The organism is Arthrobacter terricola (assembly GCF_004354015.1).
GTDB classification, from domain to species: domain Bacteria; phylum Actinomycetota; class Actinomycetes; order Actinomycetales; family Micrococcaceae; genus Arthrobacter; species Arthrobacter terricola.
The window spans coordinates 1-48,470 of the sequence record NZ_SMRU01000034.1; the positions used below are offsets into that span (position 1 = coordinate 1).

Sequence of the window (48,470 nt, forward strand, 5' to 3'; positions counted from 1 at the left end):
AACGGGAATCGAAGCGAACGGGAATCGAAGCGCTTCGCAACTGGCTCAAGCGCCCAGGATCCCAGCCGGCACTGCTTATGGAGATCGCATCGTCGGTCCCCCGCTCCAAGGGTCCGCTCCGCCAGGCATTGGAGATCCTCCTGTGACGGCAGCTGCGACCGTTTACCTGAAGCTTCAGAGGGTTGCACGGGACCGAAAGCGCCCCGCCGACGAGATCTTCACCCTTTACGGTCTCGAACGCTTCCTGGCGCGCCTGGCAGGCTCGCCATTTGCAGAGGACTTCTGCCTCAAAGGTGGCGTCCTGCTGTCCGCCCATGCGCTGCGCCGCCCGACCCGTGACGTCGACATGCAGGCACTCGATTTCCAACTCGACGTCGATCACGTCACCGAAGTGGTGAAAGCCGTCTGCGACGTCGTCGTCGACGACGGCCTGGTATTCGACCATGCGTCCATGCAGATCGAACAGATCCGCGACGAAGACGAGTACACCGGACTGCGAGTCTCACTGCCCGCAGTCCTGGGCCGGGCAAGAATTACCATCAAACTCGACATCAGCACCGGCGACCCAATCTGGCCCGAGCCCGAACAGATCGAACTGCCGTCGCTGCTCGGCGGAACGGTGAAGATGAAGGGCCACCCCCTGGTGACAGTGATCGCCGAGAAAACCGTCACCATGCTCCAGCGCGGCACCACCAGCACGCGATGGCGAGACCTGCTGGACGTGGCGATCCTGTCCGACCGGTTCCAGTTCGACGCCGCGGACCTCAGAGAAGCGGCGGAGCAGGTCGCCGCGCACCGTGGAGCCGAACTCGGGCCGCTCCGCGACCTGATGGACGGTTACGGTGCGACCGGTCAGGCGAAATGGGCTGCGTGGCGCAGAAAGCTCAAAGTGGAAGACCTCTGCGACCCGAACCTCGATGCGCAGGTTGAACGTGTACTCACGTTCATTGAACCGGTGTTCGACGGTTCCGTCGAACACCACCACCGGTGGAGTCCCGACGCGCGGTCCTGGTCATAGGCCACACGGGAAGCCGGCGCCTAATGTCGGCGGCCTAGCGCTGATTGAGGTGAGTTAAAGGTGAGTCCGAGCGGGAATCGACCTCTTCCGTGCCGCCTACCGAATCAAAACCGCAGGTCAGCGCCCCAATTCAATACGCGATGGGATTCAGACCGAGAAACCCCGCCGAACCGCTGCTGGAATTGGCCCCTTACCATCCACGCACGGCACTAAACCCGCAGGTCAAACCCACAATCGGAGCCCCCTGTCGGATTCGAACCGACGCCCCCCGCTTTAGTCTCGAGTGCCTCTGTGCGCTTCGAAACTAGTGGTTTTTACCCGGATTCTAGGGGTTTTTGTGGTCAACGTCAGGCGATGATCTGTCATTGGTTGTTGCTGATTGAGGTGAGTTAAAGGTGAGTCGGTTGCAATGGGGTCCCCCAGTAATGCCCGATCGACCCGCGTCCGTCACCCTGGCCACCCACTACCTCCTCCTGCCGGTTGAGAGAACCTCAGCGGCCCCAACTATCCTTCATAGCTGACGATCTCCAATAACTCATGACTTGGTCCGACCCGACGAGCACATGAGAAGCGCGCAGGACAAGGACTCATCTAGCGGCCCTCCCCTCGTCAAAGACGAGATCGGCCGGCTCGAATCCCAAAACCCGTCCAAGATCCGCCAACTGGAGGTCAGCGGGATGCTAGGCTGGCGAAAGTTTCACCAGTTTCACCAGTTTCACCTACTTTTACCTGTGGAGGTTCCGTGCAAAATCCCTTCAAGCCAACAGCGGGCGCCACTCCTCCGGATCTGGTGGGACGGGCCGGGCTCCTGGACGAATTCGAATACGGTCTCCGGCAGGGTTCCGGAGCGCCCGGGCTGCTAACGATCATCACAGGGTCCAGGGGCATCGGCAAGACCGTGATGCTCAGCGCAGCGGAATCGATCGCACGGGAGCATGGCTGGGCGGTGATCTCCCGGACGGCCAACCCCGGGTTCCTGGCCAAGGTCGGCGATGACATGCTCCGGCTGCTCGACGAGCTCGGAGACGGACCTCCGACGCGAAAAATCACCGCCTTCTCAGCCGCCGGTTTCGGCGTGACGACACAACTGGCACCGGAGCGGATCCCGGATTGGCGCCGCACCGGAGAGGAACTGCTGCGACTGCTGGATAGCAAAGGCACCGGCCTCGTGATCACGATCGATGAAATCCATGCCGTGGACCGGACCGAAATTTCCCAGCTCGCAGCCGACGTGCAGCACTTCATCCGTGACGGGTTGCCCATCGGGCTGATCTTCGCCGGCCTGCCCTCGGCCGTGTCAGACCTCCTCAACGAAGGCGTCGCGACCTTCCTTCGCCGGGCCGACAGGATCAATCTCCACGAGGCCGCCATCGGCGAAGTGACCTCCTCCTACAAAGAACTTTTCAACGAAGGCGACATCGACGTCCCGCAGGAACTCATCAACGAAGCCGCAGAGGCCACCGAAGGCTACCCCTTCCTCATCCAACTCGTGGGCTACTACCTCTGGATGGAGGCCGAGAGGGCACATTCGAAACTTGACCAGGCCGGTGTCCGCAGCGCCATCGCAGCCGCGTGGCGGCGGAACGCCCTGGTTGTCGTGGAGTCCGCCCTCTCAGACATCTCAGACAAGGACCGCGAATTCCTCGACGCCATGGCCGAGCAGGAAGGCCCATCAACCGCTGCCCAGATCGGGAACATCATCAAGTCCAAACCCAGCCTCGTATCCAAGTACCGCAACCGATTGATAGCGGCGGGGCTGATTGAATCGGCAGGATACGGCAAGGTCGACTTCGCCATTCCCGGGCTACGCGACTACCTGAGGCAATAACCGCCCAAACCTCGGCTGAATCAGACTGGACACTTCAATTGTCGAAAGAACCTTGGACAAACCGACGAAGCTACCGAACCCCGGACACTTCGCGAGCTCGGCGAACTCCCTACACTTTCCATCATGGGGAGTGAGTCAAAGCCCACCGCCGGGTCATCACCGGTGATCGGACGGGCAGCGGCTGGCCTCTGCGCCGTGGGCCGACCTGTCCATCCTCGGTGCGCTGATTCTCACGCCCTGTCGGATTTCTTTCCGGGCTGCCTCTTCTCGACCGGCGTCGCGCATCATACGGCGCGGCGAATTGTCTACACCAGAGCGCTGACGCTGCGACCTGAGTGGTCGTCCTCCGGGGTGTCGCTCGCGCCCCCAGGTCAGCGGAAGAGGGAGCTCACGTCGCCACAGACCTCTTCCGGTCCTGAACCCCGCCGGAACAGTACCGCCGGACCTGGCGCCGGCGTGCCAACCGCATCGCCGCCGATCCACGCTGAGGTGGTACCGCCGTCGTCCGATATGACGCGGAGGTATGTGCCCTCGCGGAGCCCGAGGACGGACAGGCTGTTCTCCTCGTGGAACTCGCGGATGCGATCGGCGCGGGTTTCCCCAGCGTGCGTGCTCGTCGGGTCGGCGTCGAGGTAGTGGGGGTTGATCTGGAACGGCACCAGGCCCAGGGTCTCGAAGCTCGGCGGCTGGACGATGGGCATGTCGTTCGTGGTGCGCAGGCTCGGGGCGGCGATATTGGTGCCCGCGCTCGAGCCCATGTATTGCGTGCCGGACCGGACCGCGCGGGAGAGAGGGCCCATAAGCCCGCGCTCGTGCAGCTCCTTGACGAGGCGGAACGTGTTGCCGCCGCCCGTGAACACCAGATCGGCGCGCTCGATGGCTTCAAGCGGGTCCTCGGCCGCGTGCAGTCCGGTGACCTCGACGTCGTACGGCCGGAGCGCGTCCGCGACGAGCGCCGTGTAGGCCTCGTGGTCCGCGCCGGCGAACGGCACGAAGAGCAGCGTGCGCGCGGAGCCGAGGTACTCGGCGAGCACGTCCGCGGCGTGCTCGAGGTAGCCGCGGCCCTTGACGGTTGAGTTCGAGAAGAGCATGAGTTCCATGTCTTAGTCCTTTCGGGTACGTGGGCGGCCGGTGAGCCGCCTTTCGATCTGCTGCGCCGCGTGGCGCAAGAGGGGGACGTGCTGCTCGGGGTTGACGAACGATTCCTCGGGTCCCCCGAGGCTCAGGCTCCCGTACGGCTCGCCGCGCACCGAGACGAGGACGGCGACCACCGCGACGTGCGAGTCGTACTCCCCGACCGTTGACGCATATCCCTGCTGGCGGATTCGCAGGAACTCGGCCTCCAAGGCGCTGGCGTCGGTTACGGTGCGATCAGTGAAGCGAGCGATCGGCCGACCCGCGAACAGCAGTTGTCGCTGCTGAGCCGGCAGATATGCGTAGAACGCCTTGCTCGTAGCCCCGGCGTGGGCCGGGTACAGCTCTCCGACCAGAGGATATACCCGCAGGGGCCCGCTTGAACCGTCGACCGCGGCGACGGCCCGCATGTGCAGATTGTCCGGGAGTGCGAGAATCGCGGTCGCATCGGTCCGGGCGCTGAGCTCGCGCAGGATCGGATCGACGATGGCGCGCAGGGAGCCCGAGCGCTCCCACGCGTGGCCCAGCGTCATCGCCGAGGGCCCGATCCGGTACCGGCGAGTGTCCGGGTCCGCAATGAGGAAGCCCCGGTGCGCGAGGGTTGCCAAGAGGCGCTGGGCAATCGACTTGTTGAAGCCGAATTCCTCCGCGACCTCGGTCACCCCCCACTCCGTACGCAGCCCATCGAAATGCAGGAGCACCTGGAGCGCGCGGTCGGCCGTCTGCAGGAGACCGTCCGGGGTGGCCCTGTCGTCCGCGAACGAACCGACATCGTGGGTCACGGTCATCTTCACCTCTCCTCCATGTTGCGATTATCGGGAAATCGTTGCTAATTATGCCACAGTCGCGTGATCGTGGACACATGGCACCAAGACGCGGGTTCGGCGCAGATCCCGCGGACGGCGCCCCCGACTTCCGCTCTTCACGAAGGATCCCCATGCTCAAGCACGTCCTTGACGTCGTCGACCTCCTCGACAGCCCCCACGCCGACGGCGGAACCGTTGCCAAGTACTTCGAAAGCCTGTTCACCTCTCCCGCCCCGACCATCCACGTCGAGACCGTCGAGAGCGAGTCCGGCTCGACGGACTTCGTCCGCGTGCTCATTCCCGGCCGCCACGGCAAATCCTCCGGCGGGACGGCGCCAACGCTCGGCATCATCGGGCGGCTCGGCGGCGTCGGCGCGCGCCCCGAGATCATCGGCTTCACGTCCGACGGCGACGGCGCGGCTGCCGCGCTTGCCGCAGCTGCGAAGCTGCTCACCATGTACGAGCGCGGGGATATCCTCGACGGCGACCTGGTCATCGCTACGCACGTCTGCCCGGACGCTCCGACCCGCCCCCACGAGCCGGTCGCGTTCATGGACTCCCCCGTGGACCTCGCGACGATGAACTCGCACGAGGTCACGGCGGAGATGGACGCAGTCCTCTCGATCGACACGACCAAGGGCAACAGCATCATCAACCACCGCGGCGTCGCCCTCTCGCCGACCGTCAAGTCGGGGTACATCCTGCGCGTGAGCGAGGATCTGGTGCGCATCCTGGGCGTAGTGACGGGTGAGCCCGTGGTCACCTACCCGATCACGATGCAGGACATCACGCCGTATGGTAACGGTGTGTACCACATCAACTCGATCCTGCAGCCGGCGACGGCAACCGACGCTCCCGTGGTCGGTCTCGCCATCACTGCCGGAATCCCCGTCCCGGGCTGCGCGACCGGGGCCAGCCACGAGGCGGACATCGCCGCGGCGGCCCGCTTCGCCGTCGAACTCGCCAAGGACTTCGGCGCCGGCCGCACCACTCTGCACGACGACGCCGAGTACCGCGAGCTCGTCGCCCTCTACGGGTCCATGGCGCACCTGCAGACCCTCGGCTCGAAGGGAGCCTGACATGGCCAAGATCGGACGCGACGACTACTCCCTCTCCCGAGTCCCCCGCACGGAGAGGTTCGGGTTCTTCTCGATGCTCCTCCAATGGCTCGCGATGTCAGGCTCGCTCTCACAGTTCGTCCTCGGCGCGACGCTGGGCCTCGGAATGACCTTCCAGAACGCCTTCCTCTCCTTCACCCTCGGCGCCGTCATCCTCGAAGTGGTCATCTTCGCCGTCGGCGCGGCAGGACAGCGCGAAGGCCTCAGCATGACACTCCTGACGCGCTTCGCCGGCTTCGGACGCAACGGCTCCACGCTCGTCTCCCTCGTCATCGCCGTGAGCCTCATCGGCTGGTTCGGCGTACAGAACGGCATCTTCGGCACATCGATGACCGCGCTCGTCGGCGGGCCCTCATGGCTCTGGTGCATCCTGGCCGGCCTGGCGCTGACTCTCTTGGTCATGTACGGGTTCAAGATCATGATGTGGCTCGCGAAGATCGCCGTGCCGCTGTTCTTCGGCCTCGTGGCGTTCAGCATCTGGAACGAGCTCTCGCACCACTCGATCCCGGACCTCGTGAACATGCCACCCGCGGGAGCCGCGATCTCGATCCCCGCGGCCGCAACGATCATCGCCGGCGGCTACATGACGGGCGCGATCACGAGCCCGGACATGACGCGCTTCAACCGCAAGGCCTGGCATGTGATGGCCCAGAGCTCGTGCTCCATGATCCTCAGCGAGTACATCGTGGGCATGACCGGCGTCCTCCTCGGCCACGCGGCGGGCACGTCCAACGTCTCGAAGATCGTGCTCGGCTCGTCCGGCTTCATCGGGCTCATCATCGTGATCCTCGCAACCGCGAAGATCAACGACTGGAACCTGTACAGCAGCTCGCTCGGCGTAGCCAACTTCGTCCAGACCGTGTTCGGAAAGAAGGTCCAGCGCGGCGTGATCACAGTGGCCATCGGGATCCTCGGAACCGCCCTCTCGGCGATTGGTTTCCTCGACCACTTCAAGGACTTCCTCTCGCTCCTCGGGGTGGCGATCCCGCCTGTGGGCGGCATCATCGTGGCCGAGTACTGGTTCGTCCGCAGGCTCCGCAAGCCGCTCGACGACACGCGCGAATCCGGCGCCATGCCAGCGCAGGTCGCCGCGTGGGTTCCCGCCTCGCTCGTCGTATGGGCCATCGCGTTCTGCGTGGGCAAGTTCGTCCCGTGGGGCATCCCCACCATCAACTCGCTCGTCACGGCCCTCGTGCTCTACTCTGTCCTCGCCCTCCTCGGGCTCGTCCGGCCGAGCCGGCTCGTTGCAATGGAGCCCTCCGCGGCACCTCACAACAACCCCGTTCCGACGCATTAGGAGAGGCGAGCATGTATTTCGCAACAGCCCAGGACGAGGTCGTCTGCCTCTGCCGGGACCTCATCCGCATCGACACCTCGAACCCCACGAGCACCGAACTCGAGGCCGCGCGCTATATCGCGGCAAAGCTCGAGGAGGTTGGCCTCGCCGCGGAGCTCGTGGAATCCGCGCCGGGCCGGGCGAGCGTCTTCGCCCGCATCCCCGGCGCCGACCCGAGCCGGGGCGCCCTCATGCTCCACTCCCATCTTGACGTCGTTCCCGCCGACCCATCCGGGTGGAGCGTCGACCCGTTCGAGGGCGTCATCAAGGACGGCTACCTATGGGGCCGCGGCGCGATCGACATGAAGGACACGGTCGCCGTATACCTCGCAGTCGCCCGCGAACTCGCCCGCACCGGCACCACGCCCCCACGCGACCTTGTTTTCGCGTTCCTCGCCGACGAGGAAGCCGGCGGCAAATTCGGCAGCCACTGGCTCGTGCAGAACCGGCCCGACCTCTTCGAGGGCGTCACCGAGGCAATCGGAGAGGGCGGCGGGTTCTCTTTCCCGGTCGATGACGCGCGGCGACTTTACCCGATCGAGAACGCCCAGCGCGGGCAGGCCTGGCTCCGGCTCGTCGCAACAGGGAGGGCCGGGCATGGCTCCTCGCCAAACGAGGAGAACGCCGTGACGCGACTCGCCGAGGCCGTCAGCGCGATCGGCCGGCACCGCTTCCCGCTCCACCTCATCGACCCCGTGCGGACCCTTGCCCGGGAGTTCGCGGCCCTGCGCGGCGTCGAGTTCGACGAGGATGATCTCGAGGCCACGCTCGACCGGCTCGGCCCCGCGGGCCACCAGCTCCTCGACGTCATCACCCGCAACTCGGCCAATCCGACGACACTCGAAGCCGGCTACCAGACCAACGTCATCCCCGGACAGGCAACAGCGAGCATCGACGGGCGCTTCCTGCCCGGCCAGGAAGACGCGCTCCTTGCCGAGATCGACGGGCTCCTCCCCGATGGCGTCAAGCGGGAGTTCATCCACCAGGACATCGCAATGGAGACACCGTTCGAGGGAAGGCTCGTCGACGCCATGTGCGAGGCGATCCGGTCCGAGGACCCCGACGGGCACCCGGCCCCGTACTGCAACCCCGGCGGCACCGACGCAAAAGCCCTCACGGGCCTCGGAATCCGCTGCTACGGGTTCAAGGCCCTGCGCATGCCCCACGACCTCGAATACGGAAAACTCTTCCACGGCGTCGACGAACGCGTCCCGCTCGACGGACTCACGTTCGGTGTCCGCGTGGTCGGAAAACTTGCACTCACCTCCTGACCCATCAAATCGCCGCACCGCTGAGCCTCCTGACCATTCGCTCGCCCACCGCGGTTGTGGCGCGAGGCGAACCCGAAGGCATCAGCGATCGGGCCTATTACTCAAGGCCCGGTCGCAGGCGAGCTCCCAGACCGCGGTGATCGCCCCCGGTAGTGTCACTGCTTTGAACATCGGCCCTGGTTCCGCCATCCATCCTCCACTTCAGCCGGTTCCTCTTGCGGCAGGAGGCTTCCTCTCAGCTCGCACGTAGTTAGCGCGATATTGACCGATTAGCCAACTGGCAGTGGGTGCGTACGTGAAGAGCTGCCCATAGAAAACAACAGACCTATGAGACACCGCATGCCCTGCAGTCCGAATAACCACCGCCCGGAATCACGCGGACGCCGCTAGGCTGCGGGCGTCTTCCAAAGTCATCTCGCCCCTCATCATGTCTCGCGGCATGCTTTGCAGTCCGTCTGCGGATTCAGGGCATCAATCGGTCCACGAAATTTGCGCCGACGTTTGGGAGCACGGCCACCGCAATACCTCTGAATAAGGTGAGTTAAGGGTGAGTCCCGCACGCAAAAGTCCGAAAAACAGCGGCCGAGGCGACCAAACCCGCAGGTCAGGGCCACATTGTGGGGATCTGAACCGACAAAACCGGTAGAAACACGCGCCCTGACTGGTGTCTTCGAAAATAAAACCGCAGGTCAAAGCCGAATTAAGAGCCCCCTGTCGGATTCGAACCGACGACCCCCGCTTTAGGCCCGAGTGCCTCTGTGCGCCTCGTTTCTGGTCGTTTTCGCCCGGATTCTCGGGGTTTTTGCGGTCAACGACAGGCGTTGATTTGTCATTGATTGTCGCTCATTAAGGTGAGTTAAAGGTGAGTCGGTTGCAATGCCCGTCCGCCCAATAATTGCCAACCCACCTGTGTCCTGCACCATGCTCAGCCACCACATTCCTCCTATCCGCAGAGGACTCGTCCAACTCTCACTTGTCCTTCATGGCTGAAGATCTCCGATGCTGCATGACTGAGAGACACTGGATATCGAGAGGTGCGCCCTGGATTCTGTCGGTGTAGCCGTGCCTTACGGGCTTACCGTCGCCGCCGCCAGCAACGCCTGGGCCGGCAGCCCGAGCTAGGCAATCTACAGCTGAGGCCGTTCCTGTTCCATAAGATCTCCCACCCATGGCAGGTACCCCCGACGCGCAGTCATTCCGTCGGGCAATCCCTGCACAGAAAAAGCAGACCCGGAAATGTCTATCGTGATCCGAGCATCGCCTATCGGCGCGTTGCTGATGTGCAGATCTCCATAGGACTCCGGGAGTACCGGATCCATCCATATTCCGCGTAGGGAAACGTCCGGGTCGTATCGCATCAGCGTTGTTACAAGCATGATCGGTGCGGTCGCTGCCCAGGCCTGGGGTGAGCACGCCGTCGGATACGGAACTGGCTCGGTGAACTGCTCCCGACTGAAGCCGCAGAACAATTCGGGAAGACGCCCGTCCGAGAATTCCGCAGCTTCAAGCAACGCCATGGAGATCCGCTGAGCCTCTGCCACAAATCCGTAGCGCATGAGCCCGACTTGGATGATCGCATTGTCATGCGGCCACACCGAACCGTTGTGGTAGCTCGCCGGATGGTAGGCACCCATATCGGTAGCAAGAGTGCGTACTCCCCAACCGCTGAACATCTTCGGGGACATTAGCCGCTCGACCACGGACGGCGCCTTATCCTTATCAACGATTCCCGTTGTCAAGCAGTGGCCCATGTTGGAGGCGCAGGCGTCGACAGGCCGCTTATCCTTGTCCAGCGCGACGGCATAGTAGCCCTTGTCCGGCAGCCAAAACCGTTCGTTGAACTGCCGTTTCAGACGCGCGGCACGATCCCGCAGCTCGGCCGCCTTGGCCAAGTTGCCGGTTTCGTACGCCATCCAGGCGGATGCAAGGAAGGCGCCATAGACGTAACCCTGCACCTCACAGAGAGCGATTGGAGGCTCAGCCAATGTTCCGTCAGCGAAATTGATTCCGTCCCAGGAGTCCTTCCAACCTTGGTTTATCAATCCCCGATCGTTAAGGCGCTCATACTCGACAAAACCGTCCCCGTCTGTGTCCCCGTAATCCACAATCCAGTCCAGAGCGCGGTCCGCGTTAGGCTGCAACGCAGCAAGGGTTTCCTTGGCAAAACCCCAACGGCTCACCTCTCCGAGCACCATAAGAAACAACGGCGTGGCGTCTGCACTGCCGTAGTATGTGGACTTACCGCCAAGAGCGAGCGCGCTTGAAACGTCCAGCCTGACCTCGTGCAAAATCTTGCCGGGTTCTTCCTCGCTCATTGGGTCCACTATTCTTCCTTGGCGGTCGGCAAGTGTCTGCAACGTGCCGAGGGCCAGGGAGGGGTCCACGGGGAGCGCCATTGCCGAAGCCCATAGCGAATCCCGCCCGAACAGAGTCATGAACCATGGTGCCCCAGCCGCCACCACTATTCGGTTTGGGTGTCCGGGATCCTCAATCCGCAACGAGCCCAAATCGTCGTAGCTACGTCGCAGGGTCCGCTCGATCGAGCGGTTGCCCATCTGCAGGACAGGGATTTTGGCCACCCACTCCCGTCGACGACGGTCACGCGGCGTTAACGCGTCGGTCTCCGGGCGCGCGTCGGTCTCCGACGCGGGAGCACCATCCGTGGCCGGCGCCACGGCGAGCAGAGTGCTCCAGTGATCGTGCGGCGGGATGGTCACCTTGCAGGTCAAGGCTTCAGCTGCCAGGACGCCGCGGTCTGCCGTGATAACGACAGCCTTGCTGACGTCCTGCCAGGTGCCCCGGATGACAAGCGAGCCCCCGTCCAGTTCCCGGGTTTCTTTCCAGCGCCGTTGGATCCGGGCTTCCTTGACTTCGAAGAGATCAGCAAAATCCGATTCAAAGGCCATTTCCACAGTGCACTCGACCGGCTTCATCGAATAATTGCGGATAGTAATCCGCTCCTGGATTCCGATGCCGACTTCACGAAGCCTCTCAACGATAAGGGGAGTCGCCGTGACGCCTTCGGATTGTGGCACACGACCGGCAAAGAGTGCTCTGTAGGGCTCTTTGCTCTCTTTCGCCAGCGGTTCAAGAAATTGCCCGTTTACGGTCAGGATCCAGCGGGACAGGATCCGAGTGTCCTCGTAAAAAACGCCGTGAGGGTATTCCGGGAGAATGTCCCCGTTAGCCGACGAGATGCAGAAATTTGAACCTTCCAGCAGTGTCACCGCCGCGCTCAAAGGCGCGGCTGCCGTATCTGCGTTCCACCCAGCCATACCAAGCTCCTCCGCGGAGTTACGCCGTTACTTCTGACGGTCCATGCCCCGCGATCCGGGGCCTTGTTCATTGGATCAGCCGACTCTACGCTTCTCGGTGTGCTGGCTCCAGACCCGTGATTACTCCCGGAAATCCCTGTGCCCGGGCAATGCTGGCCGGGATCTGGTGTATCAAACTGACACGTTTTGTCCCGTTGCCAAAGGCCGATTCTGGAAGAGACCAAATAGGCCAATCAGGTTAGTGAGTTGATTGCAATGATGAACCGGAAGCTCGCGCACGGTCGGCACGGCGAATGGCTGCGGGCTATTACCGATTGCGAGCAAGCAATTCCGGTGTATCCGTCGAGCTGCGAATCGGTGCAGGCCAAGCCAAGCTCAGAGTCGAGCGGGCGTTTTCAGCCCATGGTTGCGCATCCTGCCCGATTCGAAGTCTCCCCCGCAGATCTACTCACTGCTGGCATCTGGCCAGACATCGCGGCAGTAGTCGCCTGAAGCAAAAAGCAAGGTGAGGGAAATGAAGGCTCGAGAAGTAGTCAAGCAACGCAGGACGGACGCGGCATTGTCCGATTGGCGTGAGCTTCAAAGCGGTGAGTTCGTCAATATCGTGAGGAACGCAAAAGTGATTGCGCGCGGTCGCGTTGAGGAAGTTTCGGGCAGCGGCGGGGTCCTGTGGATCGGCGACGAAGAATCCGAAACACAGACATTCCTCAAGTCGGACGGTGTCTTTGTTCGAAGGCACTGATGTTCGTCACAGCGGCGGAACCCCAAACCCTTCTGCACAACAACGGGGGAACGTCGGTCACCACCGAAGCCCAGTGCTACGTCCAGGCCGAAGCATCCCGCGGCGGGTCGCGGGGGGTCAAAGTCACTTGGTATAGCGCAGCTTCCTACAGCATCGAACTAAGCGACGAGATCCCAGTCGGAATAATTTATGAGTGCCTCGCAGAGAACCCGCACAACGAAGCTTGAAGGAAATCCCCGAAATCCCCCTAGGAGAACGCTGCTTCTCCTAGGGGGATTTGGCGTTATCCAACCGGTGCCCCTATCGCGAACACAACCGTGCGCCCCAGCCCGAATTCATCGGGTTGGGGCGCCACCAGGTGGGTCTCGATGATCGCCCGGAGTTGCTGGAGGGGCGTCCGGGAATGACCCGGACGCCCCTCAGAAGGTCAGGCTTTGGTTCCGAGGCGACGACGGTTTGCCTCGTGTGCGTCTTGAGCTTCGAGTACGTTTTCGATCTCGCTCTCGGTCTCCGCGACTGAAGCGATCGCGAGGCTTGCATCATGCGGCGAAGCGCTCGAAACGGCGGCTTCCACCTCGGCGTCCGTGGCCCGGCCAAGACGCGCATACCAAGCGGGACGGAATCGCTTGAAGTAGAGCGCGACCGAGGAACCGGCAATGACGAACGCGACAAGCACGAGCAGCATCCATAGGTTCTGGCCTGGCTCGCCGCCGACGAGCAGGTCGAAGCGCGCGATCGCGAACACCACAACCGCACCAAGGATCACGAGCGAGAAGATCGGTGCGACGAAAACTTTCCATGGGGATTCTCCGGCGGGAACACCCGTCCGCTTGAACCACACGAAAACGGCGAGGCTGACGAGGACCATGAGGATGAGCACGCCGGCAGTTCCAATACCGCTGCCCGCACCCATCACGAAGGCCGGGTCGACCGAAGTGATGGCGAACGGCGCCAGCATGACGGCAACGGCGATCGCAGCAGTCAGGGATGCACGATATGGGGACTTGTGCCGTGGATGCACGACCGAGAGGTACTTCGGGAGAGCGTGGTCTGCGCTGAGGTTGAACAGGTAGCGTGCCGAGACGTTGTGAACGGACAACACAGAGGCCACTGCCGACGTCGTAACCAGGACCATCGTGATCTGCAGGACGCCTGGACCGACGAACCGGGTGAGCGCATCATTGAACATTGTGCCGGCGCCGTCGGTGGCGGCAGCCTGCGCCTTAGATCCGAACGCTACGATCAGGGTGTACGCGGACAGCGCGTAGAACAGTCCGATGAGGACGACTGCGAGGTATGTAGCCCGGGGAATCGTCCTGTTCGGCTTGCGGACTTCGTCTCGGTAGAGGGCAGTCGCTTCGAAGCCGAAGAAGTTGCCGAGTGCGAACAAGAGCGCGATGCCGGTACCGCCGTTGATGAAGTGGGCCGGGTTGAGCGGCGCAAGCGACAGTCCTTCCGAGCCGCCCTTTGCAAGGGTCACCACGTTGAAGATGCCGACGAGGATCACCTCAAGAACCATCACGGTGCCCAGGACCTTCGCCGACAGGTCAATGTGGAAATGTCCAAGGGTGGTGACGATGATCCATACGACGGCGCCGCATGCCCACCACGGCAGGGCGGGTCCGCCGAAGCTCGTCACCAATGACCCAATCGTCACACCCGCAAAGCCGTAAATTCCGGCGCAGTTGACGAGGTAGGAGATGGTCGCGAGGTAGGCACTGCCGACGCCGGTCACTCGACCGAGGCCGAGCGAGATGTACGCGTAGAACGCGCCCGCCCTGGGGATGTGGCGGGTCATTGTCATGTAGCCGATCGAAAAGACCATCAGGACGATCGTCGAGATGATCCACGCCAGCGGCGCGGCTTCTCCGACGAAGCCGATGGCGAAGGCCAAATAGCCGGCCACCGTGACGATCGGCGCGGAGAACGCGAGCACGCTCAGCACGAGCGAGACGGTCCCCAGGTTGCCGGTGAGTCGGTTCTGCTGGTCTTCAGCGGACTGTGCCGCTGCGGGCGTCGGAGAGTTTGTGGCGGATTTCCTATCCATGGTGTTCCGCGATTCTTTTGATGATGCTTCGGTCATTTTATCCTTCGTCCTCGATAGATAGACCACGAATGAACGGGATGAATTTGGCTTGCCGCTGGTAGTCGACCAACTCCCTCGTTGGATCCGGCACAACACCTACGGTCATCGTGCCGGGCGACGCTCCGGAGGCCCGGATTCACCCGTGTGCAACAACTATGATCCACATCACGTCGACCCCTATGTGCCAGAATGGAACACCCGATATCGAGCCCGTTCGAAGCCAAGCCCCGCATCCACCGGCGCACTTGCACAGACGGATGCGGCCAAGATTCCGGGACCCTGGAATCTTGGCCGCTGGCAGCGCCTGACGTCGCGCCGGAAAACGGGAACGTTTCGCTAATTGGCTATGGGCAGCGCGCTTGCGATGGACACGGCAATGCCTTCCTCTGCCGAGCGCTGTGCGGCGTCGGCGATCATCAGGGCAGCCCGTCCGTCTTCGAAGCTTGGGCTACTGGACTGCCCACCGCGCACCAGTTTGATGAATTCATCGAGCTCGAGGGCGTATGCCTGCGTGTACCGTTCGATGAAGGATTCGATGTAAGGGTCCCTTGCTTCAACGGATGAGGCGGATGAATAGCTCACAAGGCTGGACTGCGCGTTTCCCACCTGGAGCATGCCGAGCGCCCCGAATGCCTCGAGGCGCTGGTCGTAGCCGATGGCGCTGTGCCTTGAGTTCGTGATGGTGACGATTGCGCCGGAGGCAGCACGCAAGGTCACCACGGCCGTGTCGAAGTCGCCGTGCTCGCGGGCGCCCGCGTCGAACAGCCGGGCCCCGGTAGCACTCACTTCGATGATGTCGCCGACGAAGAAGCGCGCCATGTCGAAGTCATGGATGGTCATGTCACGGAAGATCCCGCCCGACACCCCGATGTAGGACGCGGGCGGTGGGCCAGGATCCCGGCTGACGATCGAGAGGTGCTCAAGCTCTCCAATCTCCCCGGCCAGCACCCGCATATGCACGCGCGCGAAGCTGGGGTCGAAGCGCTGGTTGAAGCCCAGCGCCACGGGGACGCCGCTTGCTGCGACTTTTGGGCGCAGCGCGTCTACCCGGACGATGTCCAGATCGATCGGTTTCTCGCACAGCACAGGAAGGCCCGCGTCGACGCAGGCCTCGATGAGCTCGACGTGGGTGGGTGTCGGGGACGCCACCAACACGGCGTCCAACTGCCTGGAGTGGATAAGTTGTTCCGGCGAGTCGGTCACGGTGCCGCCGAAGCGTGAAGCTACAGACTTTGCACCGTCGATGAACGGGTCGGCTATTCCGACCAGTTCCGCCGCCGGATTGGCGGCGATATTCGCGGCATGGACCTGGCCGATGCGGCCGGTCCCGATGAGTCCGAAGCGCATGGGATTCTGCCTCATGAAATGTCTCCTTCGAGAATCGCTTCTAGTCCTGGTAAAAGTCGGGTTTCGTCGCAAGCATGACCGTCTTCCGGTTGCCGGTGCGCATCGCCTCGATGGCTGCGTCGGCGACGGCGGTAGCCGCATATCCATCCCAGGACGTCGGGCCAGCGGGGGGCTTGTTCGCCGCGAGGTTGTCGATCCACTCCTGGAATTCGATGTCGTAGGCACGGATGAAGCGTTCACGCCAATCGCTCGGGACGCGGCCGCTGTAGTGCGCGCCCTGTTTGAGGACGACGTCGGTGTTGTCGGCGAGCGCAACGGTTCCGCTCTCGCCAACAACCTCGCCGCGGATGTCGTAGCCGTATCGGATGTTGGCTGACACTTCGACGTCGACGAGGATGCCGCTTCCCAGCTCGATCAGCACGAAAAGGGGGTCGTCGACTCCCTCCTGGGTGTTGCTGTTGCCTCGGGGCTTTAGCACCCGGACAGCGGCTATCTCATCGTTGAAAAGCCAGCGCACGAGGTCGATCTCGTGGATGAGGCAGTCAGTGATCGCCATTTCGCTGGTGTAATTCGGTGCGGCCTCCGGCATGCGGTGTGCGCAGTGCATCATCAGGGCTGCCCCGATGCGGCCTGAATCGACGGCGTCCTTCAGGGCGCGATAGGAGGCGTCGAACCGCCTCATGAAGCCGACTTGCACGAGTCGCTGCCCCGCCCCGGACTCGGCGCTCATGATCCGTTCGCATGCTTCGCGGGTTGTGGCGAGCGGTTTCTCGCAGAAGACGGGCTTGCCTGCCTCGATAGCGGCGAGCACGAACTCCTCGTGCGTCGGACCCCAAGTCGTCACGACGACGGCGTCCACGTTCGGGTCGGCGATCAGTTCCTCCCCAGTAACGTGCGAGGTACAGCCGGGCAGGGCCGAGGCAATCTTCCGGGCCCGGTCATGGTCGACGTCGCTGACGGCCACGACGCGGCCTCCTGAGAGGACTTCTGTCAGTCGGCGGATATGGTCTTGGCCGATCATTCCGACGCCGATGACTCCGATTCGCAGTGTCATACCTTCTCGTTTCAAATTTTCTATGTTCCGGGGATGGGCTTGCTGAGGCCGGGAGGGGTCCAGGGCTCTTCGGGGACTGTAGTGATGACGACTGTGGAGCCGTCGAGATAGATGCGATCCACGTGCTGGTGGCTGGCTTCCTCCGGCGTGGATACCCACACTGCGGTGAGCCTTCGCACCGAGTAGTTGCTGCCGTCATAGCCGGTCACTCCATTGCGGATGAGGGACTTGAGGCCCTTGACGAGTTCGTCGACTGTGCTGGGGTGATGCCCTTCGGGCGCGATGGCAACTTCATACGGATACCCCCTGTAGGAACCGCAGCGCCCGGCATAGGTTCTGCGTCCTCGATGTTCGACCATCACCCGTGCCTCCCTCGGGTAGTTCATCAGGGTTGCGATGAGCTCTCCGACATGTCCGGCCCTGGCAGGACTGCGAGGCACACGGGCTCCGGAGGCGGACTGCTCGAGGTGCCCGAGCAGAGCCCGATGGGCTGCCGCGAGGACTTCGTGGCTCACGGCGTGGGGATTCTGCGCGAGCCATCGATGGTGGCCGAGGTCGAGGGTCAGTTCCCTGTCGTCGACGATCGAGCGGGTGGCGAGGGATGCTGCGGCTGTAGATTCCATTTCGTTTGTCCTTGCCTCAAAACTGTTACTGCTACTCGAACAACGTGCGCAGAGGGGCGTTCAGGAATGTGCCGGTGGGATCGAGCTTCCTCCGGACTTCGACGAAATCGTCCCACCGCGGGTAGCGCTCCCGGAGGATATCGGGGGCGAGGAAGTACTGCTGCTTACCCCAATGCGGCCTCGCATCGAACTCGGAAAGTACGTGGTCGATGGTGTGGAAAAGGGCAAATTCTCTCCGCCCTTCGTTCGGCAGAAGCCGATCGCCACGGAGTCGCGGCCGTACATGGGTGACAGCCAGGATCCGTCCCGCGCAACGGTCCGTGCTTCCATGGGGAATTCGTCGGGGAAACGGTCCATGACGGGTAGCGTTGCTGCGAAGGCATCGTGAGCCTTGTCGTAGGGAACGAAGTACTCCACTTCTTCCCACGGTGTCGGATAGTGGTCCGGATATATCCGGTACGGACGGTTGAGGCGCGAAGCCGGGGTGTAATCATCCTCCGCCTCCGCGGGGACCGCGTCGTAGATCCGCACTAGTGTCGGGTCCTCCATGCTGTCCGGCAACGGTGGCAGGATCGCGGACATGTCGTACATCGGTCCACGAACGAAGCTGAAGTGCCGGTGGTTACGGTTCGCTTCATCCCATCCGTCCAGGACTTCCGCAAATGGCTTGAAGGTCAACGATTCCCTTAGTTTGAACGCCGGCTCAAGCTGCAGATCGATGCTGACGAGGATCCCAAGCATCCCCGCTGAGGCCCGGAGAGCCGGGAGTCGCGGGTCGTCGGGGCCAATTCGCTCCTGTTCGCCGGATGCAGTTATCAGGTCTGCACCGACGACTGCCCCGGACATTGCGGTGAGTTGCAGTCCCGACCCGTGGGTTGAGGTGCTGACGGCGCCTGCGATTGTCTGCAGATCAATCGCGCCTTGGTTCTTCAAGGACAAACCTGCGTCCCACAGGGGTTCCCCGATCTCAGAGATTTTCGTACCGGCCTGGACGCATGCCCGATTTGCGGTTTGATCGATGTGGACGATGCCCGATAGGGCTGAGATGTCAAGCACGATTCCATCAGTGGGAACGAGCGGGGCAAACGAATGGCCGGACCCCACCGGACGGACCGAGATCCCCCGTTTGGTTGCGTCGGCCACTATCTCGCTCACGTGCTCAACAGAAACTGCTTTGACGACCGCCTCGGGTGAGCATCCTTGAGTGCCGGCCCAGTTACTCCACGTCGTTTGAATGCTCATGTTGTTCAACCTCCGGTCCTGCGACGCTTTAGGAGTCGCTTTGGGAATGGTTCATTGCTGGAACGTCTTGTCCATCAGGGCCGCCCCCAAGCGGGGAGCTGAATTGGCCTGTGTCAGTCGATCTTTTGCCGGCCGAGCCGAACATAGATGTCCGGGCGCCGGGAGCGCAGGAAGAATGCGTAGACAACTCCTCCGAAAAACAAAGCGAAGGTGAAGCTCATAAAAATGACCGTCATTTCGGCCGAACCCCCAATGAGTTCGGGGTAGTTGGCGATTGCCAGGTAAGTGACCACACCTAGGAAGACCACGCTGATGAGGGGAGCAACGATTGTTTTCCATACCGACTCCGGGGCAAAACTGCGGCGACGCAGGAAGTACACGAGGACGGCAAAGCTGGTGATGAACATCAGCAAGAGCACAGCGAATGTCCCACTGCCACTGGCAATCGGATACAGAGCATCCGGGGAGACGCCCAACACTGTGAAGAGCACTGTCGCCGCCGCCCAGATCAGACCGATGGCGATTGCGGCAACATAGGGCGACTTGTGCCGGGGGTGTACGCGTCCAAAGAACGCGGGAACTGCGTGATCGGCCGCAAGGGAGAAGCCGTAGCGTGCTGCGATGTTCTGGATGGACAACATGCATGCCAGCACGGATGTGATGAGGAGAATCGTTGTAACATCCGCGAAGATCTTTCCCACAAGGGCCCCTACGGCGTTGTTGAACAGATTCACAGTGTCGCTTGATGCTGCCGCCTGTACGTTGTCCGGGCCGAAAAAAGCGATGAAGGCCCATGCAGCTATGGCGTAGAAGAGGCCGATGCCGGCGACGGCGAGGTATGTGGCACGGGAGATTGTCTTGTCCGGATTCTTGACCTCGTCACGATAGATGACCGTGGCTTCGAAACCGAAGAAGTTGCCCACAGCGAACAGCAATGCCAAACCCACTGTCGCATTGGTTGCCGATGAGGGGACGAATCCTGCGCTCCGTACCGCGTCGAGTCCTTTGGCTGAGAACGACGCCACATCGAAGACGACGATGATGGCCACCTCAAGGAGCATTACCGCTGTGAGCAATTTCGCGGAAAGGTCGATGCGGTTGTAGGCAAGGGCCGTTGTGACTGCGATGATGGCCAGCCCGTACCAGTACCAGGGGATTTCAGGGCCGTGCAAGGTGTTCACGACGAATCCTTGCAGTGTCACTCCGAAGAATGAAGGGGCGAAGAATCCTATGAAAATGTACCCGAAGAGCGCAAGGAAGGCGCCGCCGAGGCCGGCTGGCTTACCCAGTCCAGCTGTGACAAACGAGTAGAAACCACCTGGCGATTGGACGCTGCGGCTCATCTTCACGAAACCAACAGAGAAGATCAGCAGCATGAGAGTGACCAGAACGTAGATGGCCGGAGCCGTCTGGCCGCTGAACATCAGCAGGACGGGCAGGGTTCCGGCTACCGTAGCCAGCGGCGAAGAGAACGCGAGGACGTTCATCACGAGTTCGCCCACCCCCATGTTGCCGTTGAGCCGGCTTTCGGGAGCGGAGCCCGTCACCTTTGGTTTGTCGATTGTTGTATTGCTCATGTAATCCTCGTCACTAAAATATGAGTGCCGACTCACAGTATCGACAGCTGGAGCGGCAGGGATGTGCCAGTCTGGGACAGCTCGAGGATCGATCGGGTCAGCGTGACGGCACGGTCCAGCACTTTCGCGAACTCCACTTGCCCAGGCTTCCGCCCGCCCCATCGTTTGACCCCATCCAGAAGGGTGAAAATCACCCGCGTCGTCTCGGTAGTGAGGCTGTAGCCCATTTCCTCTGCGGCAGCAGCAAACATGTCTTCGTGGAAGCCAACCAACGCCCCGACTTCATCCCGGACCTCGTCGCTGAGAAAGTGCGTGACGCGGTCTGTGGCGATCAGGAGGTCCCACAGCTCAGACTCGGGTTGCAGCAGTTGATGTGAAAGGTGGAAGCGCACCAGGGTCGCCCAATATTCCTCGGCTGATCCGGCGTCACTGGCTGCGGCGAGCAGCCCGCGGGCGAAGTCGTGAGTGAACGACAGGAGTGACGCAGCGGCAATTTCGCCCTTTCCTTGCGGAAAGCTTGAATACAGACTGGGCGCCTTCATTCCAAGCTCTCGCCCGAGGGTCCTCATGGTTACCGATTCGAGTCCGCCGTTGGCGGCCAGCCGCAAGAATGCAGCCAGGATGCGTTGTTGCGCAGGAGTGTGGGGAGGCCGGTCGCGGCTGAGTAAGAAGGCGGCAATTGCCGCGTTCGCTCGCTCCCGCGGTACCTGAATCATTCCAACGTCACCCCCGATATCCATCGCACAAGGATAGCTAACGACCGTTCGTAAGTCATTAAGTCAGGAACTGGCTACGGTCCTGGGGTTGGCCACGGCGAGGAGTCGCGTGTGTCGCGGCCTTCTGCCATGTCCTGAAGGAGTCGGTGAACGAGCTTCCCGGATCGCCTTAGCTGAACGTTCGTCCGTTCGCCAAGATCGGTCTCGTTGAAGGGTGCCGACGCCCGCAGCCATTCGACATGCCGGCCTTGTGCGAGCTTCCTGTTCATCATCGAGATCAACTCTCAAAAATATTCGGGCTATTAGGTCCCTTCCAGCATCTGTCCCGGGAAACGAAACCGACCGTGCCAGTTCGGGACACGGTCGGGAATCGGATGGGGACGGGGTTCACCGGGTGGAGATGCTTGTGGTGAAGATGAAAACCCCGGCAGCCGCCGCTAAAAGGGCAGCCGCGCCCGGGGGAACCGCGTGGAGTCCGCGAAAGGTAGCCGTGCTCCGCGGCTGATGGTCGGCCCCGGCGAAGTACCGGCCCATCAGGCGCAGCCCGGCCGCCACCAGGATCAGGAAGAGGCCGAGGTACTCCATTAATCCACCGGACGGGCATTGCGCGGGTCCAGCGCAATGGCCAGGTGTTTGCTGGAGCGTTCCGGGTCGATCTGTGAGACCTGCATGGCGCAGCTGAAGCCGTCAGTGAGGACCAGGGCGTCTGAACCGCCCTTTGCCAAGGCAGGTATGACGGAGTGTTCGGCGACCTTCATGGACATGTCGAAGTGTTCGGCCTCGAAGCCGAAGTTGCCGGCCACGCCGCAGCATGAGGACGATTCCACAAGGTTCGGGACGCCCCAGGCCTCCAGGATGCGCTTCTGTGCGCCGGAACCGAAAACGGCGTGCTCGTGGCAGTGGGTTTGCAGCACTGCTGTTTCGGGCGGCAGGGTCTTAGGCATCCAACCGCGTTGCATGGCTTCGTCCACGGCCACCGAGAATGACCGGACCCTTGCCGCGACCCGGGCGGCGGCCGCGCCGCCCACGAGCTTCGGGCCCTCGTCGCGGATGGTCGCCGCGCAACTCGGTTCAAGGACAACGATGTCCCGGTCCGTGCCGTCGTCGAGCTTGCCGATCAACCGGGCCAGCCGCCGTCGGGCACCGTCGCGCTGCCCGGTGGAGATCCAGGTGAGGCCGCAGCAGGCGTCCGGCGTACAGCCCACGGAATTCCCGGTTTCGCGGAAGATTCGCGCCGCGGCCGGGACCACCTCGGGCCGGAACGCGCGGGTAAAGCTGTCGATGAACACAAGGATGTCCGCGTTCCGGCGGAATCCAGCCTCCCGGACCCGCCGTCGGATCCGGGCCGACTGCGCGAAGTCCGGGAGTCGCCGTCGTGCGCTGACACCCAACAGCTCCCCCAGAGCCCGGAACGGGCCGATCCGTGTGCCGAGGTTGGCGACCGCGGAGACCCTCGTCAGCAGCGGCAGCCAACGCGGCAACCAGCCAATCGAATAATGCGTGAACGGCCGCAGGCGGCCACGGTAGTGCTCATCCACCAACTGGGACTTGGCTTCGGCGACGTCCACACCCGTGGGACAGTCGGTTGAACACGCCTTGCAGGACAGGCACAGATCCAGCGCCTCCCTGACTTCCGGACTCGACCAGCCGTCCTGGCTGCTCCCCTTTGTCCGAGTGAGTTCCTGCAGCACCCTCGCCCGCCCGCGCGTCGAATCCTTTTCGTCTTTGGTGGCCCGGTAACTGGGGCACATGAACCCGCCGGTTGTCGCCCTGCAGCGTCCCACGCCGATGCAGGCGTGGGTATTGCCCACGAAGGGGCTCACCACCGGGAGCAACCCGCGGTTGTCGGAGGAAGGTACGACGGCGGCATCCAGGACGGCGCGCAGCTCACCGTGGTCGGGGCCCGGTTGGGGTACGCCCTCCAAGGCAAGCGAAGCAGAGAAGGGCTCCGGGTCCACGATGATCCCTGGGTTGAGGATTCCGGTCGGGTCCCAGAGATGCTTGAACGCTTTGAAGATGGCCAACATCTCGCGCGAATACATCACCTCGAGCAATTCGCCCCGCGCCCGGCCGTCGCCGTGCTCTCCGGAGAGCGAGCCGCCGTGGGCGACCACAAGCGTGGCCGCTTCACGGGTGAAATCGCTGAATGCCTGCCGGCCGGCGTCACTGCGAAGATCGTAATCCAGCCGCATATGAACACAGCCCGCGCCGAAGTGTCCGTACGTGAATGCGGTGTAGCCGTATTTCTTCACCAAAGGCAGCAAATCCGCGAGATAGTCAGCCAGCCGCTCCGGAGCGACGGCCGAATCCTCCCAACCCGGCCACGTCTGCACGCCATCGATCCGCCTTGACGAGAGTCCTGCACCGTCTTCCCGCACCCGCCACAGCTTTGCGCGTTCCCGGGGTTCGGTAACGATCGCATGATCGACAGTCCGGCCGTCGGCTCGGAGTTTTTCCGCCAGGCGTTCACAGTCGGATGCTGCTTGGTCGATGGTTTCGGCCGGGAACTCGACCATGAGGAAGGCCTGGCCCTTCGGCAGGGAATCAACGCTCGCGTCCCCCCGGCGGTGGCGCATGATGTCCACAATCGATGCATCCAGGCCTTCGATCGCGCTTGGCTTCGCCGCCAAAATGGTCATCACATCGCGGGCAGACTCGACGGTGTCCTGGTACCCAAGACACAGGAGCGCTGTGGTCCTGGGTTTTGGGACCAGGGCCACTTTTGCCCTTACGACGACTGCGCATGTGCCTTCGCTGCCTGCCAAAGCGCCCGCGATGTCCACGCCGTTTTCCGGCAGCAGATGGCCCAGGTGGTACCCGGAGACCTGACGCGGAATTTTCTGCAGTTCTACCCGCAGCGGTGCCATGTTTGCCCGCGCCAGTTCTTTCAAGCCTTCATGTAACTCACCGGCCCGGACCACGGAGTGGTGATCTGTTGCGTCCACAGCCCGAAGGAAGTCCCGTCCGGCATGCAGGTGGGCGCCGTCAGCAGTAACGAGTTCCAGTTCCTTTACATGCTGGGTCATGCGCCCGTAGGCCACCGAGTGATTCCCACAGGCATCGTTTCCGATTGAACCGCCGATCGTCGCCCGAGTCATTGAGGAAGGGTCAGGAGCGAAGGTCAACTTCCCGTTCGTGGCTTTCTCAACGTACGAGCGCAACTCGCTTAGGACAACTCCCGCATCCGCCCACACCGTGGCCTGTCCGGCGTCGAGGCCTTCCACTGAAACCATGCGGCGGGAAAGGTCGATCACCACTCCCTCTCCTATCGCATTTCCTGCCATGGAGGTGCCGCCTCCCCGTGCGATGGTCGGCACCTCCAAGGCGGAACACGCCCGCACGACCTTTCGGACATCGTCGACGCTTCCCGGGAAGACGACGGCGGCAGGCCGGATACGGTAGTTCGAAGCATCGTAGGAATACTCGGAGAGCCTCCGGGAAGTGTCGTCCACCTCGATGCCCTGCTCCCGTAAGCCGGCAAGCAACTGCCTCAGGTTCGTGTCTCGGTCGTCACCGTGCGGCATGTCTGCGTTCTCCAATCGTCGTCAGCCCCTCACCATGAGGCTGTAACCGTCAGCCTTGTGGAAGAGGCGACGTTCACCCACTGAGGAAATCCAGACGATATCGCCGTCGGGGGTCTTGTCGTCCACATAACCTTCGTGCGGTGGCCAGTCCGCCTTTTGCAGTCGGACCGCGTCTCCGACTTCTACTTTTCCCCAGAATGCGATCGGCTGATGCCGTTCCGCGTTCGCTTCTCCACTGCCTGCATGCGTTGCACTCATGGGGCGATTACGGGAGTGTCGCAGCAGCCCGGGACACGACTCTTGGAGCTGTCGCACCGAGCTTTTTCAGGTCGACCACGTCGTTGAGGGGCTGGCCCGTTTTCCACCGCTCAAGGTTCCGCGCGAAGCAGTCCACAACCCGGCCGCGCCAACCGATCAGGTCACCTGAGGCGTGGGGGGATACCAGGATGTTCTTGCGGCTCCACAGGGGGTTTTCAGGTGACAGCGGCTCATGCTCAAAGACGTCCAAGGCAGCTGCTCCCAGGTGTCCTGCGTCAATGGCTTGGAGGAGGTCCTGCTCGACTACCACCGCGCCACGCCCGACATTTACGAGGCGGGAGCCGGGACGCATTTTGTCGAACCGGGCAGCATTGAACAGGCCGCGGGTCTCCTGCGTGAGCGGTACCGTCAGCACCACATCCTGGACCTCCCCGAGGAGGACGTCCAGATCGTTGAAGGACGCGATGGCCCCCAGCTGGGCATCGTCACGGGCGGATCTCCCGACGACGGTAACGTCCATGCCGGCCGCGCGCAGCAGGAGGACTGTCTCGCGGCCCACGGGTCCGGGTCCCACCACCAGGACTTTCCGGCCCAGGAGCGGCTCAGTTTCGCGGTGCTGCCATGTGCGGGCCTGCTGCAACTCAATGGTGCGGCGCAGGTCCTTGGTGAACATCAGCAAGACTCCCAGAACCCACTCCGCGATGGGCCGTTCGCACACCCCGCGGGAATTGCTCACCACGATGTCGCTATGCACGATCTCATCCGTCATCAGGCTGTCGACTCCGATGCTGGACGTGTGGATCCAGCGCAATTCCCCCGGACCCACTTCGCGCAGAAGCTTGGTTCGGAAGTCATTAAGGAACAGGATTTCGCTTCCGGGCAGTGCCGCCCGGAAATCGTCTGCCGTCCGGACCACCACGACCTCGGCCTCAGCGTCCAGACGCTCAACGGGAGGGACAGGACGGCCCTCCTGGACAATGGTGATCACTTTGGGTCGAGACATCTTTTCTCCTTTCAAGCCGTCCTTCGCGGACGGCGGCGCATCCGTAGTTGTGAGCCTTGCTCTTACCAGCCGCCTTGCCAGCCGCTCATCAGGCCGTAAGGCAGCCGCTGGGGCTCTTCGTCCGGCAGGCCCTTCAGGAAATCGAAGTCACAGCCCTCGTGCGCCTGATTGACGTGCTCGATGAACAGCCGGCCGTATCCACGCCGGTACTTCGGCTCGGGGAGCTTGAGTTCGGCCAGGCGGTTCTCGATTTCTTCGGCCGGCAGATCGAGGTCGAGGCGTTGGTTCTTGACGTCCAGCACGATCGGGTCCCCGTCCCGCACGATGGCAAGCGGGCCGCCAGCGGCTGCTTCGGGGGAAACATGCAGGACGGTTGTTCCGAAAGCCGTGCCGCTCATGCGTGCGTCCGAGATCCGAACAAGGTCCCGGACTCCCTTGCGAAGGAGCTTCTCGGGAATGGGAAGCATGCCCCACTCCGGCATGCCGGGCGCTCCGACCGGACCGCTGTTGCGGAGCACCAATACGGAATCCTCGGTAACGTCCAGCTCCGGATCATCGATCCTGCGTCCGAGGTCGTAGATGTCCTCGAAAACGATCGCGGATCCCTTGTGCTGCAAAAGATCTTTGGAGGCGGCGCTGCGCTTGATAACGGCGCCGTTGGGGGCCAGGGAACCGCGGACGACGGCGATGCCACCGGAGGCGTCAAAGGGCTCGTCAAGACTACTGACTACGACGCCGTCAGGCTCGGGGGCGTTGACGTACCCCTTTTCGAGGGTCTCGCCGCTGACCGTGATGGCGTCCTTGTTCAGCAGGGGTGAAAGCGCTTTGAGCACCGTGGGAATGCCCCCGGCCTCGAAGAGCTGTTTCACCAGGTACTCGCCTGAGGGGCGCACGTTGACGATGCGCGGCGTTCGCTCCGAGATCTGGTGGAACCGGTCCAGCTCCAGCTCATATCCCACGCGCCGTGCAAGCGCCAGGAGGTGGACCACGGCATTGGTGGAGCCGCCCACGGCCATCAGGAGCGTAATTGCGTTGTCGAAGGCTTCTTTGGTCAATACTTCGCTGGGCTTGGGACCCTGCGACAATGCCATCTCGACCGCGCGGCGACCTGTAGCTTCTGCCGCGGCACCACGACGGGAATCGACGGCGGGGATGGAGGCGGTGCCTGGCAGGCACATGCCGAGGGCTTCAACCAGGGAGGTCATGGTGGACGCGGTACCCATTTCGCTGCAGTGGCCTGCCGACGGTTTAGCTGCCGATTCCAGTTCATCAAAGTCTGCTTGCGTGATTTTCCCGGCCCGCAGTTCGTCGGCGAATTTCCACGTGTCGGTTCCAACGCCGAGTTGCTTGCCCCGGAAGTGTGCCGGCTCCTGGGGGCCGCCGGTCAGCATGATCGTGGGAATGTCGGCACTGGCCGCTCCCATGAGCTGGGCAGGAACCGTCTTGTCACAGCCTCCCAGGAGCACAATGGCGTCCAGCGGGTAGGCGCGGATGGATTCCTCGACGTCCATGGCCATCAGGTTCCGGAACTGCATGGCGGAAGGCTTCATCAGGCTCTCCCCCAAGGAGATGGTGGGGAACTCCAGAGGCAAACCGCCGGCCATCAGGACACCCCGCTTGACGGCGTCGGCCAGCAGCTTGAAATGGATGTTGCAGTTGACGAGCTCGGACCATGAGTTCGCAATACCGATGACCGGCTTGTCCTTGATGGCGAAGCGCGAGAAGCCTTCTGCCTGGATGGCCGTACGGTGCACGAAACCCGTGAGGTCGTGGGGCGCGAACCAGCGCGCGCTGCGGAGGTTGTTGTAGTTCGAATCTGGCATGTCTTTCAAAGCTCCTTGGCTTGGTCTATGTCTTCGGGTCTTGGGGGCGGTTACGCGGCGGAAGTTCCGCCGTCGAACGCCATGCTGGTTCCGGTTGCGAAGGTGCCGTCAACGGCCAGGAAGTAGATGGCCGCAGCCACCTCATCCGGGTCGGCGAGCCGGCCCAGCGGCACGGTACTTTTCTTCTGCTGCAGGGCAAGGACGGGGTCCGGTTCCGATTCAAGGCCTGCCCGCAGCATGGCCGTGTCAATCGGCCCCGGGCAGACGACGTTGACGCGGACATCAGGGGCCAGTTCCAGGGCCAACGCCTTCGTCAGTCCCACTACTCCGGCCTTCGCGGCGCAATAATGGGCCAATCCGGGGACTCCCATGACTGCGAGGTCCGAGGCAACGTTGACGATCGCTCCTCCACCGGCACCGCGCATGTGGAGGCCGGCTTCCCGGGAAACGTAGAAAGTGCCGGACAGGTTGGTTTCCAGGACCTCATGCCACCGGTGTTCATCCAGGTCCTCAAGGGGCGCGTATCCGGCAACCCCTGCAGCGTTGATCGCCACATCGAGTCCGCCAAGTGAATGGATTGCTCCACGGACCCCGTTCCTGGCTGATTCAGCGTTTGCGACATCGGTCGCCACGGTGTGCACTCCCCCACCGATCTCCTGCGCGACTCGCTGCAGTTCCCCTGACCGCCGGCCCAGCAGTGCTACCCGGGCTCCTCGTTGGGCAAAAAGTTTGGGGGTAGCTTCCCCGACTCCGGACGTGGCACCGGCGATGAGGACCCTCAACGGTTCCGTTCCAAGTTGCTCGCTGCGGTCCGTCATCGTCGACAGAACTCCTTAGGGTTGGCGTGGTGGGCTGTGTTCCACTAAATCAGTGCCGGGATCCCCCCGGATGTCTCACATTGAGACACAGCGCACGCCCTCCGCGTTCATATGCTGGTCGACAGATGCCGCCCCTTCGCGCGGCACCATTCCCAAGAAACCATTGCTAGACGGAGGAGTTCCCTTGAAAGACCAGAAACGCATCGGCGTAGGCCTGATTTCGGTAGGGTGGATGGGGCGGTTGCATTCACGTGCCTACATGGCCACCAAGCAGTTTTTCCCGGAACTGCCACGCCACCCCGAACTGGTGATTGCGGCTGACCCGGACGACGCCGGACGACAGCATGCCGAAGACGCGCTTGGCTATGCCGAGACCACCACTGACTACCGCAAGGTCCTGGAGAACCCGGATGTGGACGTGGTCTCCATCTGTTCCCCGAACTTCCTGCACCATGAGATCGCATTGGCCACGATCGAGGCGGGAAAGCACTTCTGGATCGAGAAGCCCATGGGCCGTAGCGCACGGGAATCCCGGGAGATCGCCCAAGGTGCCGAGGCCGCCGGCCTCATTACCTCGGTGGGCTTCAACTACCGTCATGCTCCCGCGATTGCAGAGGCCCGCCGCCTCATCCGCTCGGGCACCCTTGGCCGTATCACGAACGTCCAGATCCGATTGCTGACGAGCTACGCTTCGGACCCGAACCAGGTTTTCACGTGGCGCTACGAGCAGGCCCGTGCAGGCTCCGGCGTCCTCGGTGACATCTTGAGCCACGGGTTTGACCTTGCCCAATTCCTGGTCGGTCGTATCGCCTCGATCAACGCCGTCACGGAGACCTTCATCAAGGAACGTCCCCTGCCGGCAGGTACGTCCTCGAATTCGTTCAACACCGGTGAGGCCTCGGATGTCACCCGTGAAGTGGAGAATGAAGACTACACCGCCATGCTCGCCCGTTTCGAAGACGGCGCGATCGGCATGTTCGAGACGACCCGAGTGGCGATCGGCCCGCACGCCGAGTACATCGTGGAGGTATACGGCACCGAAGGATCCCTCCGCTGGAACTTCGAACGCATGAACCAGCTGGAAGTCGCCACGGACCGCAGCGGCTACCGAAGCATCATGACTCCGCCGTCCTTCGGTGAATTCGGCCGCTTCCAGCCCAACGCGGGACCCGGTATCGGCTTCAACGACCTCAAGACGATCGAAGCAGCACTGTTCCTGCGCTCCGTCGCCGAAGGCAAGCAACTCGGCCCATCGGTAGCTGATGGCTGGTCAGCATCCGAGCTGGTTGATGCATCGCTGCGCAGCGCCGAGTCCGGCGCCTGGATTGACGTTCCCGAGGTCTCCGGCAACACCACGTACCAGGCATAGCGCTGCCACCACGGAAATGGGAGGCCGGATCAGAAATGATCCGGCCTCCCATTTTGCTGCGGTTTCTTATTTCGCGAAGCGGAACAGCTTCTTGTTGGCGAACTCCAGCATGCCCACCTTGCCCAGTTCCCGGCCGTAACCGGACTTCTTGACGCCGCCGAACGGTACGTCGGCGCCGCTGAGGTCGTAGGCGCCCACGAAGACCATGCCGACGTCGAGCCGGTTGCCGACGCGCTCGGCGCGCTCGAGGTCCTCGCAGATCACCACGGAGCCAAGTCCGTACGGGGAGGAGTTGGCGAGCTTGATCGCTTCCTCGTCGCTGCCGACCTTGTACAGTTGCGCCACCGGACCGAAAAGCTCCTCGCTGTAGACATCCATTGAGGGTGTGATGTTGGTGATTACCGTTGGCGTGAAGACATTGCCCTGGGGCTGGTTGTTGCCGACCAGGATTTCGGCGCCCTGATCGAGGGCGCCCTGCACCTGCCGGGTAAGGAACTTGGTGGCAGCGTCCGAGGAGAGCGGCCCAAAGTCCCCGTTTTCGTAGGATTGTCCGGCGATGGCGGCCTTGAACTTCTCGGAGAATTCGTCGAAGTACTTGTCCAGGACGACGATTCTCTTGGAACCGTTGCAGGACTGTCCGGTGTTGCCCATCCGGCCCATGATGGCTTTCTTGACGGCAAGGTCGATGTCACTGGTGTCGAGTACGAGGAATACGTCCGCGCCGCCGAGCTCCAGGACGCATTTCTTCAGTGCGCGCCCGGCCTGCTCAGCAACAATCGCACCAACCTGCTCCGAGCCCGTCAGCGATACTCCCTGAACACGGTCGTCGGCGATGATGTCCGAGATCTGCTTGTGCGTGGCGAAAAGGTTGACGTACGCGCCCTCGGGGAAGCCTGCGTCGCGGAAGAGTTCCGCCAGGGCCAGCGCTGATTCGGGGCACTGGCTGGCGTGACGGACAATCACTGTGTTGCCCAGGATGATATTGGGGATAGCGAAACGGGCGACCTGGTAGTAGGGATAGTTCCACGGCATGATGCCCAGGATCACTCCGAGGCCCTGATACCGGAAGAAACTCCGCAGTCCGTCTGCTACTTCGAGTTCCTCATCGGCGAGCCACTCTTCGGCGTTCTCGGCGAAGGCCGTGGCAATGGTCGCGGAAAACTCGGCTTCCCCGACAGCCTGCTGCAGCGGCTTGCCCATTTCGCGGTTGATGATGGCTCCGAGTGTGTCCTTGCGCTCGACGAACAGATCGGCCAAGCGTTTGGCCAAGGCTGCACGCTCCGCGAAGGTGGTGGTTCGTGACCACTCCTGGTACGTCTTCTGGGCAGCGCTGAGGCCAGCTTCGATCTCTGCGTCAGTGGCCGCAGGGTACTCTGCGTGGGTGGTTCCCGTGGCCGGGTCAATAACAGCGAATGCACCCATGGTGAATGCTCCTTTTTCGGGGGATGTTGGTCCAAACAGGCCGGGCGGGACCGCCGCGAAGACGATCCCGCCCGGTGACGCCTAGTTGGCGTCGGGTACGGTGGTGGCCGCGTAGTAGCGCTGGCGGGCACGGCCTTCGAGGTGCTTGGCAGTACCTTCCTGGCTGCCTGGCCGCTGGGAGGTCATCGGAATTCCGACGTCCCAGAAGGAGCCGTTGCCGGATAGGTAGCGCCACGGTTCCACGTGAGCGACGATGACGGCGGGACCTTCGACCCTGCGTGCTTCGTTCAAGGCCGCGGTGAACTCCTCGACGGTCGTCGTGGACCAGGCGGCGCAACCCATGCTTGCGGCGTTGGCAGCGATATCGAACTCAAGAACCGCCCCGTCCAGGCGACCTGACTCCTTGCCGCGTTCCTTGTATTGCGTACCGAATTCACGGCCCGGGCCGCCCTTGGCCACCTGGAGCGGCCAGATGCATTGATGCCCGCGGTTATCGATCACGATGGTGATGATCTTCTTGCGTTCCTGGACCGCTGTTACCAGTTCGGTGGGCTGCATGAGGTAGGTGCCGTCACCGATCAGTACGAACACGTCACCCGGCGCGTCTCGACGGGCCAAACGGTAACCAAGGCCCGCGGGGATCTCGTGGCCCATGCAGGAGTTGGCGTATTCGAAGTGGATTTCCGTGCCGTTGGATGTATCCCACGCCTTGTGGATGCCTTCCACTGTGCCGCCGGATCCCAGGACAAGTGCGTCCTGGCTGTTCGTTTCCCTGTTGAGGATCTCGATGACCTGCGCCTGGCTCATGTTTTCTCCGGGGAAGGCCTGGAGGTCATGCTCGCGTACTTCCGCGGTAGCCTTCCGGGCTTCCGCGATGTCGTTGCGGAAGCCCTCGGACGTGCTGTAGCCATCCGCCGCGAGGCGCTCACGCAATGCAGCCAGGTTCAGCTTCGCGTCACCGATCACTGGGAAGGAACCCATCTTGTGCGCGTCGAAGGCCCCGACGTTGAGGTGCACGAACTTGACGCTCGGGTTCTGGAACAGTGAGTGCGAGGCCGTGATGAAGTCCTGCAGCCGCGAGCCCACGGTGATCACGCAATCGGCGCCGCCGGCGATTTCGTTGGAGCCGACGGTTCCGGTGACACCCAGGCCGCCGAGGTTCAATTCACTGATCGGGCCGCTGCCTTTGCCGGAAAACGTTTCCGAGACAGGGATCCCGAACTCTGCGCTGAAACGCGCGAGCAATTCCTGCGCCTTGGAGTAGCGGACTCCGCCGCCGGCGATCAGCAGGGGGCGCTTGGCGGTGCGGATGATTTCAGCCGCGTCACGGATCTCGTCCTCCACCGCCGGACGGCGGCGGATGTGCCAGACACGCGGGGTGAAGAACGACTCCGGGAAGTCGAATTCCGCGCCCTGGATGTCCTGCGGGAGGCAGACCACCACGGCTCCGGTTTCCACGGGGTCGGTGAGGACCCGCATGGCTTCGGGGAGGGTGGAGAGCAGCTGGGCCGGGTGGGTGATGCGGTCGAAGTAGCGGCTCACCGGGCGGAAGCAGTCGTTGGCGGAGACATCGCGTTCGACCGGGTGCTCGATCTGCTGCAAGACCGGGTCGCCGAAGCGGTTGTTGATGATGTCTGCCGGGAACAGGAGGACCGGCAGGCGGTTGGTGGTGGCCGTTGCCGCACCGGAAATCATGTTGGTGGATCCCGGGCCGGCGGAGGCCGTGCAGGCGAGGGTGGCTGCACGGTTGGAAGCTTTCGCGAAGCCGATGGCTGCGTGGACCATCGATTGTTCGTTCTTGCCTTGGTAGTGGGGGAAGTCCACGCCGTATTCGTCGATGCCTTGGGCCAGTCCGACGGAGTTTCCGTGGCCGAAGATGCCGTACATGCCGGCAACCAGGCGCCTCTTCTCGCCGTCCAGTTCGCTGTACTGGACTTGGAGGTATTCAACGATTGCTTGTGCGACTGTGCGGCGACGGACGGCCATTTTATCGGCTGCGATATTGACGTCGGTGCCGATATCAGCAGCGGCTGTGCTAGTCATGCTTTCTCCTAAATTCGTAGGTGCGTCGGCATTTGCAAACCGATTCGCCCGAACATCAGGTTTTCACCGTGGAGGACCAAAGTTGTGTCCCAGTTTGATACGCGGCCCACCGGCCGGGCACAAGAAAAACAGCAGCCGACGGCGGCACATGAGTACCGCCGTCGGCTGCTGTTCTTGCTGGCTCTCAGTCGAATCGGTAAGGTTCCTGCGGACCTACTGAAGGCAGCGGCCGGGGCCGCTCGCAGGTGCTCTCGATCTCGATATGGCGTCCCTGCTCGGAGGATGCTTCAAAGGCGAGCAGGACCTCCAGCACGTGGTATGCGAATTCCGCGCCGGTGCGGGGTTCCAGCCCCTTGCGGATGGCGTACCCGAATTCGGCCAGGCCGATGCCGCGGTACGCGTCGTCGCGGTGGGTGATGGGCGTTTCCCGCCAGTCGCCACCGCCCGGAGGGGTCATGTCCAGGGAGAGATCACGGGGCTCACCGCGCCGAAGCACCGGCGCGCCGGAGAAATGGTCCGGGTTGGGTGCTGCCAGGGAGCCGCCCGTGCCGTAAATCTCCAGGTGCGGCAGGTTGTGGTTCCAAATGTCCCAGCTGACGATCACCGTGGCCGCGGCGCCGGACTCGAAATCGATGGTGCCCGTAACGTGGGTCGGGGTCTGGATGTGGATCACTTCCCCTTCCTTGCCGGGGCGCGGACGCGTCTCCGACGAGCGGGGCGCCGTCGCGGAAACCCGCCTGACCGGACCAAAGAAGTTCACCAGGTTGGTGATGAGGTAAGGCCCGATGTCCAGCATGGGCCCGGCGCCGGGGCTGTAGAACGGGTCCACATTGGGGTGCCAGTGCTCGTAGCCGCGGCACGCGAAGGAGGCAAAGGCGGCCACGGGCTTGCCGATCCACCCATCGTCAATGAGTTTGCGGCTGGTCTGCATGCCCGAACCCAGGAAGGTGGTGGGGGCGGAGCCCACTTTGACGCCGGCTTGCCGCGCCGCGTCGAGAATTTCCCTGGCTTCCTCCAGCGAGGTCGCAAAAGGCTTCTCGGAGAGCACGTGTTTGCCGGCGGCGATGGCTTTGAGCGTCACCGGTGCGTGGAGCTTGGGCGGAGTGAGGTTGAGGACCAGCTCCACTTCCTCGTCGGCCAGCAGTTCATCCGGTGTGAGGGCTTTGGGAACCGAGTACTCTGCCGCCCGCGCCTTCACGGCATCAGCGTTCACATCCGCCAGCGCCACGATCTTCACATCGGGGTGGACGCCGATCTTGTCCAGGTATTGGTTCAGAACGTTTCCGACGCCGATGATCCCGACTCGAATGGGTTCCATGTCTATCTCCGTTATTGATTGTTGGAACACTCCGGGGCGAGGAATATACCGCGCCCCGGAAGTGATTGCCATGTTCTTGCTCTAGCTGGCCAGACGCTCCTGGCGGTACTTGAATGTGGCCTCTTCATCCAGCACTCCATTGGTGAAGACGACGCCGTAGTCCGTCAGTGCGGCGTCGGGGCTGACCCTGGATTCGCGGACATCGTCCAGGACCGCAAGGAGGTCCCGCTCGAGGGGGTCACCGTATCCTCCACCGCCCGGGGTGATGGACACGACCTTCTCCCCGGACTGCAGGTCGTAGCGGCCGACCACGGGAATTTCGCGGCGTTCTCCGGTCCGGAGGTCCTCGACCCAGGTGGCCGGGGCTTTGCCATCGTGCCCGCCGCGGACACCCTTGGGCGGGTTGAGGTTGCCTTCAATGCCGTAGGTGAGGGTGACGCTTTCCCCTCGGGGGGCCATGGTGACCCGTGTGGCGAGTCCGCCGCGCTGCCGGCCCGCTCCGCCGGAGTCGGCGATGAGGGTGCGTTCGTGGATCAGGATCGGGTAGCGCTGTTCATCGACCTCTGCACTGTCGTGGTAGAGCAGGGAGCCGCAAACAGGACGCTGGTAGGTCGGCCACCCGTCGACGTAGGGGGTTGCCGGGCCGCCGACGCCGCCCACCAGGATCTGGTTGACGTAGGGGTTGCCGTTGCGTTCGTCGATGCCGGAGATGACCGACTTCGCCGGTGCCTGGCCGGCCGCGCCTTCGGCCGTCCCGTAACCGTCGTCGATCTGTGAGAAGGCAGCCTGCACGATGTTCACGACGCGGTCGGCGAGGTTTGTGGTTCCGGACGAGCAGGAGTAGGGGTGCTTGGGTACGCCGACGGCGCAGCCGTCACGCAGCAAGACGTCGACGCGTCGGAAGGTTCCCGCGTTGCTTGGCAGGTTCTCCGGGATGCCCGAGAGGATACCGGCCAAAGCGGCACCTGTTGCCGTTGCCTTCGTGAGGTTCAGGCCGTTGGGCAGATTGTCCGGGTTGTCCCGCAGGTCGATGACGATTTTGCCCTGCTTGGGCTTCACTTCGAGAGTCGCCTGCAGGTGCACGCCGTCCGGGCCGGTGCCGGGGAAAGGATCGTGCGTCGATGTGCCGTGCAGGACATAATCGGGGAGTTTTTCGATGGCGCTTGCTGTGAGGCGTTCCGAGTAGTCGAACCAGGCGTCAACGAAGTCCACCAGGTCCTCAACCCCGAACTTTTCGGCGAGTTCGTGGATGCGGCGCTCAGCGATGCGGGAAGCACCCACGGAGGCAAGGTAGTCGCCGTACCACTGGTCCGGGACGCGGATGCGCGAGCGGCACATGCGGATGATGTCGTCGATGTCCGTGTAGTCGCGCTGGATCCGCACACAGGGGAAGATCAGGGCGCCTTCTTCATACACGTCCCGGGCGGTGGCGAAGAACGTGGTGGGCAGGGAGTTGCCGCAGTCTGCCTGGTGGGCCTTGGTCACGGCGGTGAAAAGGTGGCGTCCTTGGATGAAGATCGGCACCAGGATGACGTGGTCCGCGGCATGGGAGTTGCCCATGTAGGGGTCGTTGTGGAGGAAGGCGTCGCCTTCACGGATGTCGTTGTGCAGTTCCACCATGTCTTCGCCCAGCGGCCCGGCGCCGAAAACGTGCACGGGGACACCTTCCGCTGCTGCGAGCAACTGGTTGTCTGCTGTCAGGACGGCGCAGGAGAAGTCCCGGGCTGTGTTGATGACGGACGAGCGTGCCGAGCGGAGCAGGCCGCTGGTCATTTCACGGACGATGCCGTCGAATGCATTGGCAAGTACCGAGAGTTTTACGGGATCGAATTCGCGCGTCACGGTTATGCCTCCTTACGCGTGAGGTAGATGTTGGATCGTTCGTCGAGCGTGGCGTTCCACTCCGGCGGCACGACGATGGTGGTGGTGGGCTGGTCAATGACGGCCGGTCCAAGGACCTTGTCACGCGGAGCGAGCGTGACTCCGCGGTACCGCTGGGTGCTGAAGCTCTCGCCGCCGAAGACGATGTCGTCGGTTCGGTGGACCTCGCTGGTGCGGGTGGGTTCGCTTTCGGACTTGGCGTGCTCGGGCCGCGGGATTTCCACCCGGACGCCCCAGGTGATGATCTCTACCCGGCTGTCCGGGTCGTGGGTGCCGTTCCGGCGGTCGTGTTCTTCGTGGAAAGCCCGTTCAATGATTCCGGCGGCATCGCCGGAGGTGTCGGGCGCGGCACCCAGGTAAACCTTGAGGTCCCAGGCCTGGCCCGGGTAGCGGGCGTCGACGAAGTAGGTGACGTTGGGTTCATCCCCCACGCCATCGAAACGCTTCACGAAGAGCTCTGCCTTGGCGGCGAGCTCCTCGACAGCGCGGGAGGCCGAACCGGCGTCGAAACTGCGGGTGTCGTTGTGCAGCGGCGAGAGGAACTCGGTGGCGATGGGTGCACGATGGGCGCCGTAGGCGGCCAGGACACCCGCGGTGGCCGGGATGAGGATGGTGTCGGCTTCAAGGAGGACACCGATCGCCGCGGCGACCATCGCGCCTGCGCCGCCGCCGGCAACAATGAGCGCACCGCGAGGGTCGACGCCCTGCTCGAGTGCCGCTTGTCGGATGGCCGTGGCCATGTGGTTGGCGGAGACGTCCAGGATGGCTTGTGCTGCCTGCAGGGTGTCCATCTTCAGGGGCCCGGCGATGCGGGTGTCGATGGCCTGCACTGCGGCCTTGCGATCCAGGGTGAATCCGCCTTCGAAGCCCTCCGTGTCGAGATACCCGAGTGCCACGCAGGCATCGGTGACGGTGGGCTCTTCGCCGCCGCGGCCGTAGGCTGCCGGCCCGGGGGTGCTGCGCGCACTCTGCGGACCGACGCGGAGCAGGCCTCCGCCGTCGATCCAGGCAATGCTGCCGCCGCCGGCGCCAATGCTGGACACCGCCACGGAGGACAATCCGGTGAGGTGCCCCACGAATGGCTCGCCGAGCCATGCTTCGCGGGTGTGGCGGACAACGCCTTCTTCAACGAGCGACACGTCAAAGGTAGTCCCGCCCATATCGCATACAACAACCGTGTCGCGATCCGGGGCGGCCGCCGCGCCAACCAGCGGCGCCATGGACGGCCCGGAGTTCAGCAGCAGCACAGGGCGGTCCAGGACGTCCACGACATCGAGAACGGCACCTTCGGAGGTGACCACCAGGAGGTCGCCGGCGAAGCCATACGCCTGAAGGTCAGAGCGGAGCTTGCCCAGGTGATCTGCCATCAGCGGCTTCAGGGAAGCGTCGATTGAGGCTGCAGAGGAGCGGCGGTATTCGCGGATAGTGGGGTTGGCTTCCTTGGAGAGCGTGTAGGGAACTCCGGGAAGGATTTCCTTGATGAGTTCGGCAACCCGCTTCTCGTGGGCGTCGTTGATGATCGACCAGAGGAAAGAGACTGCAACGGCCTCGATCCCCTGTTCCTTGAAGGAGCCGAGGACTTCCCGGACCTGTTCTTCGTCCAGCGGTATCAGGACGTCGCCTTCGGCAGAGATGCGTTCGGTGATCTCGAAGGTCAGATGCCGGGGTATGTAGGGCGGCGGGTAGGCGGCCTTGGAGTCGAAGGCGTCCCTGCGCCCGCCTTCGCGCAGCAGCAAGGTGTCGGCGAAGCCGTCCGTGGTCAGCAGCGCGGTTTTGGCGACCTTGCCGGTGAGGACTGCGTTGGTGGCGTGCGTGGTGCCGTAGACAATGACATCGGCGTTGCGCAGTACCTCGTCGCCGCTCCAACCGACGGACTCGGCCGCACGGCGGACCGAGGCTTCGAAGCCGGTGAATACGCGGTCGTAGGTGGTCAGTGCCTTGCCCACCGCCATGTCGCCGCTGTTGGAACCGACCACGACGTCGGTGAACGTACCGCCGGTGTCGACGGCGATGCGGTACCTGGCCTCACCTGGTTGTGTTTGTACTTCACTCATAGGTCTTCATTACTTTCGTAGGGCTAACAGGGAATTAGAGCTGGGGTTTGCCGACGCGGTTGCGGAGCACCCCGACCTTTTCGATCTCGATCTCCACGGTGTCTCCAGGCTCAAGCCAGACAGGCGGATTCCGCTTGGCGCCGATGCCCTGTGGGGTACCTGTGGCAATGACGTCGCCCGGCTCGAGCGTGAGGAAACTTGAGAGGTAGGAGACGATCCGGGCGATGGGGAAGATCTGATAGCGGGTGTTGGAACGCTGGACTTCGATGCCGTTCACGCGGGTGGCCAGTCCCAGTGTTTGCGGATCACCCACCTCATCCAGGGTGACCAATGCAGGGCCCCAGGGGGTTGAGCCGTCGACGGCTTTGCCGGCCAGCCACTGGGTGCCGCGGTATTGGAGGTCCCGCGCCGTGACGTCGTTCAGCGGTGCGAGCGCTGCCACGTAGTCCAGCGCTTCTTCCTCGGTCACCTCGCTGGCCCGACGTCCGATAACCACTGCCAGCTCACCCTCGAAATCAAGGTTTCCACTGACCTTGGCGCCCCCGATCTCGTCGTCAGGGCCAACCATGGTGGAGGCGAACTTCGCAAAGACGTCGGGGTACTCAGGGAAAGCCCGTCCGGTTTCGGCTACGTGGTCCTTGTAGTTCAGTCCGATGCAAAGCACCTTTGAGGGATCCGACACCGGTGTGGTGAGGCGCACGCCGTCCCGTGAACCCACACGGGCGACAGGGTCCTGGCTGACCAGAGTCCCGATCTCGGCCGAAATATCGCCAAGCCGGTCACCGTACAGCTCCAGGAACTCTCGAACGGAGGTTGTGGCGCCCTGAACAGCATGGCGGCAACCCTGCAGGAGCAGCTCCAGATCGTAGACAGCATCGTCAACCAGGACTCCGCCGCGAACTCCGGATTCGTGTTGGTAGGAAACGATCTTCATGCTTATTTGCCGCCTTCCGTAGCCGGAACGTGTTTGGCGACTTCCAACACGGCATCCGCGAGGCGGTCAGCGATGTCGCCGACGACTTTCTCGTCCATCGGTGTAGACAGGGACAGCAGGTTGGCGGGGGAACCGAGAAGTCCCCGTTCGTAGGAGGCCCACCACAGTTGGTGTTGGGTCTGCTCGTCCACTTTCCCGGCTCCGGCAGGAACGGCGCGCAGCAGCGATCCACGGCCGCGGATCTCCCAGCCCGCATCTGCGATCCTGGCGTTCACGATGTCCCGCGCGGAATCGCCCAAGTGGTTGAGCCGCTTGACTTCCTCCTGCGTGTACAAGCGCAACGAAACCGCCCCGGCGGCCATACTGACCGGGTTGCCGGAGAAAGTGCCGCCATGAGGCAGGCTGCCCGGACGGGTCGGGTCCACTTCGGCCATGAGTTCGGCCTTGCCGCAGACGGCGCCAACGGGGAATCCGCCGCCGATGAGTTTGCCGGTGGTCAGCAGGTCGGCCGAAACGCCGTATTCCCCACTGAACCCGTTGAATCCGAGGCGCAGGCTGATCACCTCGTCGATGATCAGGACAATGCCGTACCGGGTCGCGAGTTCCCGCGCGGTCCTGACGAAGTCGTCGGAGATCGTGAGCAGGCCGGCGCGGTTGGGCAGCAGGTCGAGGATGATGGCGGCGTATTGGTTGGGGGCGGCTTCCACCGCCTGCCGCAAGACCTCGACGTCGTTCAGCGGTACCGCAGTGACGTCGTCGATCACACCTTGGGTCACGCCGCGCTGGTAGGAGGGGCCGCCAGGGACGAGGGCCACTTCGGACGTGCCATGGTAGCCGCCCCTGGTGACGATGACGCGTTCGCGACCCGTGCTTGCCCGGGCGATGCGGATCGCGGACATGACGGCTTCGGTGCCGGAATTCGTGAAACGGACCTGGTCAAGGTCTGGCAGGCGGGACAGCAGGAGATCAGCGAGTTCCCACTCGTAGAGGTTCGGGATGCCCCAGCTGGCTCCGGTGGTGAGGGCCTTGGTTGCGGCCTCCGCGATTTCCGGGTGGGCGTTACCGTGGATCAGGGACGTGAAGTTGTTGTTGGCGTCGATCAGTTCGCGGCCGCGGTCATCCCAGACACGGTAACCTTCGCCCTTGATGGCGTAGGGGCTCGGAGCCCCGGTGTAATACGTTGAGCGCCCGTAGCCGCCAGGAAGCAGCGGGAAGCCGCGCGGCCCGCGGCGCAGGTGGGGATCTTCCGCGGGGTTAATGTCCGCGACGTTTTCCAGATGGTTGGTTGTTCCCAATTTCGAGTTCTCCAGTCTATTCAGTTCACAAGGTCGATCAGTGGCTGCCCGGTCAATGCGAGCCGGACCCGTTCGACGGCGCCGTCCTGGAGCGCGCCGGTGGACCGGTTGGAGCGCCAGGCGATGTGCGGGGTGAGGATGGTGTTGGGGGCGGAACGAAGCGGGTGTTCCGGGCTGAGGGGTTCTTGGGCGAAGGTGTCGATGCCGGCTCCGGCGATGTGTCCGGAGGTTAGTGCCGAAGCGAGGGCGGCTTCATCGATGAGGCCGCCGCGGGAGACGTTGACGACTACCGCGCCCTTTCGCATCCGTGCCAGGACGTCCCCGGAGATGAGGTTGGCGGTGTCCTGGTTCAGCGGCAGGTGCAGCGAGACGACGTCGGAGTTTTCCAAGATGTCTTCCATCCCGGTCAGCTCGACGAAGCTTTCGGTGACGAAGGGGTCGTAGGCGCGGACGCGGGCGCCGACAGCCGAATACATCCGGGCAACGTGCTGGCCGATGCGTCCCATGCCCAGCACGCCGACTTCCAGCTCGGAGAGAACCGGTGTGTCGTAGCCGATGGTGCCGGCCCATCCCAGGTCACGGATCGAAGCGTTGCCTGCAGGCAGGCGACGGGCCAGGGCCAGGCCCATGGCAAAGGCGTGGGAGGCAACTTCCTCCGATGCCGTTCCCGGAACGATTGATACCGGGATGCCGGCTTCCGTGGCCGCGGCAACGTCGATGTTGTCGTAGCCGATTCCATACCTGATGACCGCGCGGCATTTGGACATCACCGGGAAGTCCGAGGCCGTGAGTTTGGCGTAGGGGGTGATCATCACAATGTCGGCTTCAGGAAGTGCTTCACGGAAGGCATCGGTGTCTGCCGCGGGGTTGAGTGTGTAACCGAATTCCTCCGCGAGGGCGTGCTCGCGGTTCAGGTTCGGGAAATGGTGAGGGGCCACCAGTATGGTTCCCTGGGCATCGCGGGTCATAGTCTGTCGTCCTGTTCGTCTCGTACCCTCATTCGCTGCCGAACACTCCATGGAACGGGTGCCGGCGTCGGGTGTTTCAAGTACAACGCGATATCCAGGTGTCCGTCCGTGCCAGATCGGGACACCCGGTGGGACACTGTCCCACGGGCAGCACCCGCTCTGGGCACGTACCGGACACGGAGGAGCCGGCCACCAAAACGATGGCCGGCTCTGTCAGTCCGTGCAGTTATTTCCGGTGCTCCGGATCAGAGATCGAAGCCGCGGCTGCGGAAATAGTCCATCCGCCGGTACAGGGTGGAGCGCCCGATCTGCAGGGTCTCCGCCGCCAGGCTGCGGTTTCCCTCCGACTCCTGCAATGCCGTCCGCAGCTCACTGAGCTCTGCGTCCTCCAGCCGGGAAAGCCTGCCCTTCGTCAGGACGCGGTGGAATCCCTGCGGCAGATCGTCCACTGTGACTTCGGCGCCTTCTGATCGTTCCACCGCGTTGGACACGACGGCCCGGAGCTGGTCAATGTTCCTTGGCCAGTCAGCGTGCGTAAGTGTCGTGATAAGCCTCCGTGACAGCCTGCGCTCCCCCAATTCCGCCGCGATGGCATTGGCGAGCTGGGGAATGTCTTCCCTTCGGTTGCGCAAGGGCGCCACCGAGATCTCAAGGACGTCGAAGGCTTCTGAGAGCTGCAGTGTGGCGTCAGTAGGGCGGGTAATGGTGAAAATCAGCTTGGTGGCCGGGTTACCGCGCAGGCTGTGGGCAATTTCGCCGGCTTCGTGCTGGGAAAGTTCGTCAGCGTGTTCGATGATCAACGTCGTCGGTAGTTCTGTGGCCACCTGGTGCAGCACATCCATGAATTGCGGGCCCCGGAGGGCGCCGCTGCGCGCATCAACCACCAATTGGCCTCCCCGCAATGATGCGATGGCACTGGCAAGACGGAGTTTTCCGCTGCCCGACTCCCCGATCAACACCACGGACCTGTCGTGGTCCACAGCTTTCCGGACCAGGTTCAGGGTGCGCTTGAATTCCGTGCTTGTGCCATCCACATGCTTCATCAAGCGCTCAATGGTCCCTTGCGGGGGCGATTCGAGCCTTGTGACGACACTTGCCGCAGTTTCAGCATGCTCCGTGGCAGCGGCATGGGGCCGCACCACGACAATTGCCCCGACGTTCGCGGCCGACAATGTCACAGGCGAAATTTCCAAGGTGGACAGTCCCGGACCCTGCAGCATGACCTCACACGTCATATCGCGGCCCGAGGACATCACTGCCTTGGCGTAACCGGAGACAATCGAAAAATCGCTGTCCACCAGCATGGCCGTGGCCGACGCATTCTGGAGCGAGTTCTTCCCGTCAACCGCGATGACTGCCCGGTTGCCCCTTCGCCGGGAAATTCTTAGGTACTCAGTGAGCAGGGCGCGTTCCTTCGAAGACGTCCGTACCTCGATGTCCCGCTCGATCCGCGAAGCGACGCCCTCGAGCATCAGCAACGTCGAAGACGGCTCCAGGGCGGGAACGCGGTTGGCCGGGAGCGTCAGACCGATCACAGCACGCACACGGTTATGGAACGGGTCCCGCACGAGGGAGGCAAAACACCAGTTGCCCCGCATGTCCTCACGGAAATGCTCCTCGGGGGCCAGCCACACACCGCGCCCCTCCTCCAAGGCCAGGCCTTCTCCGTTGCTGCCGCAGCTCTCCTCCAGCAGCGAGTATCCGGCAGGGAATCCGTCGTCGCGGAGGAAATTGGCTTTGACAAGCACCCCGTTTGGAGACGTCAGGCTGACATATCCACCCAAGTCAGCAGCCACCTCGTCCAGCTTCTGTAGATGCGGACCGGCTGCAGCCATGGTGAATTCATCAATGCGACCTTCGTCAAAGAAGCCACGATCGGCCACCGCGTCGACGCCGGCAGCGCGGCTCCGGTACCAGGAACGGGCCACGATCGGCCGGATACCGCTGAGGTCCGCATTTGGTTGCGTCAGGAATAGTTCGCGCACCCGGTCAATCTGCTGCAACGCCGCAGATGGCCAAGGGGACAATACTTCGACAGCAGCCATCTCAAGATCTTTCTGGAGAATCTGATACGAGCCCGACGACGACATCGCCTCCGGCACCATGGACATCACGGCCTGATCCAGAACCGCTTCCGCGACCACTTCCGCCGCCTCCTGTGTCTAAAACTTCGAGAAGCGCTCAATACGGGCGCTTCATTGACCCCACTTCCAGAATAGGCTAACTAATGGTCGTTAGCCAAGAGTTTTTTGGGGGTTACTTCTTTGTTAGTGTCAAGTTATGAGCGGTAGGTCATACGAGGCTGCGCGAGACGCCTTCGCCCACCAACTTCAGGAGTGGGACTGGGCAGGCCAAGGGGCCTCGCGGCGGCACATCCTTGAAGCCTTTCTTGAGTTGGCAATAGCGAACGGCTTCAGCTCCGTCTCGATGCGAACGATCGCAAATGCCGTCAATATCAAGCCCCCCAGCCTTTACTCGCACTTCCCCAACGGGAGGGACGAAATCGTGGCCGAATCGCTCCGCTGGCACTTCCACCGCTTTGGCATGGCCCTACTGGAAGCCGTGGATCCGGCGACCTCTGCCGAGTCTTTTTGGGATGCGATGGTCAGGCTTCACTTCACCCGCCAGGTGAAGCTCCCGGAAAGCAACCTCTGGGACTTGCTAGTGGCCACCGACAGGATGGCCCACATCCTCCCGCCAGCCCTGCGCGATCAGGTCAATGACTGGGTGAGCCTCCATCAGAATATGTACGTGGCGGCCGCCACTGACATGGGCTACACACAAGCCGAGGAGCGGGTCAAAGTCGTCATGACCCTCCTCGAAGGAGCCACCAGATGGGCATCACCCGATTGCAATGACGACGAAATGGAAGAATTGACTAGTCGCGCCGTCACGCTTTCCCAGGTTGTTCTCGCGGCCCAATTTTAGTTTGAGCGCGAGGTTTCGTCCGACTACTGACCGAACCGGCACAGGTACGACCGAGTCCGACGACGAGGGTGTGCACTATGCGCACAGACGTCTTTGAGATTGTCAGGAGAGCCGTGCCCGGCGCCTTCGACGCAGCAACTAGGGAGCTGGACCGCCAGGAAGACCGGTCTCTAAATCTGATTCAGGTGAGTTAAGGGTGAGTCCGGCACCAAAAAGTTCAAATGGCTCTGACCAAGATCAATAAACCCGCAGGTCAACCCCAACTAAGAGCCCCTGTCGGATTCGAGCCGACGAACCCCGCCAACTGGAGGCCGGCGGGATCCTAGGCTGGCGGAAGTTTCACCGGTTTCACCAGTTTCACCTACTTTTACCTCTGAGGTTCCGTGCAAGCCATCAAGCCAACAGCAGGCGCGCCACTCCCCCGGATCTGGCGGGACGGGCCGGGCTCGTGCACGAATTCGAGCACGGTCTCCGGCAGTTCCGGAGCGCCCGGGCTGGTAACGATCATCACCGGATCCAGGGGCATCGGCAAAACCGTAATGCTAAGTGCCGCGGAATCGATCACACGACAGCATCGCCGGGCGGCGATCTCCCGGACGGACAACTCCGGGTTCCTGGCGAAGGTCGGCGATGACATGTTCCGGCTGCTCGACGAGCTCGGAGACGGATCTCCAGCGCGAAAAATCACCGCTTCCTCGGCCGCCGATTGAGGCAACAACCGCCGCAACGTCAGCTGATCCAAACTAGACGATTCAATCGTCCAAAGAACTTTGGACAATCCGACGGAACATCTGGACCCCGGACACTTCGCGAGCTCGGTGAAGCCCTACACTTTTGGTCATGGGGAGTGAGTCAAAGTCCATCGCATGGCCATGGCCGGTGATCGGACGGGCCGCGGCTGGCCTCTGCGCGGTGGCCAATCTGTCCATTCTTGGTGTGATCATCGTCGACGCGGTGACCAGCAGCACTGCCGCGGTCCTCGCAGCCATGGCACCCCCGAAAGGGCCGCTCGGTCTCCTGGCTTTCGGGGTGCATGCCTCGATCATCCTCGGCGCTGTCGTTGCGGTGAACTCCCTGCCCGGCCCCGGTTACGGGAAGAACATCTTCAGGCGTAACGACCTCTCCGGTCTGAGAAAAGCTGCCCCTGCACTACCGCTCCTTGCCGTTTCGTTCCTGCTTTACTGGTGCGGCTTCATGGGCGTCACGGAGTTCGCATGGAGACACAACCAGCCCTGGTCGGACATTGCAGCCGTCAGCGCAGACACCGCAGTCCTCGGAGCTGCCGCCTTCGCCCTCTGGCTGATCCTCGTCGCCCTCGGCATGAGATCCCCGCATTCTCCGGGAAACACCCCGCCGGAACAGCCCTAGCCTCGCCCGCCGCCGCCCTCTCGCGCTTACGGCGGGATCAGCACGGCGGGCAAAACAACCTATGATGCACTTCTCCCTGCCAGAAGACCAAAGGCGCTACGAGCAGCTGGTCGCCGCCCTGGCCGGCAGCAAGGACCCGAAGATCAGCTACCGCTGGACCCGCACGGACGGACCCGAGCAGCGGGCCGAAAGGCGAGCACGTGGCCCGACTCTGGTTTGTCGGCGCCAACCCCTGGCTGGGTGAAGTGTCCCCGATCGAGGCGATCCGGGACATGCGCGCCAAAGACGTCATGGGCGCGGCCGTAGCCATGACGGAGGACAGGTTCACCGCTTGACCCAGGTCTGCTCCGCCACGGGCCTGGCCTTCGTGGACGGGCCTGTCCACGGTTACAGAATCGCGAAATCCTCCTACGGCCCGCTGAACCCGCTGGCGCGAACCCCCAGCTCCCCCGACAGGTCCTCATGGTCCCGTTTCGACACCCCGGGATCCACGGTGTACCTGGCCGGTGACAGGAGAACAGCCTATGCCGAGACCCTCGCGGTGGCACGGGTGGCCAACGACTTCCGCAACGCGATTGCCTTCGCCGCCGAGCAATTCGACGTAACGGTGGAGGAAGCCAGCAAGATGGTCCAGGACGACTGGACCAGAAACGGGAACATGGCCCCAGGCTGGCTACCGGCCAGCTGGCGTGATCTTCGCCGGCCTGAGAGCATGGCCGCCTTCACCGCATTGCCTCGGGCAAATGCTTGGCCCCTACCGCGTCGTCGATGGGTCATGAAGCAAATAGCCGCTACGCAGTCAGCGCCGTGATCGGTCGATGTTCGGCGAATTGGTGCTAGCCGAGCATCCCGAGGTATTGGGAGCGGCATTTCATCGCGTGGATGAGCTCTTCGCTTCCATCGTCCCAGACCAGCACGACGAGCTCCAGCAGCCGGCCGCGGGTGTCGAAGCCGAGGCGGAGGAACCGGCGCGGGTCCTCATCATCAAGGGGAACTGATACCAGTGGCCACGACGCCGCCTCGATGCCGTCTTCGGAACTGATCCCGTGTTTGTGTGCGGAGCGGCGGACGATCACGCAGCGTGTGCCCAGGCCGCGAGGGCGGCACGGAAGGCCTCCGACCGGTTCATGTGCTCGCGCTCGGCCCGCGCCATCACGGCTGCCAACTCCTCGACGGTCAGCCGGACCGGAACGACCTGTGAGGCGTCCGCGCCCCGGGCGGGGCGCCCCATCCGTGACTTCAGTTCTTCGACGTCGTAGCCGGCTTCGGCTTCCTCGACCCATTGGTCGATATCGGCTTCTGAGACCTCGCGTCCGTGCATCTTACGTTCCATGCAGATAATCGTATTACGAATGTGTCCGGGCGGCTAGCCGCGTTCAAAGGTGAGGTCGGCGACCCGGGACTTGGCGGCAGGATTTTCGCTAGTTCACCGCAACGGACACCGGCTAGTTCGCGCGGATGTCGTGGCAAATATCGCCTCATGAGCCGGCTTATGCTCGCCCTTGAACACCCAGTCGGGCTGCTTCGTAAGGATCCACGGGCGCAAGTCAACACTCAGCCCCAAAAACTGATTAAGGTGAGTTAAAGGTGAGTTAAAGGTGAGTCCGGCACCCGAAAGTTCGAAAGCCACCAGCCTCGGCCGGCAAACCCGCAGGTCAAGGTCGCATTGAAGCTGGTACCGGATTTCGGACCGGCGATCGTCACGGGATTTCCACGCCGCCCGCGGTCAGGCGCGTCAGTAAAACCGCAGGTCAAACCCCAACTAAGAGCCCCCTGTCGGATTCGAAGCGACGACCCCCGCTTTAGGCCCGGACGCCTGTGCGCGCTTCGAAACTCGTGGTTTTCGCCCGGATTCTAGGGGTTTTGCAGGCAATGACAGGCCGGTGATTTGTCATCGGTTGCCGCTCATTAAGGTGAGTTAAAGGTGAGTCGGTTGCAATTGCTGACCGCAGAGCCATGCCCGTCATGCCCGTCATGCCCGTCATGCCCGGTCCAACACCGCCTCCAACCAAGCTTCCTCCTCCAGCCTGCAGTGGACCTCAGCGGTCCGTCTGGCTTTCATGGAGGGACGCGTCCGGGAACACATGACCGAAGTGAGCCTCCATTGCGGCCAACCGCAAGTTGTAATCGGCTTCGACTTCTCCAGCTGGCGAGGCGATGAGGCACGTCGACGGTCATTTTCCACGACAGTTAATCTTATCTGTCGTAAGATATGAACATGAAGCACCAAAGCCATCTGCTGGACCGCCTGCCGCGCGGCCTGTTCAGCATCTCCGACGCCGCCCAACACG

The 48,470-nt window shown here is 62.9% G+C and carries 40 protein-coding genes and 1 pseudogene; 13 read left to right on the plus strand and 28 right to left on the minus strand.

What is annotated here, in order from left to right:
• Positions 1–142 precede the first annotated feature (142 nt).
• Together E1809_RS21875 and E1809_RS21880 are read left to right on the plus strand one after the other, a co-directional pair.
• Positions 143–1,018, plus strand: a complete 876-nt coding sequence (locus tag E1809_RS21875) for a nucleotidyl transferase AbiEii/AbiGii toxin family protein (protein ID WP_165962450.1) — start codon at positions 143–145, stop codon at positions 1,016–1,018.
• Positions 1,019–1,760: 742 nt separating this feature from the next.
• Positions 1,761–2,846 carry an ATP-binding protein gene (locus E1809_RS21880; protein WP_133206362.1) on the plus strand — a complete coding sequence of 362 codons (1,086 nt, stop codon included), beginning with the start codon at positions 1,761–1,763 and terminating at the stop codon, positions 2,844–2,846.
• 371 nt (positions 2,847–3,217) lie between these two features.
• Here the strand turns inward: E1809_RS21880 and pepE are convergent, their stop codons facing one another.
• The gene (gene pepE, locus E1809_RS21885; RefSeq protein WP_133206363.1) at positions 3,218–3,946 is read right to left on the minus strand and encodes a dipeptidase PepE; all 729 of its coding nucleotides are present in this window, start codon (positions 3,944–3,946) and stop codon (positions 3,218–3,220) included.
• A gap of 3 nt (positions 3,947–3,949) precedes the next feature.
• Entirely contained in the window at positions 3,950–4,768 is an 819-nt protein-coding gene (locus tag E1809_RS21890; protein WP_133206364.1) for an IclR family transcriptional regulator, read from the minus strand.
• 149 nt (positions 4,769–4,917) lie between these two features.
• Between E1809_RS21890 and E1809_RS21895 the strand changes: the two genes are divergently transcribed.
• The 3 genes from E1809_RS21895 to E1809_RS21905 are packed head-to-tail and all read left to right on the plus strand — an operon-like array spanning position 4,918 to position 8,511.
• On the plus strand, positions 4,918–5,865 hold the full coding sequence (locus E1809_RS21895) for a DUF1177 domain-containing protein (protein WP_133206365.1): 948 nt from the start codon (positions 4,918–4,920) through the stop codon (positions 5,863–5,865).
• A gap of 1 nt (position 5,866) precedes the next feature.
• Positions 5,867–7,201, plus strand: coding sequence for a cytosine permease (locus tag E1809_RS21900; protein WP_133206366.1), 1,335 nt, complete (start codon positions 5,867–5,869; stop codon positions 7,199–7,201).
• Positions 7,202–7,212: 11 nt separating this feature from the next.
• Positions 7,213–8,511: a M20/M25/M40 family metallo-hydrolase gene (locus E1809_RS21905; protein ID WP_133206367.1), complete on the plus strand. Its 1,299-nt coding sequence runs from the start codon at positions 7,213–7,215 to the stop codon at positions 8,509–8,511.
• 1,127 nt (positions 8,512–9,638) lie between these two features.
• Here E1809_RS21905 and E1809_RS21910 read toward each other — a convergent pair.
• On the minus strand, positions 9,639–11,786 hold the full coding sequence (locus E1809_RS21910) for an amylo-alpha-1,6-glucosidase (protein ID WP_133206368.1): 2,148 nt from the start codon (positions 11,784–11,786) through the stop codon (positions 9,639–9,641).
• A 514-nt stretch (positions 11,787–12,300) separates the two neighbouring features.
• Between E1809_RS21910 and E1809_RS21915 the strand changes: the two genes are divergently transcribed.
• Together E1809_RS21915 and E1809_RS21920 are read left to right on the plus strand one after the other, a co-directional pair.
• Positions 12,301–12,528, plus strand: a complete 228-nt coding sequence (locus E1809_RS21915) for a hypothetical protein (protein ID WP_133206369.1) — start codon at positions 12,301–12,303, stop codon at positions 12,526–12,528.
• Entirely contained in the window at positions 12,528–12,755 is a 228-nt protein-coding gene (locus E1809_RS21920) for a hypothetical protein (RefSeq protein WP_133206370.1), read from the plus strand. The genes E1809_RS21915 and E1809_RS21920 overlap by 1 nt, the downstream gene beginning before the upstream one ends.
• A gap of 200 nt (positions 12,756–12,955) precedes the next feature.
• Here the strand turns inward: E1809_RS21920 and E1809_RS21925 are convergent, their stop codons facing one another.
• The 14 genes and pseudogenes from E1809_RS21925 to E1809_RS21990 all read right to left on the minus strand — a co-directional run bounded on the left by E1809_RS21925 (position 12,956) and on the right by E1809_RS21990 (position 28,599).
• Positions 12,956–14,611, minus strand: a complete 1,656-nt coding sequence (locus tag E1809_RS21925; RefSeq protein WP_133206371.1) for an APC family permease — start codon at positions 14,609–14,611, stop codon at positions 12,956–12,958.
• Positions 14,612–14,950: 339 nt separating this feature from the next.
• A complete protein-coding gene (gene iolG, locus E1809_RS21930) occupies positions 14,951–15,976 on the minus strand; it encodes an inositol 2-dehydrogenase (RefSeq protein ID WP_133206372.1) in 1,026 nt (341 codons plus the stop codon).
• 25 nt (positions 15,977–16,001) lie between these two features.
• Positions 16,002–17,015, minus strand: a complete 1,014-nt coding sequence (locus tag E1809_RS21935) for a Gfo/Idh/MocA family protein (RefSeq protein WP_133206373.1) — start codon at positions 17,013–17,015, stop codon at positions 16,002–16,004.
• A gap of 20 nt (positions 17,016–17,035) precedes the next feature.
• Positions 17,036–17,638, minus strand: coding sequence for a hypothetical protein (locus E1809_RS21940; RefSeq protein WP_133206374.1), 603 nt, complete (start codon positions 17,636–17,638; stop codon positions 17,036–17,038).
• A 31-nt stretch (positions 17,639–17,669) separates the two neighbouring features.
• On the minus strand, positions 17,670–17,975 hold the full coding sequence (locus E1809_RS27535; RefSeq protein WP_328591595.1) for a D-arabinono-1,4-lactone oxidase: 306 nt from the start codon (positions 17,973–17,975) through the stop codon (positions 17,670–17,672).
• A pseudogene (locus tag E1809_RS27900) lies at positions 17,882–18,880 on the minus strand (FAD-binding protein); the annotation flags it as partial. The gene E1809_RS27535 and the pseudogene E1809_RS27900, both read right to left, overlap by 94 nt.
• Before the next feature lie 113 nt (positions 18,881–18,993).
• Entirely contained in the window at positions 18,994–20,457 is a 1,464-nt protein-coding gene (locus E1809_RS21955; RefSeq protein ID WP_133206376.1) for an APC family permease, read from the minus strand.
• A 32-nt stretch (positions 20,458–20,489) separates the two neighbouring features.
• Positions 20,490–21,197, minus strand: a complete 708-nt coding sequence (locus E1809_RS21960) for a TetR/AcrR family transcriptional regulator (RefSeq protein WP_235835723.1) — start codon at positions 21,195–21,197, stop codon at positions 20,490–20,492.
• Positions 21,198–21,560: 363 nt separating this feature from the next.
• The gene (locus E1809_RS21965; protein ID WP_133206377.1) at positions 21,561–21,758 is read right to left on the minus strand and encodes a hypothetical protein; all 198 of its coding nucleotides are present in this window, start codon (positions 21,756–21,758) and stop codon (positions 21,561–21,563) included.
• Positions 21,758–24,712 (minus strand): FAD-binding and (Fe-S)-binding domain-containing protein, encoded by a 2,955-nt coding sequence (locus tag E1809_RS21970; RefSeq protein ID WP_133206378.1) that lies wholly within the window; start codon positions 24,710–24,712, stop codon positions 21,758–21,760. Before E1809_RS21970 ends, E1809_RS21965 begins: the two co-directional genes overlap by 1 nt.
• Before the next feature lie 6 nt (positions 24,713–24,718).
• Positions 24,719–24,955: a hypothetical protein gene (locus tag E1809_RS21975; RefSeq protein ID WP_235835724.1), complete on the minus strand. Its 237-nt coding sequence runs from the start codon at positions 24,953–24,955 to the stop codon at positions 24,719–24,721.
• 7 nt (positions 24,956–24,962) lie between these two features.
• Positions 24,963–25,958: a D-2-hydroxyacid dehydrogenase gene (locus E1809_RS21980; RefSeq protein ID WP_133206379.1), complete on the minus strand. Its 996-nt coding sequence runs from the start codon at positions 25,956–25,958 to the stop codon at positions 24,963–24,965.
• Positions 25,959–26,020: 62 nt separating this feature from the next.
• Positions 26,021–27,781 (minus strand): IlvD/Edd family dehydratase, encoded by a 1,761-nt coding sequence (locus tag E1809_RS21985; RefSeq protein ID WP_165962453.1) that lies wholly within the window; start codon positions 27,779–27,781, stop codon positions 26,021–26,023.
• Positions 27,782–27,831: 50 nt separating this feature from the next.
• A complete protein-coding gene (locus tag E1809_RS21990; protein ID WP_133206381.1) occupies positions 27,832–28,599 on the minus strand; it encodes an SDR family NAD(P)-dependent oxidoreductase in 768 nt (255 codons plus the stop codon).
• A gap of 184 nt (positions 28,600–28,783) precedes the next feature.
• On the opposite strand from E1809_RS21990, the gene E1809_RS21995 reads away from it, so the two are divergent.
• Positions 28,784–29,968 (plus strand): Gfo/Idh/MocA family protein, encoded by a 1,185-nt coding sequence (locus E1809_RS21995; protein WP_133206382.1) that lies wholly within the window; start codon positions 28,784–28,786, stop codon positions 29,966–29,968.
• Between the two features lie 66 nt (positions 29,969–30,034).
• Here the strand turns inward: E1809_RS21995 and E1809_RS22000 are convergent, their stop codons facing one another.
• The 9 genes from E1809_RS22000 to E1809_RS22040 all read right to left on the minus strand — a co-directional run bounded on the left by E1809_RS22000 (position 30,035) and on the right by E1809_RS22040 (position 44,027).
• The gene (locus E1809_RS22000; RefSeq protein WP_133206383.1) at positions 30,035–31,390 is read right to left on the minus strand and encodes an NAD-dependent succinate-semialdehyde dehydrogenase; all 1,356 of its coding nucleotides are present in this window, start codon (positions 31,388–31,390) and stop codon (positions 30,035–30,037) included.
• A gap of 81 nt (positions 31,391–31,471) precedes the next feature.
• Positions 31,472–33,433: a 3D-(3,5/4)-trihydroxycyclohexane-1,2-dione acylhydrolase (decyclizing) gene (gene iolD / locus E1809_RS22005; protein ID WP_133206384.1), complete on the minus strand. Its 1,962-nt coding sequence runs from the start codon at positions 33,431–33,433 to the stop codon at positions 31,472–31,474.
• 184 nt (positions 33,434–33,617) lie between these two features.
• Positions 33,618–34,751: a Gfo/Idh/MocA family protein gene (locus E1809_RS22010; protein ID WP_205754297.1), complete on the minus strand. Its 1,134-nt coding sequence runs from the start codon at positions 34,749–34,751 to the stop codon at positions 33,618–33,620.
• 81 nt (positions 34,752–34,832) lie between these two features.
• Positions 34,833–36,593: a hydantoinase B/oxoprolinase family protein gene (locus tag E1809_RS22015; protein WP_133206385.1), complete on the minus strand. Its 1,761-nt coding sequence runs from the start codon at positions 36,591–36,593 to the stop codon at positions 34,833–34,835.
• Positions 36,594–36,595: 2 nt separating this feature from the next.
• The gene (locus E1809_RS22020) at positions 36,596–38,686 is read right to left on the minus strand and encodes a hydantoinase/oxoprolinase family protein (protein WP_133206386.1); all 2,091 of its coding nucleotides are present in this window, start codon (positions 38,684–38,686) and stop codon (positions 36,596–36,598) included.
• Between the two features lie 34 nt (positions 38,687–38,720).
• Positions 38,721–39,620 (minus strand): fumarylacetoacetate hydrolase family protein, encoded by a 900-nt coding sequence (locus tag E1809_RS22025; RefSeq protein ID WP_133206387.1) that lies wholly within the window; start codon positions 39,618–39,620, stop codon positions 38,721–38,723.
• Positions 39,621–39,622: 2 nt separating this feature from the next.
• A complete protein-coding gene (locus E1809_RS22030) occupies positions 39,623–40,915 on the minus strand; it encodes an aspartate aminotransferase family protein (protein WP_205754298.1) in 1,293 nt (430 codons plus the stop codon).
• Positions 40,916–40,935: 20 nt separating this feature from the next.
• Positions 40,936–41,883, minus strand: a complete 948-nt coding sequence (locus tag E1809_RS22035) for a C-terminal binding protein (protein ID WP_133206388.1) — start codon at positions 41,881–41,883, stop codon at positions 40,936–40,938.
• A gap of 245 nt (positions 41,884–42,128) precedes the next feature.
• Positions 42,129–44,027: a sigma-54-dependent Fis family transcriptional regulator gene (locus tag E1809_RS22040; RefSeq protein WP_235835725.1), complete on the minus strand. Its 1,899-nt coding sequence runs from the start codon at positions 44,025–44,027 to the stop codon at positions 42,129–42,131.
• Positions 44,028–44,163: 136 nt separating this feature from the next.
• Here E1809_RS22040 and E1809_RS22045 point away from each other — a divergent pair, with 136 nt between their 5' ends.
• From E1809_RS22045 to E1809_RS22065, 5 genes are all read left to right on the plus strand, one after another.
• Entirely contained in the window at positions 44,164–44,811 is a 648-nt protein-coding gene (locus E1809_RS22045; protein WP_133206389.1) for a TetR/AcrR family transcriptional regulator, read from the plus strand.
• A 383-nt stretch (positions 44,812–45,194) separates the two neighbouring features.
• Complete coding sequence (locus tag E1809_RS22050) at positions 45,195–45,521, plus strand: hypothetical protein (protein WP_133206390.1); 327 nt, start codon at positions 45,195–45,197, stop codon at positions 45,519–45,521.
• A 130-nt stretch (positions 45,522–45,651) separates the two neighbouring features.
• Positions 45,652–46,179 carry a hypothetical protein gene (locus E1809_RS22055; RefSeq protein ID WP_133206391.1) on the plus strand — a complete coding sequence of 176 codons (528 nt, stop codon included), beginning with the start codon at positions 45,652–45,654 and terminating at the stop codon, positions 46,177–46,179.
• 200 nt (positions 46,180–46,379) lie between these two features.
• Positions 46,380–46,514 (plus strand): hypothetical protein, encoded by a 135-nt coding sequence (locus tag E1809_RS27805; protein ID WP_268908731.1) that lies wholly within the window; start codon positions 46,380–46,382, stop codon positions 46,512–46,514.
• Positions 46,511–46,990, plus strand: a complete 480-nt coding sequence (locus E1809_RS22065; protein ID WP_235835726.1) for a hypothetical protein — start codon at positions 46,511–46,513, stop codon at positions 46,988–46,990. Before E1809_RS27805 ends, E1809_RS22065 begins: the two co-directional genes overlap by 4 nt.
• A gap of 25 nt (positions 46,991–47,015) precedes the next feature.
• Here the strand turns inward: E1809_RS22065 and E1809_RS22070 are convergent, their stop codons facing one another.
• Positions 47,016–47,255, minus strand: a complete 240-nt coding sequence (locus tag E1809_RS22070; protein ID WP_133206392.1) for a hypothetical protein — start codon at positions 47,253–47,255, stop codon at positions 47,016–47,018.
• Positions 47,252–47,512, minus strand: a complete 261-nt coding sequence (locus E1809_RS22075) for a ribbon-helix-helix protein, CopG family (RefSeq protein ID WP_133206393.1) — start codon at positions 47,510–47,512, stop codon at positions 47,252–47,254. The genes E1809_RS22070 and E1809_RS22075 overlap by 4 nt, the downstream gene beginning before the upstream one ends.
• Positions 47,513–48,470: the final 958 nt, after the last annotated feature.

Coding starts and splice junctions, on each gene's coding strand:
- pepE (WP_133206363.1), bottom strand. CDS start 3,946: ATGGAACTCATGCTCTTCTCGAACTCAACCGTCAAGGGCCGCGGCTAC.
- E1809_RS21890 (WP_133206364.1), bottom strand. CDS start 4,768: ATGACCGTGACCCACGATGTCGGTTCGTTCGCGGACGACAGGGCCACC.
- E1809_RS21895 (WP_133206365.1), top strand. CDS start 4,918: ATGCTCAAGCACGTCCTTGACGTCGTCGACCTCCTCGACAGCCCCCAC.
- E1809_RS21900 (WP_133206366.1), top strand. CDS start 5,867: ATGGCCAAGATCGGACGCGACGACTACTCCCTCTCCCGAGTCCCCCGC.
- E1809_RS21905 (WP_133206367.1), top strand. CDS start 7,213: ATGTATTTCGCAACAGCCCAGGACGAGGTCGTCTGCCTCTGCCGGGAC.
- E1809_RS21910 (WP_133206368.1), bottom strand. CDS start 11,786: ATGGCTGGGTGGAACGCAGATACGGCAGCCGCGCCTTTGAGCGCGGCG.
- E1809_RS21915 (WP_133206369.1), top strand. CDS start 12,301: ATGAAGGCTCGAGAAGTAGTCAAGCAACGCAGGACGGACGCGGCATTG.
- E1809_RS21920 (WP_133206370.1), top strand. CDS start 12,528: ATGTTCGTCACAGCGGCGGAACCCCAAACCCTTCTGCACAACAACGGG.
- E1809_RS21925 (WP_133206371.1), bottom strand. CDS start 14,611: ATGACCGAAGCATCATCAAAAGAATCGCGGAACACCATGGATAGGAAA.
- iolG (WP_133206372.1), bottom strand. CDS start 15,976: ATGAGGCAGAATCCCATGCGCTTCGGACTCATCGGGACCGGCCGCATC.
- E1809_RS21935 (WP_133206373.1), bottom strand. CDS start 17,015: ATGACACTGCGAATCGGAGTCATCGGCGTCGGAATGATCGGCCAAGAC.
- E1809_RS21940 (WP_133206374.1), bottom strand. CDS start 17,638: ATGGAATCTACAGCCGCAGCATCCCTCGCCACCCGCTCGATCGTCGAC.
- E1809_RS21955 (WP_133206376.1), bottom strand. CDS start 20,457: ATGAGCAATACAACAATCGACAAACCAAAGGTGACGGGCTCCGCTCCC.
- E1809_RS21960 (WP_235835723.1), bottom strand. CDS start 21,197: ATGGATATCGGGGGTGACGTTGGAATGATTCAGGTACCGCGGGAGCGA.
- E1809_RS21965 (WP_133206377.1), bottom strand. CDS start 21,758: ATGGAGTACCTCGGCCTCTTCCTGATCCTGGTGGCGGCCGGGCTGCGC.
- E1809_RS21975 (WP_235835724.1), bottom strand. CDS start 24,955: ATGAGTGCAACGCATGCAGGCAGTGGAGAAGCGAACGCGGAACGGCAT.
- E1809_RS21980 (WP_133206379.1), bottom strand. CDS start 25,958: ATGTCTCGACCCAAAGTGATCACCATTGTCCAGGAGGGCCGTCCTGTC.
- E1809_RS21985 (WP_165962453.1), bottom strand. CDS start 27,781: ATGCCAGATTCGAACTACAACAACCTCCGCAGCGCGCGCTGGTTCGCG.
- E1809_RS21990 (WP_133206381.1), bottom strand. CDS start 28,599: ATGACGGACCGCAGCGAGCAACTTGGAACGGAACCGTTGAGGGTCCTC.
- E1809_RS22000 (WP_133206383.1), bottom strand. CDS start 31,390: ATGGGTGCATTCGCTGTTATTGACCCGGCCACGGGAACCACCCACGCA.
- iolD (WP_133206384.1), bottom strand. CDS start 33,433: ATGACTAGCACAGCCGCTGCTGATATCGGCACCGACGTCAATATCGCA.
- E1809_RS22010 (WP_205754297.1), bottom strand. CDS start 34,751: ATGGAACCCATTCGAGTCGGGATCATCGGCGTCGGAAACGTTCTGAAC.
- E1809_RS22020 (WP_133206386.1), bottom strand. CDS start 38,686: ATGAGTGAAGTACAAACACAACCAGGTGAGGCCAGGTACCGCATCGCC.
- E1809_RS22025 (WP_133206387.1), bottom strand. CDS start 39,620: ATGAAGATCGTTTCCTACCAACACGAATCCGGAGTTCGCGGCGGAGTC.
- E1809_RS22035 (WP_133206388.1), bottom strand. CDS start 41,883: ATGACCCGCGATGCCCAGGGAACCATACTGGTGGCCCCTCACCATTTC.
- E1809_RS22045 (WP_133206389.1), top strand. CDS start 44,164: ATGAGCGGTAGGTCATACGAGGCTGCGCGAGACGCCTTCGCCCACCAA.
- E1809_RS22055 (WP_133206391.1), top strand. CDS start 45,652: ATGGGGAGTGAGTCAAAGTCCATCGCATGGCCATGGCCGGTGATCGGA.
- E1809_RS22075 (WP_133206393.1), bottom strand. CDS start 47,512: ATGGAACGTAAGATGCACGGACGCGAGGTCTCAGAAGCCGATATCGAC.